This is a genomic window from Bradyrhizobium sp. 160 (assembly GCF_023073735.1).
GTDB lineage: Bacteria > Pseudomonadota > Alphaproteobacteria > Rhizobiales > Xanthobacteraceae > Bradyrhizobium.
Genome location: NZ_JADPKD010000054.1, coordinates 346030 through 402091, shown reverse-complemented (window position 1 = coordinate 402091; position 56062 = coordinate 346030). Strand labels below are relative to the sequence as shown.

General features: G+C 64.6%; 53 protein-coding genes and 2 pseudogenes (2 of these 55 running past the window's edge). 30 read left to right on the top strand and 25 right to left on the bottom strand.

All coding sequences use genetic code 11. The annotated features are described in order from the left end of the window. Positions 1 to 189 carry the start of an electron transfer flavoprotein-ubiquinone oxidoreductase gene (locus tag IVA98_RS21480; RefSeq protein WP_247300871.1) on the bottom strand. It extends 1473 nt beyond the left edge of the window, so the window shows 189 of its 1662 coding nt (coding positions 1–189); its start codon is at positions 187 to 189; its stop codon lies beyond the left edge, outside the window. Positions 190 to 324: 135 nt separating this feature from the next. On the opposite strand from IVA98_RS21480, the gene IVA98_RS21475 reads away from it, so the two are divergent. After that, the gene (locus IVA98_RS21475; RefSeq protein ID WP_247300872.1) at positions 325 to 1140 is read left to right on the top strand and encodes a uracil-DNA glycosylase; all 816 of its coding nucleotides are present in this window, start codon (positions 325 to 327) and stop codon (positions 1138 to 1140) included. Between the two features lie 121 nt (positions 1141 to 1261). Here the strand turns inward: IVA98_RS21475 and IVA98_RS21470 are convergent, their stop codons facing one another. The 4 genes from IVA98_RS21470 to IVA98_RS21455 form a co-directional block, all read right to left on the bottom strand. Continuing rightward, a complete protein-coding gene (locus IVA98_RS21470; RefSeq protein WP_247300873.1) occupies positions 1262 to 2770 on the bottom strand; it encodes a glycosyltransferase family 39 protein in 1509 nt (502 codons plus the stop codon). Positions 2771 to 2911: 141 nt separating this feature from the next. Next, positions 2912 to 3859: a ribonuclease HII gene (gene rnhB / locus IVA98_RS21465; RefSeq protein ID WP_524536395.1), complete on the bottom strand. Its 948-nt coding sequence runs from the start codon at positions 3857 to 3859 to the stop codon at positions 2912 to 2914. A 41-nt stretch (positions 3860 to 3900) separates the two neighbouring features. Continuing rightward, positions 3901 to 4356, bottom strand: a complete 456-nt coding sequence (locus tag IVA98_RS21460; protein ID WP_247300875.1) for a VOC family protein — start codon at positions 4354 to 4356, stop codon at positions 3901 to 3903. Between the two features lie 23 nt (positions 4357 to 4379). Further along, positions 4380 to 5555, bottom strand: coding sequence for a PA0069 family radical SAM protein (locus IVA98_RS21455; RefSeq protein ID WP_247300876.1), 1176 nt, complete (start codon positions 5553 to 5555; stop codon positions 4380 to 4382). Between the two features lie 208 nt (positions 5556 to 5763). Here IVA98_RS21455 and IVA98_RS21450 point away from each other — a divergent pair, with 208 nt between their 5' ends. Both IVA98_RS21450 and IVA98_RS21445 read left to right on the top strand, forming a co-directional pair. Then, entirely contained in the window at positions 5764 to 8178 is a 2415-nt protein-coding gene (locus tag IVA98_RS21450; RefSeq protein WP_247355491.1) for a phosphoketolase family protein, read from the top strand. Between the two features lie 4 nt (positions 8179 to 8182). Then, positions 8183 to 9379, top strand: a complete 1197-nt coding sequence (locus IVA98_RS21445; RefSeq protein ID WP_247300878.1) for an acetate/propionate family kinase — start codon at positions 8183 to 8185, stop codon at positions 9377 to 9379. 270 nt (positions 9380 to 9649) lie between these two features. On the opposite strand, the gene IVA98_RS21440 is transcribed toward IVA98_RS21445, so the two are convergent. Continuing rightward, complete coding sequence (locus IVA98_RS21440) at positions 9650 to 10489, bottom strand: RMD1 family protein (protein ID WP_247300879.1); 840 nt, start codon at positions 10487 to 10489, stop codon at positions 9650 to 9652. A 323-nt stretch (positions 10490 to 10812) separates the two neighbouring features. Between IVA98_RS21440 and IVA98_RS21435 the strand changes: the two genes are divergently transcribed. Both IVA98_RS21435 and IVA98_RS21430 read left to right on the top strand, forming a co-directional pair. After that, on the top strand, positions 10813 to 11388 hold the full coding sequence (locus IVA98_RS21435; protein WP_247300880.1) for a glycosyltransferase family protein: 576 nt from the start codon (positions 10813 to 10815) through the stop codon (positions 11386 to 11388). A 62-nt stretch (positions 11389 to 11450) separates the two neighbouring features. After that, positions 11451 to 12380 (top strand): bifunctional helix-turn-helix transcriptional regulator/GNAT family N-acetyltransferase, encoded by a 930-nt coding sequence (locus tag IVA98_RS21430; RefSeq protein WP_247300881.1) that lies wholly within the window; start codon positions 11451 to 11453, stop codon positions 12378 to 12380. A gap of 186 nt (positions 12381 to 12566) precedes the next feature. Here IVA98_RS21430 and moaB read toward each other — a convergent pair whose 3' ends face one another. Both moaB and ypfJ read right to left on the bottom strand, forming a co-directional pair. Further along, on the bottom strand, positions 12567 to 13130 hold the full coding sequence (moaB, locus tag IVA98_RS21425) for a molybdenum cofactor biosynthesis protein B (protein WP_247300882.1): 564 nt from the start codon (positions 13128 to 13130) through the stop codon (positions 12567 to 12569). Positions 13131 to 13237: 107 nt separating this feature from the next. Continuing rightward, complete coding sequence (gene ypfJ, locus IVA98_RS21420; protein WP_247279644.1) at positions 13238 to 14176, bottom strand: KPN_02809 family neutral zinc metallopeptidase; 939 nt, start codon at positions 14174 to 14176, stop codon at positions 13238 to 13240. Between the two features lie 419 nt (positions 14177 to 14595). Here ypfJ and IVA98_RS21415 point away from each other — a divergent pair, with 419 nt between their 5' ends. The 3 genes from IVA98_RS21415 to IVA98_RS21405 all read left to right on the top strand — a co-directional run bounded on the left by IVA98_RS21415 (position 14596) and on the right by IVA98_RS21405 (position 17054). Continuing rightward, positions 14596 to 15726: a site-specific DNA-methyltransferase gene (locus tag IVA98_RS21415; protein ID WP_276576803.1), complete on the top strand. Its 1131-nt coding sequence runs from the start codon at positions 14596 to 14598 to the stop codon at positions 15724 to 15726. A 379-nt stretch (positions 15727 to 16105) separates the two neighbouring features. Continuing rightward, positions 16106 to 16243, top strand: coding sequence for a hypothetical protein (locus tag IVA98_RS21410; protein ID WP_247300884.1), 138 nt, complete (start codon positions 16106 to 16108; stop codon positions 16241 to 16243). 130 nt (positions 16244 to 16373) lie between these two features. Further along, positions 16374 to 17054, top strand: coding sequence for a glutathione S-transferase family protein (locus tag IVA98_RS21405; RefSeq protein ID WP_247300885.1), 681 nt, complete (start codon positions 16374 to 16376; stop codon positions 17052 to 17054). 52 nt (positions 17055 to 17106) lie between these two features. Here the strand turns inward: IVA98_RS21405 and IVA98_RS21400 are convergent. The 3 genes and pseudogenes from IVA98_RS21400 to IVA98_RS21390 all read right to left on the bottom strand — a co-directional run bounded on the left by IVA98_RS21400 (position 17107) and on the right by IVA98_RS21390 (position 20056). Next, positions 17107 to 19115, bottom strand: a pseudogene (locus IVA98_RS21400) (methyl-accepting chemotaxis protein). Between the two features lie 276 nt (positions 19116 to 19391). Further along, the gene (locus IVA98_RS21395; protein ID WP_247355494.1) at positions 19392 to 19526 is read right to left on the bottom strand and encodes a YjiS-like domain-containing protein; all 135 of its coding nucleotides are present in this window, start codon (positions 19524 to 19526) and stop codon (positions 19392 to 19394) included. 86 nt (positions 19527 to 19612) lie between these two features. After that, positions 19613 to 20056 carry a nuclear transport factor 2 family protein gene (locus tag IVA98_RS21390; protein WP_247300887.1) on the bottom strand — a complete coding sequence of 148 codons (444 nt, stop codon included), beginning with the start codon at positions 20054 to 20056 and terminating at the stop codon, positions 19613 to 19615. 91 nt (positions 20057 to 20147) lie between these two features. Between IVA98_RS21390 and IVA98_RS21385 the strand changes: the two genes are divergently transcribed. Beyond that, positions 20148 to 21071: a LysR family transcriptional regulator gene (locus IVA98_RS21385; protein WP_247300888.1), complete on the top strand. Its 924-nt coding sequence runs from the start codon at positions 20148 to 20150 to the stop codon at positions 21069 to 21071. An 89-nt stretch (positions 21072 to 21160) separates the two neighbouring features. Here IVA98_RS21385 and IVA98_RS21380 read toward each other — a convergent pair whose 3' ends face one another. After that, positions 21161 to 21781, bottom strand: a complete 621-nt coding sequence (locus tag IVA98_RS21380) for a glutathione S-transferase family protein (protein ID WP_247300889.1) — start codon at positions 21779 to 21781, stop codon at positions 21161 to 21163. 128 nt (positions 21782 to 21909) lie between these two features. Here IVA98_RS21380 and IVA98_RS21375 point away from each other — a divergent pair. Continuing rightward, positions 21910 to 23189 (top strand): annotated as a pseudogene (locus tag IVA98_RS21375) (FAD-dependent oxidoreductase). A 263-nt stretch (positions 23190 to 23452) separates the two neighbouring features. Here IVA98_RS21375 and IVA98_RS21370 read toward each other — a convergent pair. Next, positions 23453 to 23872 carry a PaaI family thioesterase gene (locus tag IVA98_RS21370; protein WP_247300891.1) on the bottom strand — a complete coding sequence of 140 codons (420 nt, stop codon included), beginning with the start codon at positions 23870 to 23872 and terminating at the stop codon, positions 23453 to 23455. 67 nt (positions 23873 to 23939) lie between these two features. Continuing rightward, positions 23940 to 25040 carry an A/G-specific adenine glycosylase gene (gene mutY, locus IVA98_RS21365; protein WP_247300976.1) on the bottom strand — a complete coding sequence of 367 codons (1101 nt, stop codon included), beginning with the start codon at positions 25038 to 25040 and terminating at the stop codon, positions 23940 to 23942. A 161-nt stretch (positions 25041 to 25201) separates the two neighbouring features. Here mutY and IVA98_RS21360 point away from each other — a divergent pair, with 161 nt between their 5' ends. From IVA98_RS21360 to IVA98_RS21325, 8 genes are all read left to right on the top strand, one after another. Next, positions 25202 to 25693: a DUF721 domain-containing protein gene (locus IVA98_RS21360; RefSeq protein ID WP_247300892.1), complete on the top strand. Its 492-nt coding sequence runs from the start codon at positions 25202 to 25204 to the stop codon at positions 25691 to 25693. Positions 25694 to 25831: 138 nt separating this feature from the next. Next, complete coding sequence (locus tag IVA98_RS21355) at positions 25832 to 26488, top strand: DsbA family protein (protein ID WP_247300893.1); 657 nt, start codon at positions 25832 to 25834, stop codon at positions 26486 to 26488. Between the two features lie 215 nt (positions 26489 to 26703). Then, positions 26704 to 30168, top strand: a complete 3465-nt coding sequence (gene smc, locus IVA98_RS21350) for a chromosome segregation protein SMC (protein WP_247300894.1) — start codon at positions 26704 to 26706, stop codon at positions 30166 to 30168. A gap of 130 nt (positions 30169 to 30298) precedes the next feature. Continuing rightward, a complete protein-coding gene (locus tag IVA98_RS21345; protein ID WP_247300895.1) occupies positions 30299 to 31279 on the top strand; it encodes a small ribosomal subunit Rsm22 family protein in 981 nt (326 codons plus the stop codon). 136 nt (positions 31280 to 31415) lie between these two features. Next, positions 31416 to 31976, top strand: a complete 561-nt coding sequence (locus IVA98_RS21340; RefSeq protein ID WP_247300896.1) for a LemA family protein — start codon at positions 31416 to 31418, stop codon at positions 31974 to 31976. 31 nt (positions 31977 to 32007) lie between these two features. Then, positions 32008 to 33243, top strand: a complete 1236-nt coding sequence (locus tag IVA98_RS21335) for a M48 family metallopeptidase (RefSeq protein ID WP_247355490.1) — start codon at positions 32008 to 32010, stop codon at positions 33241 to 33243. Between the two features lie 193 nt (positions 33244 to 33436). Further along, the gene (locus IVA98_RS21330; protein WP_247279628.1) at positions 33437 to 34189 is read left to right on the top strand and encodes a P-loop NTPase family protein; all 753 of its coding nucleotides are present in this window, start codon (positions 33437 to 33439) and stop codon (positions 34187 to 34189) included. Between the two features lie 62 nt (positions 34190 to 34251). After that, entirely contained in the window at positions 34252 to 34920 is a 669-nt protein-coding gene (locus tag IVA98_RS21325) for a hypothetical protein (protein WP_247300898.1), read from the top strand. 21 nt (positions 34921 to 34941) lie between these two features. Here IVA98_RS21325 and IVA98_RS21320 read toward each other — a convergent pair whose 3' ends face one another. The 5 genes from IVA98_RS21320 to petA all read right to left on the bottom strand — a co-directional run bounded on the left by IVA98_RS21320 (position 34942) and on the right by petA (position 41702). Next, on the bottom strand, positions 34942 to 35481 hold the full coding sequence (locus tag IVA98_RS21320; protein ID WP_011085277.1) for an adenine phosphoribosyltransferase: 540 nt from the start codon (positions 35479 to 35481) through the stop codon (positions 34942 to 34944). Positions 35482 to 35597: 116 nt separating this feature from the next. After that, positions 35598 to 37763, bottom strand: coding sequence for an anthranilate synthase component I (locus IVA98_RS21315; protein ID WP_247355489.1), 2166 nt, complete (start codon positions 37761 to 37763; stop codon positions 35598 to 35600). A 422-nt stretch (positions 37764 to 38185) separates the two neighbouring features. Next, complete coding sequence (locus IVA98_RS21310; RefSeq protein ID WP_247355488.1) at positions 38186 to 38860, bottom strand: dienelactone hydrolase family protein; 675 nt, start codon at positions 38858 to 38860, stop codon at positions 38186 to 38188. A 176-nt stretch (positions 38861 to 39036) separates the two neighbouring features. Then, entirely contained in the window at positions 39037 to 41109 is a 2073-nt protein-coding gene (gene fbcH, locus IVA98_RS21305) for a cytochrome b/c1 (RefSeq protein WP_247300901.1), read from the bottom strand. Positions 41110 to 41171: 62 nt separating this feature from the next. After that, on the bottom strand, positions 41172 to 41702 hold the full coding sequence (petA, locus tag IVA98_RS21300) for a ubiquinol-cytochrome c reductase iron-sulfur subunit (protein ID WP_011085272.1): 531 nt from the start codon (positions 41700 to 41702) through the stop codon (positions 41172 to 41174). Between the two features lie 278 nt (positions 41703 to 41980). Here petA and IVA98_RS21295 point away from each other — a divergent pair, with 278 nt between their 5' ends. The 10 genes from IVA98_RS21295 to IVA98_RS21250 all read left to right on the top strand — a co-directional run bounded on the left by IVA98_RS21295 (position 41981) and on the right by IVA98_RS21250 (position 48317). Continuing rightward, positions 41981 to 42448, top strand: a complete 468-nt coding sequence (locus IVA98_RS21295) for a tRNA (cytidine(34)-2'-O)-methyltransferase (protein ID WP_247300977.1) — start codon at positions 41981 to 41983, stop codon at positions 42446 to 42448. Between the two features lie 10 nt (positions 42449 to 42458). Further along, positions 42459 to 43091, top strand: a complete 633-nt coding sequence (gene queE / locus IVA98_RS21290; RefSeq protein WP_247300902.1) for a 7-carboxy-7-deazaguanine synthase — start codon at positions 42459 to 42461, stop codon at positions 43089 to 43091. Positions 43092 to 43203: 112 nt separating this feature from the next. After that, positions 43204 to 44091 (top strand): oxygen-dependent coproporphyrinogen oxidase, encoded by an 888-nt coding sequence (hemF, locus tag IVA98_RS21285; protein ID WP_247300978.1) that lies wholly within the window; start codon positions 43204 to 43206, stop codon positions 44089 to 44091. Further along, positions 44088 to 44825, top strand: a complete 738-nt coding sequence (locus IVA98_RS21280) for an HAD family hydrolase (RefSeq protein ID WP_247332995.1) — start codon at positions 44088 to 44090, stop codon at positions 44823 to 44825. The genes hemF and IVA98_RS21280 overlap by 4 nt, the downstream gene beginning before the upstream one ends. Before the next feature lie 299 nt (positions 44826 to 45124). Then, positions 45125 to 45349, top strand: coding sequence for a YodC family protein (locus IVA98_RS21275; RefSeq protein WP_247300904.1), 225 nt, complete (start codon positions 45125 to 45127; stop codon positions 45347 to 45349). Between the two features lie 674 nt (positions 45350 to 46023). Next, entirely contained in the window at positions 46024 to 46239 is a 216-nt protein-coding gene (locus tag IVA98_RS21270) for a dodecin family protein (protein ID WP_027529685.1), read from the top strand. Between the two features lie 168 nt (positions 46240 to 46407). Further along, on the top strand, positions 46408 to 46719 hold the full coding sequence (locus IVA98_RS21265) for a hypothetical protein (RefSeq protein ID WP_247332993.1): 312 nt from the start codon (positions 46408 to 46410) through the stop codon (positions 46717 to 46719). A 150-nt stretch (positions 46720 to 46869) separates the two neighbouring features. Further along, entirely contained in the window at positions 46870 to 47049 is a 180-nt protein-coding gene (locus IVA98_RS21260; RefSeq protein WP_247300905.1) for a hypothetical protein, read from the top strand. Positions 47050 to 47088: 39 nt separating this feature from the next. Continuing rightward, the gene (locus tag IVA98_RS21255; protein WP_247300906.1) at positions 47089 to 47418 is read left to right on the top strand and encodes a GcrA family cell cycle regulator; all 330 of its coding nucleotides are present in this window, start codon (positions 47089 to 47091) and stop codon (positions 47416 to 47418) included. A gap of 521 nt (positions 47419 to 47939) precedes the next feature. Beyond that, positions 47940 to 48317: a PRC-barrel domain-containing protein gene (locus IVA98_RS21250; RefSeq protein ID WP_247300907.1), complete on the top strand. Its 378-nt coding sequence runs from the start codon at positions 47940 to 47942 to the stop codon at positions 48315 to 48317. 294 nt (positions 48318 to 48611) lie between these two features. Here IVA98_RS21250 and IVA98_RS21245 read toward each other — a convergent pair whose 3' ends face one another. The 6 genes from IVA98_RS21245 to IVA98_RS21220 form a co-directional block, all read right to left on the bottom strand. Then, complete coding sequence (locus IVA98_RS21245) at positions 48612 to 50234, bottom strand: alpha-amylase family protein (RefSeq protein ID WP_247300908.1); 1623 nt, start codon at positions 50232 to 50234, stop codon at positions 48612 to 48614. Between the two features lie 210 nt (positions 50235 to 50444). After that, the gene (locus IVA98_RS21240) at positions 50445 to 51215 is read right to left on the bottom strand and encodes a sulfite exporter TauE/SafE family protein (protein ID WP_247300909.1); all 771 of its coding nucleotides are present in this window, start codon (positions 51213 to 51215) and stop codon (positions 50445 to 50447) included. Then, the gene (locus tag IVA98_RS21235) at positions 51212 to 52465 is read right to left on the bottom strand and encodes a CCA tRNA nucleotidyltransferase (RefSeq protein WP_247300910.1); all 1254 of its coding nucleotides are present in this window, start codon (positions 52463 to 52465) and stop codon (positions 51212 to 51214) included. The genes IVA98_RS21240 and IVA98_RS21235 overlap by 4 nt, the downstream gene beginning before the upstream one ends. 10 nt (positions 52466 to 52475) lie before the next feature. Beyond that, positions 52476 to 52739 (bottom strand): DUF6111 family protein, encoded by a 264-nt coding sequence (locus IVA98_RS21230; RefSeq protein ID WP_247300911.1) that lies wholly within the window; start codon positions 52737 to 52739, stop codon positions 52476 to 52478. Beyond that, positions 52736 to 53407, bottom strand: a complete 672-nt coding sequence (locus IVA98_RS21225; RefSeq protein WP_247300912.1) for a CoA pyrophosphatase — start codon at positions 53405 to 53407, stop codon at positions 52736 to 52738. The genes IVA98_RS21230 and IVA98_RS21225 overlap by 4 nt, the downstream gene beginning before the upstream one ends. After that, positions 53404 to 54015, bottom strand: a complete 612-nt coding sequence (locus tag IVA98_RS21220; protein ID WP_247300913.1) for a DUF1285 domain-containing protein — start codon at positions 54013 to 54015, stop codon at positions 53404 to 53406. Before IVA98_RS21220 ends, IVA98_RS21225 begins: the two co-directional genes overlap by 4 nt. A 275-nt stretch (positions 54016 to 54290) precedes the next feature. Between IVA98_RS21220 and IVA98_RS21215 the strand changes: the two genes are divergently transcribed. After that, positions 54291 to 55289, top strand: coding sequence for an AAA family ATPase (locus IVA98_RS21215; RefSeq protein WP_247300914.1), 999 nt, complete (start codon positions 54291 to 54293; stop codon positions 55287 to 55289). Beyond that, a protein-coding gene (locus tag IVA98_RS21210; RefSeq protein WP_247300915.1) for a DUF58 domain-containing protein crosses the window boundary here: on the top strand, positions 55289 to 56062 show its 5' portion. The gene runs 171 nt beyond the window's last position; only the first 774 of its 945 coding nucleotides appear in the window; the start codon lies at positions 55289 to 55291; its stop codon lies off the right edge, out of view. The genes IVA98_RS21215 and IVA98_RS21210 overlap by 1 nt, the downstream gene beginning before the upstream one ends.

Genomic DNA, 56062 nt, shown 5'->3' with positions numbered 1-56062 from the left:
GGCCGGGTCGATCACGGCGCCGGAGAGAATGTGCGCGCCGACCTCGGAGCCCTTCTCCACGACGACCACGTTGAGATCGGCGTTGATCTGCTTCAGCCGGATCGCAGCCGACAGGCCCGAGGGGCCGGCGCCGACGATGACGACGTCGAATTCCATGGATTCGCGAGGAGGGAGTTCTTCGGTGCTCATCTGATCTCAGCCCTTGAGACGGTCCTTGGTCGATTGCGCCCTCTTGTTTCCGATTTTTCCGGGTAGGACAACCTCGGAAATACGTTTCGCCGGGGTGCAAGACCGCCCAAGCTGATATAAAAGTCAGACTTTCCCATGATCCCCGAACCCGCACCCACCATCCGCGAGCTTCTCGCCTTCTATCTGGAGGCGGGTGTCGACTGCGCGCTCGCCGAGGAACCGATCGACCGCCTGGCGGAATTAGAAGCCCCGCCACCGGCCCCGCGCGTGGCACCGCCGGTCGAGCCATCGCGGCCCGCCGCCGCGCCGACGCTCATGCGCGGCGAGGCAGCCCCTGCGCCCGACGTCGCGATTGCTTCCGCACGCGAGGCCGCGCGCACGGCGCCGACGCTGGATGCACTGCGCGAACTGATGCAGAGCTTCGAGGGCTGCGCGCTGAAGCACACCGCGACGCGGCTGGTGTTCGCCGACGGCAATCCTAAGGCGCGCATCATGTTCGTCGGTGAGGCGCCCGGGCGCGACGAGGACATCGAGGGACTGCCCTTCGTCGGGCGCAGCGGCAAGCTGCTCGATCTCATGATCGGCGCAATCGGGCTCAACCGCACCACCGCCTATATCGCCAACGTCATTCCCTGGCGGCCGCCCGGCAATCGGACGCCGACGCCGCAGGAGACGCAGATCTGTCTGCCCTTCATCCAGCGTCAGATCGAGCTGGTCAATCCGGATGTGCTGGTGACGCTCGGCAATCCCTCGACGCAGACGCTGCTCGGAACGCGCGAAGGCATCATGCGCACCCGGGGCCGCTGGTTCGACTACGACACCGGCCAGCGCACCATCCGTGCGCTGCCGACATTTCACCCGGCGTACCTGCTGCGCTCGCCGTCCTACAAGCGGCTGGCCTGGCAGGATCTGCGCGCGGTTGCGAAGGTGCTGGCGCAAGGCGCGGTGTAACCACACCCACCCGTCATTCCGGGGCTCGCGAAGCGAGAGCCCGGAATCCATCGAGCGGCAGAGTGAGCGGATGAATGGATTCCCGGCTCGCGGCTTCGCCGCGCCCCGGAATGACACTGACCTACGCCCCCTTCGGCCGCACGATGGCCCAGCCGATGCGCAAAAGCTGCTGGCGGCCGGTTACCAGCCATTCGAAGGCGCGCGGGACTTCCGGGACGATGTTGGGAAATCGTTTGAGGATCTCCGGCGGCGGGGTGCCGGCGGTGTCGGAGGCGCGCCAGACCACGACGCCGCCGGTCTCGCTGAACTTGGCCTGATTCATCCACGGCGTGCGCGCAGGATCGGCGTCGATGAAGAGGTGCGGCCGGCCGGAATGCAGCGCGATCAGGCTCGCAAGCTGGGTCTCGCCGGCGACCGCGCGCAGGCGATGATTGGTGCGGCGGGCGAAGCTCTCGTCGAAGAAATCCGAGATCGCGCGCGCCGGCATCGAGGTTGCGATCTCGCCGGTGCCGGTCCAAGGCATGATCAGGACGGCGAGCACGACGCCGATGGCGGGCGCGATGATTGCGGCGGCCCAGACCATGCGCAGCATCCGCGCGCGGCGCATCGCGATGAGATCCCCTGCGGCGACCATCACGGCAAGCCCGGACATGACCAGCATGACACCGGCGCCGCCGACGACGGATTCGAGCCCGAGCAGGCCGGAGATCAGCACCGCGCCGAGTGGCGGCGCCAGCGCGAAGAAATAGACGAAGTTGCTCGCGAGCGGCTCGACCGGCGGGCGATAGATGATCGGCGGCTCCTCGCCCTTGCCGGCGAACATCCCGGTGTTGAGGAAGATCAGCGCCGGAATCGCCGCCGCCCCAAGCACGAGCCCGCCGAGCAGCCAGGCTGCGTGCAGGACGCCGGCGTTGAGCTCCGAAAGTTGCGGCAAGGCCGGCATCGTCAATGTCTCGGCGCGCATCAGCCACATCGCATAGGGCAGCGCCAGCACGGCGACGACGATCAGCGCGAATAGCGGATCGAGCCCGCGCAGCGCCCTGCGGCCGCCCGCGGTCGAAATCGCGAAGACGACGATCAGGAGGAGGAGGAAGATCGCGGCGGGCGTCGTGAGCAACAACAGGCCGGCCTCGATCGACCAGGCGAACCAGGCATTGCTGCGGCGCTGGCCGATGATCTGCCAGGAGTGCAGCAGCAGCAGCGCCCAGAGCGGCCGTGCCAGCACCAAGGGTCCGAAGTCGAGCGCGGACGAGGAGAAGGCCAGCACGGTCATGGTCAGCAGCACGGCCAGCACCGCCTGCTGTGAGCCGACGACGGCACGAGACAGATGAAAGAGCGCGATGAAGGTCGCGATCTCGCAGAGCTCAGCGAGCACATACACGCCGAACATGTGACCGCCGGCGACGCGATAGGCCATGTCGGCGAGCCAGACCGGCAGCGGCGGGCCGAGATCGGTGCCGACCTGGTACTCGCGGCCGAAGGCCAGCAGCGTCGCCAGACTGCCGGGCGGGCTGCGGTAGAACACCAGCGCCACGAACAGCCACATCGCCGCCTGGAGCAGCACGGCGATCCACACGATCAGCCGCGGCCGGGCGCGAATGAGCTCGATGACCAGGGAGGTAAACCGCATGCAACGTCCGAAAGATGCAGCCAACCCGTCCAGCCGGCCCTGTTCGCTCACACCTGTTTTGATAAAGGGCGCTGCGCGTCGTGGCAACCGCCGCAAGTCGTCATGCCGGGCTTGACGGATGGGGGAAGCTGCGGAGGAAACCTAGAGATTCGCAGACGCGTCGATCTCGATTTGGGCTTCCACCTGCACCTCGACCTCCGCGACAGAGAACAGATCCTGCGCCGGCTCGACGGTCCAGGGCATGTGCTTGGCGCGGGCGGCGGCGACGGGGGCGAAGAAGCTGCGGTGGTGGATGGAGGGGCCGAGGCGATCCAGCGCGTCGAGATGCTCGGGGACAGCGTAGCCCTTGTGCTGCTCGAAGCCGTAGCCGGGGCAGTCCTGCGCCAGCGCGCACATCAGCCGGTCCCGCGTCACCTTGGCAACGATGGAGGCGGCCGCGATCGACAGCACGATGCCGTCACCACCGATCACGGCCTCGCAGTCGCATTCCGTATCGAGCCGGTCGCGGCCGTCGACGAAGACGTGGCGCGGCGCCTCGGGCAGCGCCACCACCGCGCGCTTCAGCGCCCATAGCGAAGCACGCAGGATGTTGTCGCGGTCGATCCGCGCGGGCGAAGCCACCGCGACCGAGACCTGCGCGGTGGCGCAGATCTTGTCGAACAGTTTTTCGCGCTCCTCGGCCGTCAGGCGCTTGGAATCATCGATGCCACGGGGAATGCGGTCGGGATCAAGGATCACCGCCGCCGCCACCACGGGGCCGGCGAGCGGTCCGCGACCGGCCTCGTCGCAGCCTGCGACCGGCCAGACGCCGCGCTTGATCAGCGCGCGCTCACGACGGAAGCTCGGCGGGGCCACGGCAATGATGCCTTTCCGGCCGGCGCTTTTGCCGGTTAAAGCCTGAACCTCCGACGCCTTGGTTTCCGACGACTTGGCTTGCGGAGCCTTGGCTTGCGACGCCTTGCCTTCCGACGTGTTGGCAGGCGCAGCTTTCTTCGCACCGTCTTTTTTAGGCGTGTCTTTGGCCGGCTTCTTGGCGGACTTGTCCCGAATCATGGTGGGGATCGTGCGCAAGCGGCTTCGCCAGCGCAACCTGGAACCCGAGACAATTCCCGTTATTCAGGTGGGCCGCCCTATTCCGCCAAATGCACCCGTCGGTCCTCGCCCACCTCGATGCCGGGTGCGATCACGACTTCCCAGGGGTGGCCATCGGGATCGGTGAAATAGCCGGAATAGCCGCCGTAACCGGTCTCGTGCGCCGCTTTCAGCAGCGCTGCACCCTTGTCGACAGCGAAAGCCAGCACCGTATCGACCTCCTCGCGCGTCCGGCAGTTCCAGGCGAGCGTCATCCCACGAAATGCCGGCGGTCTTGGATTGTCCGGCAACCCGGCGTCGGCGGCGAGCTGATCCCAGGGATACAAGGCGAGCACCGGACCACCGGTGTCGTAGAATGCGACCGCCTCACCGGTCGCCTTGAGCAGGCGCGAGAAACCGAGCGCCTCGTAAAAGGCGATGCTGGCGCGGATGTCGCTGACACCGAGCGTGACGACGGTCAGCCGCGGCACCGGCACGGTGGCTTCCTCACTCATGCTACGCCTCGTCCACTTCGCGATCACAACAGGCTGAGCTGATCGCCGTTCCGCTTCGGCCGCGCGAAGTGATCGGTGGTCAGCTTGGAGCGCCGCTTGTTGAGGCCGAGCCGGTCGCAGGCGATCTCGAAGCGACGGCCGATGGTCCAGGCCATCGGGCCGGTCCCCTTCATCCGCTCGCCCCATTTCGCATCGTAGTCGCGGCCGCCGCGCATGTCGCGGATCAGCGTGAAGACGTGGCGGTAGCGGTCTGGATAATTCGCCATCAGCCATTCGCGGAACAGATCGCGGACCTCGAGCGGCAGCCGCAGCAGCACGTAGGAGGCTTCCTTGACGCCGGCATGGGCTGCGGCATCAAGAATGCGCTCGATCTCGGAATCGTTCAGCGCGGGGATCACGGGCGCGACCATCACCGTCGTCGGAATGCCCGCCTCCGAGAGCTGCTTGAGCGCTTCCAGTCGCTTCGGTGGCGTCGCCGCCCGCGGCTCCATGGTGCGCGCGAGCTTCGGATCGAGCGAGGTAACCGAGATCGCGACCTTGGCGAGGTTACGCTTGGCCATCCGCGCGAGAATGTCGATATCGCGCACCACCAGCGCCGATTTGGTGACGATGCCGACGGGATGCCCGGCGCGCTCCAGCACCTCTAGGATGCCTCGCATGATCTTTCGCTCGCGCTCGATCGGCTGATAGGGATCGGTGTTGGTGCCGATCGCGATCATCCGCGGCTCGTAGCCGCTGGCAGCGAGCTCCTTCTCGAGCAGCGCCGGCGCCTCGGGTTTGGCAAACAGTTTTGACTCGAAGTCGAGCCCGGGAGACAGGCCGAGATAGGCGTGCGTCGGCCGCGCGAAGCAATAGACGCAGCCGTGCTCGCAGCCGCGATAGGGATTGATCGAGCGGTCGAAACCGATGTCGGGGGAATCGTTGCGGGTGATCACCTTGCGCGAGGTATCGATCCCGACCGTGGTCTTGAACGGAGGCAGTTCCTCCAGGCTCTGCCAGCCATCGTCGAAGGCGACGCGGGCCTCGGCCTCGTAACGGCCGCTCGCGTTGGACTGGGCGCCCCGCCCTCGCCTGCGTGCGCGGTCGATGGCAACGCCAAGCTCGGGAAAATCGGCAGGAAAATCAGAAGGCGCACCCGCCGGCTCGGAGGGCGCCGTAACCGGCGGGTGCTTGAGGGCACGAGAAGATGCTCGACTCATGAAGCCAACATAGCATGCGCCCGGAACAAATCAAGAACAAGAGCAAAAACGCGAAAACAACCCCATGCACAGTAGCGCTGCCCAAACTTCGGGCGCGCGCCCTTGACCTGACGCAACACCGGCGGGCGGCGATCCCGTTTCATGGCGAAGGGATCAATCGCGCCGGAACAATGTTGGTGACGATCGCTGGGTGAAGGTCGGCAAGAACATGACAAATCAACGACAACTGCGCGCCGCGAGCAGCGAACTCGATCTCCTCGATCGCTACTGGCGTGCCGCCAACTACCTCTCCGTCGGGCAAATTTATCTCCTCGACAATCCGCTGCTGCGCGAGCCGCTGCGACCCGAGCACATCAAGCCGCGCCTGCTCGGCCATTGGGGCACGACGCCCGGCTTGAACTTCATCTATGCCCATCTCAATCGGGTCATCCGTGCGCTCGACCTCAACGTGATCTACGTCTGCGGTCCCGGCCATGGCGGCCCGGGCATGGTTGCCAACACCTATCTGGAAGGCAGCTACAGCGAGATCTATCCCGACATCGCGCGCGATACTGAGGGATTGCGCAAGCTGTTCAGGCAGTTCTCCTTCCCAGGCGGCATTCCGAGCCACGCGGCGCCGGAAACGCCGGGCTCGATCCACGAGGGCGGCGAGCTCGGCTATGCGCTGGTGCACGCCTATGGCGCGGCATTCGACAATCCCGACCTCATCGTCGCCTGCGTCGTCGGCGACGGCGAGGCCGAAACCGGCCCGCTAGCGGCGTCGTGGCACTCGAACAAGTTCTTGAACCCCGCCCATGACGGCGCGGTGCTGCCGATCCTGCACCTCAACGGCTACAAGATCGCCAACCCCACTGTGCTCGGGCGGATGCGCAACGAAGAGATCCGCGAGCTCTTCCGCGGGCTCGGCCATGAGCCGCTGTTCGTCGAAGGCGACGATCCCAAATTGATGCACCAGGCCATGGCGGATGCGCTAGACGTCGCGCTCGTCAGCATCCGCTCGATCCAGCAGCACGCCCGCGACGGGCGCAAAGGCGTCGAGCGACCGCGCTGGCCGATGATCGTGCTGCGCAGTCCCAAGGGCTGGACCGGCCCGAAGGAGGTTGACGGCAAGAAGGTCGAAGGTTTTTGGCGCGCGCATCAGGTGCCCGTTGCGAGCTGCCGCGAGAATCCGGCGCATCTGAAGGTGCTCGAAGACTGGATGCGCAGCTATGAGCCGGACAAGCTGTTCGACCCCAGCGGAGCGCTGATTCCCGAGCTTCAGGCGCTCGCGCCCGAAGGCCAGCGGCGAATGGGCACCAATCCGCATGCCAATGGCGGGCTGTTGAAGAAGGAGCTGAAGCTGCCGGACTTCCGCAGCTTCGCTGTCGAGGTACCGCAGCCCGGCGGTGTCGTGGCGGAAGCCACACGCGAGCTCGGCAAATTTCTGCGCGACGTCGTTCGCCTGAACGCCGAGGCGCGCAATTTCCGCATCATGGGCCCGGACGAGACGGCATCAAACCGGTTAGACGCGGTGTTCGAGGCAACCGAACGCGTCTGGATGGAGCCAACCGAACCTTACGACGTGCATCTCGCGCAGGACGGCCGCGTGATGGAGGTCCTGAGCGAGCATCTCTGTCAAGGCTGGCTCGAAGGCTATCTGCTCACCGGCAGGCACGGCTTCTTCTCCTGCTACGAGGCCTTCATCCACATCGTCGATTCCATGTTCAACCAGCACGCCAAATGGCTGAAGGTGACGCGCGATCTGCCATGGCGCCGCCCGATCGCCTCGCTCAACTATCTCTTGACCTCGCATGTCTGGCGCCAGGATCACAACGGCTTTAGCCATCAGGATCCTGGTTTCGTCGATCTCGTCGCCAACAAGAAGGCTGACATCGTCCGCATCTATTTCCCGCCTGATACCAACACGCTGTTGTGGATCGTCGATCATTGCCTGCGCACCTACAACCGCATCAACGTCATTGTCGCGGGCAAGCAGCCGGCGCCGCAATGGCTGTCGATGCAGGAGGCGGCTACGCATTGCGACGCCGGCATCGGCATCTGGAGCTGGGCGGGCACGGAGGAGGCAAACGCAGAGCCCGACGTCGTGATGGCCTGCGCGGGCGACGTGCCGACACTGGAGACGCTCGCCGCCGTCGACCTGCTGCGCAAGGCGCTGCCCGAGTTGAAGATCCGCGTCGTCAACGTCGTCGACCTCATGACGCTGCAACCTCGGGCGCAGCATCCGCACGGCCTCTCCGACCGCGACTTCGACAGCCTGTTCACATCGGACAAGCCGGTGATCTTCGCCTATCACGGCTATCCTTATCTCATTCACCGGCTGACTTATAACCGCACCAATCATACCGGCATGCATGTGCGCGGATTTGCCCAGGAAGGCACCACGACGACGCCGTTCGACATGGTCGTGCTCAACGGGCTCGACCGCTACCATCTCGCGATCGAGGCGATCGAGCGCGTGCCGGGGCTTGCGACCAGGGCTGCGCAGGTCAAGCAACAGTTCCGCGACAAGCTGATCGAACATTCCCGCTACGTCCGCGAGCATGGCGAGGACATGCCTGAGGTCCGCGACTGGGTCTGGCCGAACAGCGCCGGCGGCAACACGCCAGCCGAAGCCGGCGACTGAAGCCATGTCGGACACTGTCCTTGTGCTCAACTCCGGATCGTCGAGCATCAAGTTCGGGCTGTTCGAGCTGCCGGCGTCCGGCCCCGCCCTGCTCTGCAACGGCTTGCTCGACGAGTACGAGGCAACGCCCCGCCTCGTGCTGAAGCGCCCGGCGGGCGAGAAGCTGTTCGAGACGCGAAGGGACGCGTCGGATACGGACAGCGGTCATCTGTTCGCCGACGTGCTGACCTTCGTAGACCAGCATTTCCGCGAGCATCGCCTGCGCGCCATCGGCCACCGCATCGTCCACGGCGGGCCGGACTACTCCGGCCCCGTCGCGCTAACGGACGACGTCTATGCCAAGCTGGAGGCGCTGACCCCGCTGGCCCCGCTGCACCAGCCGCGTTGCCTGGAGCCGATCCGCATCATCCAGGCGACCCGCCCCGCTCTGACGCAGATCGCCTGTTTCGACACCGCCTTCCACCACAGCCTGTCGCCGCCCGCGCGCCGCTTCGCCATTCCGAGGCGCTATGAGGAGCGCGGCGTGCGGCGCTATGGCTTTCACGGCCTCTCCTTCGAATATGTCGCGGGGCGCCTCGCGGCAATCGCGCCGCAGCTCGCCGCAAAGCGCACCGTCATCGCCCATCTCGGCAATGGCGCGAGCCTGTGCGCGCTGCACGATGGCCGCAGTATCGACACCACGATGGGGCTGACGCCGCTCGACGGCCTCGTGATGGGAACGCGCTGCGGCACGATCGATCCCGGCGTGCTGCTCTATCTGCAACAGCACGAGAACATGCCGGTCGACGACCTCCAAGATTTGCTCTATCACGAGTCAGGCCTGCTCGGCGTCTCCGGCATCTCCGCGGACATGCGCACGCTGCTGGCGAGCAGCGAGGCCGCAGCGCGGGAGGCGGTCGATCTCTTCGTACTCCGCGCGACGCAGCAGATCGTCATGCTGGCGACTACGCTTGGAGGGTTGGACTGCCTGATCTTCACGGGCGGCATAGGCGAGCATGCGAAGGAAATCCGGTTCGCAATTAGTGAACGCCTCGCCTGGCTCGGCATGCGGATCGATGCCGCTGCAAATGATGCCGCGCGCGAGCGCATCAGCCGGGGCGATAGCGCTATTGAGGTGTTCATCATTCCAACGAATGAGGAACTAACGATCGCGCGGCACTGCGCGACGGTGCTGCAGATAATAGAGGGCGCATCGGATTAGCCTTTGATGGCCGTCAATCCGTCATTGATGGCCGTCAATCCGTCATTGCGAGCGAAGCGAAGCAATCCAGACTGGCTCTTCGGCGGGACACTGGATTGTTTCGCTTCGCTCGCAATGACGAAGAATGCGGTAAAGCAGCGCATCACAACGCACCGGCGAGCGTGGGGAGAACCTCTCACCCAAGTGAGTTTGCAAGTGAGCTTGTGCCGACCAGCGGCGCTGCCCACAAGGAGAGAGGGCGCAGCAGTCACGCGCATCTCGCTCTCCTTTCTAATGCGTCCCCGACCAGATCTGGAAGCACCCGATCGCGACCTCGATCACGATCAGCACCACCACCGCGATCTCGAGGCGGAGCGAGCGCTGGGTGTCGATGATGTCGGTCAGCGCGTTGGCGGTCTCCGACACCGCCGTGAGCTTGCGCTCGAGCGTGTCGAGGCGCTCCTTCAGCTCATACTCGTCCTCGAGACGGGCGTAGAGCCGGTCGAGCTCGGGCTTCTCCCAGAGCACGTCGGGTTTTTCCGCGACGGCAACACGGCCCGCGACACGCTGCTGGACGAGAAGCGCGTTGCCGATCAGCCGTAATATACCTTTGCGCCGGCGCGGTGTACGGCCGCGCTCGGCGAGCTCCCGCGCAAACGGCTCGATCACGTCGAAGACCGCGGCGACGCGCCGCTCGTCGCGGGCCAGCGACGTGCTCTTGGCGAGCGCATCCGCGATCAGGAGCAGCCGGTCGTCGGAGAATTTGGCGAGGCAGATCGGCCCGCCGGGCTGGATCGCCTCGGCATTCTCGTCCTTGCAGAGCTGCGCCTGCGCGGTCTCTTCCTCATACGGACTGAACTCGCCGATCACCCGCGGCTTCAGGCTGTCGATCAGCACCTTCTCCTCGGAGGGCAGAAGTCCGATCAGCACCACGACGCCATAGCGGAAGATCACGACAAGCCCGGCATGGACGCGAAAGGCGGCCGGCGTCGAGGACACCAGCGTGCCGATCTCGAGGCCGGAGGCATTGATGCGGTCGCCCAGCATCAGGGCGCGAACCCGCAGGGTCGGCGCGGCGTCCTGCTTCGGCGTTGCTGCCGTCGCGTTGACAGCGAGTTGATCGGCGTTCATGCGAAGCCTCCGTCACCACCCAATCGGCACCCAAGTCGCACATCTTTCCCGTTCGGCGGCTGGTTGCAGCCGATCCTCAACTGGACGATTGCGAACTGCCCTGCGCCGCGCAATATCGCTCCGGGTTGATACGGTCCGGATGAGCTTGTGCCGAAACATTCAACAATAATACCATCGCGCACGCGACACATTTGGGCGATGGCGGGTTTACCAATTGCATGCCGAAACCCCGCCGAAAAGTTGCACTCGGCAACGCCACGTGTTTATGACAACATCATGAACAGCTACGCTTCTTCCGAAGTGCAGATATTGAAGCTTCAATCATGCTGAGCGTCATCATCCCGACCGAAGGCGTCGAGCAGACGGCAGTCGCAACGCTGGCCGCGCTCGTCCCCGGCGCCGCGGCCGGCGTCATCCGGGAAGTGCTCCTGGTCGATGGCACCGGCAACGGTGTCATCGAGCGCGTCGCCGATGTCGCAGGTTGCCGCTTCATCGGCTTCGAGGGATCTTCGCAAGGCGCCGCGCGCGCCGCCGGCGCCCTCCAGGCCCGGTCGCCATGGCTGATGTTCCTCCCCGCTGGCGCGGTGCTGGAAACCGGCTGGATCGAGGAGACCACCCAGTTCATCCAGGCCGTCTCGAGCAGCGGCCGCGATCGCGCGGCGGTGTTTCGCTATGCGCGCTCGCCCTACGCCAACACCGGGCTCCGCGACATTTTCCACGCCGCGGCGCGCAAGCTCGTGGGGCCGCTCGGCGATCAGGGGCTTTTAATCGCACGTGATCACTACGACCGGATCGGCGGCTACTCGCCGCAGGCCCGCCGTTCCGAGGCCCGGCTGCTCCGGCGGCTCGGCCGCTCGTCCCGGACCATGCTGCGCAGCCGGATCGTCATGGTCGGCTGAAGCCGCCCGATACTTGTCAAAGTCAAATAATTGTTTGACAATGGCAAGTATCGAGGTGACCCATGTCAATTGCCGCTACCGACGACCACATTGCAGCGGTCCGCGCCTTCAACCGCTTCTATACCCGCAAGCTTGGTGTGCTCGACCAGCACCTTGGAAAAAGCCCATTTTCGCTCAGCGAGGCCCGGGTACTCTATGAGCTCGCGCATCGCGACGACCTGGCGGCCAAAGAGATCGGAAACGAGCTTGGTCTCGACCCCGGCTATCTCAGCCGCATCATACAAAGCTTCGATGAAAAGGGGCTGATCACGCGAAGGCCCCTGCCCGCAGATCGCAGGCAATACCAGCTCAGCCTCACCGCCAAGGGCCGCCAGGCCTTCGCCAAGCTGAACCTGAGCTCGCAAAATGAGGTCGCCGCAATGCTGGCTCAGCTTTCCGCCAGCGATGCAACGCGTCTCACGCAGGCCATGGCGACCATTGAGGCCGTGCTGGAGCAACGTCGAAGCCAGCCCGCGCCTTTCATGCTGCGCAGCCATCGCGTCGGTGACATGGGCTGGGTCATCTCCCGACAGGCCGCCGCCTATGCCGCGGACTATAATTGGGACATCAGCTACGAGGCGCTGGTCGCCGAGATCTGCGCAGAGTTCATCAAGAACTACGACGCCGCGCGCGAGCACTGCTGGATCGCGGAAGTCGGCGGCGAGCCGGTCGGCTCGATCTTTCTGGTCAAGGCCACGGACGAGATCGCCAAGCTGCGCCTGTTGCAGGTGGAGAAGAAGGCGCGAGGGCTCGGCGTCGGCCGCGCGCTGGTCGAACAATGCATCCAAGGCGCACGCGAGAGGGGCTATAGCAAGATGACACTGTGGACGCAGAGCATCCTCGTGGCCGCGCGGAGCATCTATCAAAGTGCAGGCTTCAAGCTCGTGAAGGAAGAGAAGCACCACAGCTTCGGTGCCGATCTGGTCGGCGAGACGTGGGAGCTGGATCTATAACGCTCTTGCAGCAAGCGAGGTGCGCATAAATGTGCCCTCGCCACTTGCGGGAGAGGGCATGTCAACTGTCAGACACGGGCTCGCTTGGGTGAGCGGTATCTCCCTGGGCAGCCGTGCGGAAAGATACCCCTCATCCGGCGCTTCGCGCCACCTTCTCCCACAAGGGGAGAAGGGAAGAAAGTATGGCTACACCGTCGCGCCTTGCGCTTTCGGCCGGCGCAAGTGCTCGTCCAACCGCGGCATGATCTCGACAAAATTGCAGGGCCGCGTGCGGTAGTCGAGCTGGGCGGCAAGGATGCCGTCCCAGCCGTCGCGGCAGGCGCCAGGGGAGCCGGGCAGGCAGAAGATGTAGGTCGCCCCCGCAACGCCCGCAGTGGCGCGGCTCTGGATCGTCGACGCGCCGATCTTGGCATGGCTCAGCATGTGGAATGCGATGGAGAAACCGTCCATGCGCTTCTCGAACAACGGCTCGATCGCCTCCGGCGTGACGTCGCGCCCGGTGAAGCCGGTGCCGCCGGTGGTGATGACGACGTCTATGCCGGCATCCGCAATCCAGCGGCGGATCACGGCGCGGATCGCCTCGATGTCGTCGGTGACGATCTCGCGCGCGGCGAGCTGATGGCCGGCGGCGGTGAGACGGTCGGCCAGCGTCTGCCCCGACTTGTCGTCGGCGAGGGCGCGCGTGTCGGACACGGTGAGCACCGCGATGTTGAGCGGGATGAACTGCTTTGTCTCGTCGATTGAGGCCATTCTTCACTCTCGCTCGTCGTTCCGGGGCTCGCGGAGCGAGAACCCGGAACCTCGCGCCGCAACTTCTGGATTCCGGGTTCGCGCTACGCGCGCCCCGGAATGACGGCTTACAACGCGCCGGCACCGAACGTGTTGCAGGCCTGCACCGTGCCCTGCTGGTAGCCGGTCATGAACCACTGCTTGCGTTGGGCCGCCGAGCCGTGGGTGAAGGAATCTGGCACGACGCGGCCCGTCGCCTGGCGCTGGAGCGTATCGTCGCCGATCGCGCTCGCCGTGGTCAGCGCGGCGTCGATGTCGCCGGGCTCGAGGAAGTTCGGACGCTTCTTGGCCTCGCGGTTGACCCAGACGCCGGACAGGCAGTCGGCCTGCAATTCCACCTTCACCTGAAGCGCGTTCGCCTCGGCCTTGCTGCCAGCCTGTTGCTGCAGCCGCGTCACGCGCGGAATGATGCCGAGCAGGTTCTGGATGTGATGGCCGGCCTCGTGCGCAATGATGTAGGCGGTCGTGAAGTTACAGGCGGACTTGCCGGAGCAGCCGCGGAAGCGCGTCTCGACCTCGCGGAAGAAGCCGGTGTCGAGGAAGATGGTGCGATCCGGCGGGCAATAGAACGGCCCCATCGCCGATTGCGCCATGCCGCAGCGGCCGCCATTGGTGGCATTGCGGAACAGCACGATCTTCGGGCCGGTGTAGGACTGGCCGGAGGCCTGGAAGATCTCGCTCCACCGATCGTCGATCTCGCCGAGGATGCCGGAGATCATGCTGCCCATCTCGTCGGTCGGCGCGCCGCGCTTGCCGGAGGACGCCTGGCGGTCGGTCTGGTAGGTCGGTGCATGGCCGCCGCCGGTGAGGATCTCGGCGCCGCCGATCAGGATGCGCGGGTCGATGCCGAAGGCATAGCCGACCAAGCCGAGGATGATGATGGTGCCGATACCAAGCCCGCCGCCGCCCATCGGCAGCCCGAACCCGCCTCCTCCGCCGCCAAAGCCACCACCCTCGTCGCGACGATCCTCGATGTCGTCGCTTCGGCGGAAGTCGTCGTAACGCATGGCGGCTTTTCCCCCTGGGGGTCCCTGATTCGAATTCGGCGGCGCGGATGACTGCTGAAGCTCAACGCGCCACACACGTAAAATTTCCGTTGCTTTTATCAATATCGTGGCCGGCAAAAATTGCCTAGTGCGACACCATGCCGATGCCAGCAAATTTTTCCGAGGCTCGAGCAACTTTTTCCGAGAGAAATTTGGAGCCTTCCTGGAGCCTCGACTGCTTCCGCGACGCGAAGAAGCACGAATTGCACTATAAAACAGGGGGAATGCGCGCGACGTCCCGCACGCAATTCGCGATGCGGAGGCTGCTCACGAAAGCGGCGGGTTAAGTCGATTTTTACTTTGCCGCTTCAATGTAACGGTCAGTCGGTTGTTTGGTCCCGCGTCGCCGACAGCGTCGCCTGAGTCAGAGTTCTTGAGTCATGGTAGAGTCGCGTCGCGGGGCGTCTGCAAGGGCGCCCCGCACAAATTTTGAGTCCCCTTCGCATCGTATCATTCTCGGTGATTGCGTCGCCGAGATGTCGAAGCTTCAGGCCGGTTCGGTCGACCTCGTGTTTGCCGATCCGCCCTACAATCTTCAACTCAAGGGCGATCTCAAGCGCCCTGACGAATCCCATGTCGATGCCGTCGACGACGACTGGGACAAGTTCGATTCGTTCTCCGCCTATGACGATTTCACCCGCGCCTGGCTGCTTGCCGCCCGCCGCGCGATGAAGCCGTCGGCGACGATCTGGGTGATCGGCTCCTACCACAACATCTTCCGTGTCGGCGCCATCATGCAGGATCTCGGCTTCTGGCTCCTCAACGACATCGTCTGGCGCAAGACCAACCCGATGCCGAATTTCCGCGGCCGCCGTTTCACCAACGCGCACGAGACCATGATCTGGGCCGCGCGCGACGAGAAGGCCAAGGGCTACACGTTCAACTACGAGGCCCTGAAAGCCGCGAACGAGGACGTGCAGGCGCGTTCCGACTGGCTGATTCCGCTCTGCACCGGCGAGGAGCGCCTCAAGGGCGCCGACGGCAAGAAAGTTCATCCGACGCAGAAGCCGGAAGGCCTGCTCGCGCGTGTGCTGCTGTCCTCCTCCAGGCCCGGCGATCTCGTGATCGATCCCTTCAACGGCACCGGCACCACCGGCGCGGTCGCAAAACGTCTCGGCCGCTCCTATATCGGGTTCGAACGCGACAAGACCTATGCGAAGGCGGCCGAAGCCCGCATCGCGGCCGTCGAGCCGCTGCCGGAAGAGAGCCTGGCCCCGTTCATGACCGCGCGCGAAGCGCCGCGGGTGGCGTTCTCCGAGCTGATCGAGCGCGGCATGATCATGCCCGGCACGAAGCTGTTCGACGCCAAGAAGAAGCTCGGCGCTCTCGTGCGTGCCGACGGCGCCATCATGTTAGGGGACAAGGTCGGCTCGATCCACCGCATCGGCGCCGTGGCGCAAGGCTCGGCCGCGTGCAACGGCTGGACTTACTGGCACGTCGAGACCAAGAAGGGCCTCAAGCTGATCGACGAGCTCCGCGCCGAGATCCGCGCCGGCATGGCGGCGGAGTAGTTTCCCCTCTCGATGGTCATTCCGGAGCGCGCCTCTTGGCGCGAACCCGGAATCCATTGGCCCCCGTGCCCCCGTTGACGATGGATTCCCGGCCCGCGCTTCGCGCGCCCCGGAACGACGAGCGTAGTTGAACGCGCCCGCCGTCAGGACTAGGATCAGCACATCGCACCCCGTCCTGGTCCGGATCCCATGCGACGACAGTCCGAGACATTGCTGCTGGTGCCGCTGCTGCCGATCTTCCTGCTCGGCATGTTTCCGATGTTCCTGATCGCGCTCTTGGGATTTTTTGGCCTCGCCCTGTTCGGAGTGCTCGTGGTCTGCGTCGGGCTTGCCAGCAGCAACGAGGCCCACGACAACTTCAACCACGATATCATCGTGCATGGCTACGCGCGCGGATCGGAGCGCAAGGCGCGGGGCCTCCGACATGCATCTCGCGACCAAGCTCGGGCTGCGCCTGGAAGCGGTCGGCGCGGCGATGGTCATTACGGCGGCGATCGGTCTTTGTTACGCCGGCTGATCTGCGCCGCGCGCAGATACCGCCCGGCAAACTCGCCGGTTGCGCATCCGCATGGTTCGGGTCAGACAAAGCGGCCTCGCGGCAATGATGCAGCGCCGCTCTCGGCAACGAACCCCTGGGGAGATGATCGATGCTCAAATTCTATTTCAACGGGTCGCCGAACCCGACCAAGGTCGCGCTTTATCTCGAAGAGTCCGGCCTGCCCTTCGAGCCGGTTGCGATCGACACCCGCAAAGGCGAGCAATTCACGCCGGAATTTCTCAAGATCAATCCGAACGGCAAGGTGCCGGCGATCGATGACAATGGCACCATCGTGTTCGATTCGAATGCCATCCTGCTCTATCTCGCCGAGAAGACCGGCAAATTCCTGCCCGCCAATCGCGCCGAACTCCTGTCCTGGCTGATGTTCGTGGCGACCGGTGTCGGCCCCTATTCGGGCCAGGCCGTGCACTTCAAGCATTTTGCGCCGAAGGACCAGAACCACGACTACGCCCACAACCGCTACCAGTACGAGACCGATCGCCACTACAAGATTCTCGACGGTCACCTCAAAGGCCGCCGCTACATGGTCGGCGACGACTATTCGATCGTCGACATGGCGCTTTGGGGCTGGGCCCGAATGGTGCCGTTCAAGCTCGGCGACGACGCGTTTGCGCGATACCCGAACGTGAAACGCCTCGTGGACGAGATCTCGGCGCGCCCCGCGGCTGCGCGTGCCATCGCGTTGAAGGACAAGTTCACCTTCAAGGCCGAGATGGACGACGAGGCCCGCGCCAACATGTTCAAGCACATGACGGCGAAAGTGGCCTGATCGCGCCGCGCCGGTCCACGAGGCCACGCACATGCGCGTGGCCTTTTGCGACTCAGGCGGCGTGGACCGAGTTCAGGAACCTGGCGACCTCGACCTTCAAGCGGTTGCTGTCCGCCGACAGCGAGCGCGCCGCCGAGAGCACCTGCGATGAGGCCGAGCCGGTCTCGGACGCCCCGCGCTGCACGTCACCGATATTGATCGAGACGCGCTGGGTCCCGTGCGCGGCCTGCTGCACGTTGCGGGAGATTTCCTGCGTGGCGGCGCCCTGCTCTTCCACGGCGGCGGCGACCGCCGAGGAAATCTCCGACAGCCGCTCGATGGTGCCGCTGATCTCCCTGATGGCGCCGACCGATTGCTCGGTGGCGCCTTGGATGTTGGCAATCTGCTGGCCGATCTCGCCGGTCGCCCTCGCCGTCTGCTCCGCGAGCGCCTTGACCTCGGAGGCGACGACGGCAAAGCCGCGGCCGGCCTCGCCCGCGCGCGCCGCCTCTATGGTGGCGTTGAGTGCGAGGAGATTGGTTTGCCCGGCGATCGTGCTGATCAGCTCGACGACATCGCCGATCCGGGCGGCCGCCTTGGAGAGCTCGCCGACACGGTCATTGGTCCTGCTCGCCTGACCCACGGCCTCGCCCGCGATGCGGGCGGATTCCTGCACCTGGCGTGCGATCTCGCTGACCGACGAGGACAGCTCCTCGGTGGCGGAGGCGACCGCCTGCACGTTGGCGGTGGCTTCCTGCGATGCGGATGCCACTTCAGTCGACAGATCCTGGGCGCGCGAGGCGGTCGTGGTCAGCGTGCCGGCGGACGCTTCCAGCTCGTTCGACGCCGATGACACGGTGTTGACGATCTCGCCGACGGCCGCTCGAACTGGTCGGCAAGCCTGACCATATCTCTCTTGCGGTTTTCGGCCTGACGCGCCTCGAGTTCGACCTGCTCGGTGCGCATGCGCTCGGTGTCGATCATGTTGTCCTTGAATACCTGGATCGCTTTGGCCATGTCGCCGATCTCGTCCGCCTTGCCGCTCCCGGGAATGTCGACATCGAGATTGCCGCCGGCCAGCCGGCCCATCGCGCGCGTCATCGAGGTCAGGGGCCCGACGATGCTGCGGGCGATCAGGAAGGCGACGATGCCGCCGAACAGGATGGCGAGGCCGCCGGCGATCTCCTGAATGGCCGTCGTGCCGGCGATCACAGCTTCGGCATGGTTACGCGATTCCTGATAGTCTTTCTTCAGCGTCGCTTCCGCGGCCTTGAGCCTGGCGATACTGTCGACGATGAGGGGCGCGAGACTCTTGTGATAGATCTCGTCGGCCTGAAGCATCGCGGCCGATGTCGTCTCGAACGCGGATTTGTAGATTCCGAGCGAGGTCTTCACCGGCGCAAGCGTGGCGCGCAAGTCCGTCGCCTGTGGACTTTTCTCGATCGCGGCGAGCCGTTGCGCTGCCCTGTCCACGCTCGCCCTGAAATTCGCCGGCCCCTGCGCGTCACGCACTGCCAGAAAACGCCAGTTTGCGACCCGGACAAGGAGGATTCTGGATTCGAGGTCGGCGACCAGGGCTGCGGTGTCCTCGTCGGCCGAGGCGCGCGCCGCATCGACCAGCTTGCCCATTTTGACGGCCAGTTCCTCCCCGCTCGGCAGCAGCGTCGCCTTGCCCGTTCTTGCCTCGTTGACGGCGTCTCCGAGATTGTCACGCAGCCGTCGCATTTTGGCGATGTCGTCGATGAGGCCGTTGTAGAGCGCTCGCCGCTCCTCCGAGCGCGTTCCTTTCGCCCCGACCTGCAACAGCTCGGTCGCCGCGGTCTCCCGCTCTTGCGCCTCTTTCATCGCCGGCTCGTTGGCGTCGTAGACGTAACGCAGATTGGCGCGCTGAATCGCCTGAAGATGGGCCGATATCTCCAGCACCCGCGCCGTGCTGTCCGAGAGCGCGGATTGTCTTGCGACCTGATCCTGCACCGCCCGCAAATTCCAGACGGCGACCACCGTCATCACCAGACCGACCGCCACAAGGGCCATGAAGCCTGCGTACAGGCGTCCCCTGATCCGCAAACGAAACTTCGGCATTCCCACTGTCCACCCAGATGCATTTCACTTCGAGCGGCCGAACAATTCCGGCGATCGTCACGGGCCACCCCGGCAGCCGCGCGTCGCGTCTTTGCGACTCACGCTGCACCGCGACACAATGGGGGACACTCGTTAATTGAACCTTCCAATTTTTCACGCAGCGCCGCGGCAACGCCGACGAAACCTGCTGATTTTGTCGGCAGTTGCGCAAGGTTCTGGCGTGCGTCCCGCACCGACTTGCAGATCGCTGCATGGGATGCCCTGGACCCGCTCTCTCTATTTCCGCCGGACAGCCTTCTTCAGCTCGTAGGCGATCTCTGCCCGGGTTATCCCACAGTCCTGAAGCTCCCGTTCGGTCATGGCGGCGAGCTGACACCGTGCCTGAGACCGCTCGCGCCTGAGGCGGGCCATTTCGACCAGCGTCTGCCAGGTCTGCACGATCGTTATCGGCTCTGGCGGACGAGATCGGCCGGCGGAGGTGACGCGGCTCGATCCATTCAGCTCGCTGCCCTCCTGCCCGCTTGCGGAAAAGGACCGAGCGCCTTCTCGGTCAGGACCGAGTCGCAATATTCCCGGATCTCCTTGATCTTGCCGTTCTCCAGGCGAAACACGAGACAATAATCGTTGTCGTAACGGACGCCTTCGGGCGTGACGTTGTCGCCCTTGGCTTCCACCACGACGATATCGCCATCGGCAATGAAGCGGTGGGCGACCGTGCGCGTGCGGTCACGCAGGCGGGTGCGGACATAGCCGTGCAGATCGTTGAGGATCGCCTCCTTGCCCGCGAAGGTGCGCGACCAGGAATATTGCCCGGTCACGACCCATTTGGCGTCGTCGGCAAGGCTCGCGGCGAACAGCACGCGGTCGCGCGCAGCGGGATCAGGGTTTGCGGCGGCGGCAAAGATATCCTGCATCAGTTTCTTGTTGGCGCTCGCGCTCATGGCGGCATCTCCTTGTGGTGACATCGGGAAGATCATCGCCGTCCGAACACAATTCTTCAAATCGATAGCTAATATGATATCTATTCACCTCATGAATTTGAATTCGCTTGATCTCAACCTCCTGACCGCTCTCGATGCATTGCTGCGCGAGGCCAATGTCAGCCGCGCCGCACTTCGGATCGGCCTGTCGCAACCGGCGGCGAGCCATGCGCTCCAGCGCCTGCGTGACATCTTTGGCGATCCGCTTTTGGTGCGTACCGGCGCGCGCATGGAGCTGACGCCACGGGCCGAGGCGCTCCGCGCACCGCTGGCCCACGCGCTCGACCAGGTGCGTGGGTTGTTCGTGCCTGAGGACTTCGACGCGGCGCGTAGCGAACGGCAATTTCGCCTGATGATGCCGGACTTGGCGGTCGAGCTGTTGATGCCGCCGTTGATGGAGAAGGTGACACGCCTTGCGCCCAACGTCCGCATCGAAATCGTGCCATGGCGGGGACCTGCGATCTTCCACGCCGAGTTCGCCCGCACCATCGATCTCGTGATCTCGATCGGCAACGCCTTCAAGGGATTTCACCGCCAGCTGCTTTACACCGACAGCGATGCGCTGGCGGTGCGGCGCGGCCATCCCATGGGGGCGAAGCTGAAGCGCCGCGAGGCGTTCCTAGCTGCGCGTCATGTCGGCGTGATCATCCGCGGCCAGAGCGAGGATCTGATCGATACCTGGCTGCGCAGCAAAGGCATCGAGCGGGACGTCTCGCTGGTCGTGCCTGGATACCTCGAAGCCCTGCACGTCGCCGCCCGCACCGACCTCGTCGCCTTCGTGCCGCGCCGGTTGATCGCGGCGCTGTCGAGCCAGCTCGGCCTCGTCACGGTGACGCCGCCGCTCGACCCCGGCATCGACGAGCAGTTCATGTTCTATCCGACCCGCGCGCAGATGGATCCGGGATCGGTCTGGCTGCGGCGGCTGATGCTGGACACGGGACGGGAGCTGGAGAAAGCCAAGCGCAAGCTCCCGTAGGGGTCGGCAAAGCGAAGGTGCCCACCGTCTCGCGGCTTGGAAATGGCTGGGCACGGCACTTCGCGCCTTTGCCCACCCAACAAGGCCGCTTACGCCTTCTGCGCCTCCATCACCTTGCGCACGGCAGGGCGGTCGGACATGCGCTTGAAGTGATCCGCGATCTTCGGCGTCGCGTTGATGTCGACGCTGTCGCCTTCGAGCCAGGTCGAGAGGGTGTAGAGATAGGGATCGCAGATCGTGTACTGCTCGCCCATCACCCACGGACCCCGAAACATCTTCTGCTCGATCAGTGAGAAGGAGGCACCCATGGTCTTCGGGACCATCGCCTTCATGTCGGCGAACGAGCTCTCCTGCGTCGCCCAGCGCGGGCCGCGCATCTTGTGGGCATGGTTGATGTGTACGGTCGAGCAGAGATAGGAGTTGAACGACTGCACCTGGGCGAAGTCGAATGGATCGTCGAGCGGCGCGAGCTTCGCCTTGGGGAAGGTCTGCGCGATGTAGGCCAGCATCGCCGGCGTCTCGGTCAGGACGCCGCGATCAGTCAGAAGCGCCGGCACGCGGCCCTTCGGATTGATCGCGAGATAGTCCGGGCTGTTCTGCTGGTTATCCTTGAAGCTCAGCCGTTCGGCCGTGTAGTCGGCACCAGCCTCCTCCAGGGTGATGTAGGTGGCGAGCGCGCAGGTGCCGGTGGCGTAGTAGAGCTTGAGCATGTCGGACCTCATGGGAAAGCTGGAAACTAACGGCTGCCGGCCCCCACGTCCATAGCACGATACCCTCTTCGCAGTTGCCCACCGCCGCCCGCCTGTGCCAAGACGCCGGCAACAGGAGGGGGTTTGTCATGACGGTACTCATCGCCGGTGGCGGCATCGGCGGGCTGACGCTCGCGCTCAGCCTGCACGGAATCGGCGTTCCGTAAAAGTGTTCGAGAGCGTCGCGGAATTGAAGCCGCTCGGCGTCGGCATCAACGTGCTGCCGCATGCGGTGCGCGAGCTGATCGAGCTCGGACTGATGGAAAAGCTCGACGCCAGCGGCGTGCGCACCCGCGAGCTCGCCTATTTCTCCAAGCATGGTAAGCCGATCTGGAGCGAGCCGCGCGGGCTGGAGGCCGGCTACAAATGGCCGCAATTCTCGATCCATCGCGGTACGCTCCAGCAGCTCCTGCTCGACACTGCGGTCGAGCGGCTCGGCCGCGAGAACATTCTCACCAGCCATCATCTGACCGGCTGGACCGAGACGGCGGGTGGCGTGCGCGCCGACTTCATCGACAGGGCGACCGGCAAAGCCGCAGGCAGCTACGACGGCGCGATCCTAATCGCCGCCGATGGCATCCATTCCGCCGCGCGCGAAAAGCTCTATCCGAACGAAGGCCCGCCGATCTGGAACGGCCGCATCCTCTGGCGGGGCGTCACGCCGGCGAAGGCCTTCCTCACCGGCCGCACCATGATCATGGCCGGCCACGAGATCCTGAAATTCGTCTGCTACCCGATCTCGAAAGAGCCGGATGCGGCGGGCAATCACCTCATCAACTGGGTCGCCGAGCGCCACATGCCGCCGACCTATCAATGGCGCCGCGAGGACTATAACCGCACGGCGCGGCTGGAGGAGTTTCTGCCCTGGTTCGAGAGCTGGCGGTTCGACTGGCTCGACGTGCCCGGCCTGATCAAGAACTGCCCGCACGCCTACGAATATCCGCTGGTCGACCGTGATCCGGTGTCGCAATGGTCGTTCGGCCCTGTCACGCTGATGGGCGATGCCGCACATCCCATGTATCCGATCGGATCGAATGGCGCCTCGCAGGCGATCCTCGATGCCCGCGTCATCACCCGTGAAGTCCTGGCGCATGGACCGACGCAGGCAGCGCTGCTCGCCTATGAGGCCGAGCGCAGGCCCGCGACCACCGACCTCGTCCTGCTCAACCGCAAGAACGGCCCCGAGCAGGTGATGCAGTTGGTCGAGGAGCGCGCGCCCGAGGGCTTTGAGGTCGTCACCGACGTGCTGTCGCAACAGGAGCTGGAAGACATCGCCGCCAACTACAAGCGGGTCGCGGGTTTCCAGGTCGAGGCGTTGAATGCCAAGCCGGCGATCGTGAGCAAAGACGCGAAGCGGATCGGAGCGTGACGCTCTCGCTCGAGGCGAGACGCATGTTACTGTGCCCTCGCCCCTTGTGGGAGAGGGCAGTTCCGCTGGTAGACACGGTCTCACTTGGGTGAGGGGTCTGTCTCGGCGCACTCATCTCGCTGTTAGAGCTCGCGGATAGAACCCCTCATCCGGCGCCAAAGCCGAAGCTTCGCTTCGGCGTCTTTTAAGCACGGCCGCCGGAGGCGGCCTATGCCACCTTCTCCCACAAGGGGAGAAGGGAAGTGGAGCGCGTGGCTACCGCCTTACCGCACCACCCTCGCCGCCTCCAGCAGCCGCTCGGTCGCACTTGCCGCCGCCAGCACCGTGCCGTCCTCGGCCATCAGCTTGCCTTCGACGAAGGCGATGGTCTTACCGAGCTGCGTCACCCGGGCCTCGCCGAGGATCGGGCCGGGCTTTGCCGGCGACAGAAAATTCACGGTCATGCTGATGGTGGTGGTGTAGAGCCGGCCCTCGCTCATCACCAGCACGGCGGGGCCCATCGTGTCGTCGAGCATGGCCGAGAGCATGCCGCCCTGAATGAAACCTGCTGGATTGCAGAACTCCGGCTTGCCCTCGAAACCGAGCTTGATCCAGCCCTCCTGCGGGCGGGCATCGAGCAGGCGCCAGCCCAATAGCTCGGCGCAGGGCGGCTTTCGAAAGTTATCGAGCGCAGTCTTGACCATGCGAACCTCCGTTGCCGAACGGGGATAACGCAGGCCTGCTGCCAGCATGATGTCAGCAGACTGGGCGCTAGAGATCCAATCCATGCGCGATGACCTTGCGCATGACGTTGGGCAGCGCTTCGCCGGTAAGCGTGGCGATCGGCACCCACCGCATGCCCTCGGGCGCGCGCGTGCGGGCTTCCACCTCCGCCGTGTAGACCACCAGCTCCAGCGGAAAATGCGTGAAGACGTGGGTGACGACGCCCATCTTGCGCTGCCAGCGCGTCAGCCCTTTCAGCTCCGGCGCCTGCTGCTTCGCGGTTGTATCGTCCTGGCCGGCGAGCCAATCCGAGCACGGCACCTCGGTCATGCCGCCGAGCAGGCCCTTTTCCCGTCGGCTGCGGACGAGCAGTTCATCGCCGCGGGTGACGACGAAGGCGGCACCGCGCCGCAACGTTCCGCTCTTCTTCGGCGCCTTGCGCGGAAATGTTTCCTGCGTCCCCAGCGCACGTGCGACGCAATCCTCGTTGAGCGGACACAGCGAGCAGGCCGGCTTCTTCGGCGTGCAGATCGAGGCACCGAGGTCCATCAGCGCCTGTGCGCTGTCGCCGGCGCGAGCGTCTGCGAGCAGCGTCGTTGCCAGTTGCTGGATCAGCGGCTTGGCCTGCGGCAGCTCCTGCTCGACGGCGAACAGGCGCGAGACCACGCGCTCGATATTGCCGTCGACCGGCATGGTGCGGCGGTCGAATGCGATCGCCGCAATCGCAGCTGCTGTGTACGGGCCGATTCCTGGCAGCGCACGCAGGCCCTCCTCGGTGTCGGGAAAGACGCCGCCATGCTCGCGCGTGACCGCGACCGCGCAGGCGTGGAGGTTGCGCGCGCGCGAATAGTAACCGAGCCCGGCCCACATCCGCAGCACGTCGTCGAGCGAAGCCCGGCCGAGCGCCGTGACGTCCGGCCAGCGCGTCACGAATTTCTCGAAATAGGGCCCGACTGCCTTCACCGTGGTCTGCTGGAGCATGATCTCCGACAGCCAGACGCGGTAAGGGTCTGATGCCTCGCCGGGCGCCGCGCGCCAAGGCAGACGGCGGCGGTGGCGGTCATACCAATGAAGGAGCGCCAGAGGACGAGCCAGATGTTCCGGTTGGATTGGTTCCGATTTCGTCTTGCGGGCCGATTTGGAGGGCATGCTCGCACTGTAACGATGTGGGGCCGGTCTCTCCATGTCCCGCCCGCGCTTGCCGCGGGCATCCACGTCTTTCTTCGCGGCAAGGCGTGGCTGGCCGGAAGAAAGCCCGGCCATGACGGTAGCAGTTCCTGGCGCGTCGGGCACAGTGCTATAAGGTCGCCATGTCCAAATTCCCGCCCAAACCCGGCCCTATCAGCGCAAAGCCGCTTTCGCTCCTGCTGAACGACGTCTTCGCCGAGGCGTATGCCAAGCAGGGCTTTGCGGCGCGCGAGCTGGTGACGCGGTGGGCGCAGATTGCGGGGCCGGAGATCGCGGCCCACGCCGAGCCGCTGAAGATGCAATGGCCGAGGCCGGTGGAGGGCCAGCCGCAGGAGCCGGCGACGCTGGTGCTGCGGGTCGAGGGGCCGATGGCGCTGGAGATCCAGCACTCCGCCGACGTGATCCTGGAACGGGTCAACCGCTTCTTCGGCTGGAGCGCGGTCGGCAAGCTGGCCTTCCGTCAGGCCCCGCTGTCGCGTACCCGGCGGCCGGCTCGGCCGGGCCCGCCCGATCCCAAATCGGTGGCCAAGGTGGCGGAGAGCTTGGGCGACATCGAAGATGAACAGCTCAAGACGGCGCTGGCGCGGCTCGGAGCCGCCATCAAGCGAAATTGAGCCTCATTCCCTAGCTAATCTGGACCTCGACTTGTCGCTCGCCATTGCCTCAATCGACGTTTCAAGCTAGCGACAGGCCGCCCGGGCGGGAACTCGATAGAATCCTCGGGCGACACTTTGCCAATCCGGGAGCCGACCGTGATCATCACCCGCCGCGCCTTCACAACGATGCTGTCGCTGACCGGGCTTGCCGCGCTCGCCGGGTTCTCGCCGCTGCGGTTGATGTCCGAGGCCATGGCCCAGTCCGCCGCTGATGTGGCGAAGCCCGTGTCGCTTCCCGACATGGCGCTCGGCCCGAACGATGCCGCCGTCACCATCATCGAATACGCCTCGATGACCTGCCCGCATTGCGCGGCCTTCAACGAGCAGGTGTTCCCCAAGATCAAGAAGGAATACATCGACACCGGCAAGGTGCGTTACATCTTCCGCGAGTTCCCACTCGACATCAAAGCCGCCGCAGGCTCGATGCTGTCGCGCTGCATCGCCAATGGCGACGCACCGAAATATTTTGCGGTCACCGACATGCTGTTCCGCCAGCAGAACGACTGGGTGGTGAAGAACACCACCGAGACCCTGACACGGATCGGCAAGCAGGCCGGTCTCACCCAGCAGCAGGTCGAGGCCTGCCTGAAGGACCAGGCGCTGCTCGACAAGATCGCCGCCGACCAGAAATACGCCAGCGACGTTCTGAAGGTGGATTCGACGCCGACGTTCTTCATCAACGGCGAGAAGATCAAGGGCGAGGCCTCGTTCGAGGAGTTCGCCAAGAAGATCAATGCGCTGCTGAAGAGCTGATTCGCACGCCACAATTCTGATTCGCGCATCTAAAGCCGTATCATTCCTGGCGTAAATCCCTTGGGAAAAGCGGCTTTCGCCGGTTGCCCTCGCGGCGCACCGCGGCCATTGTCCGCCGCACGAGCCGCCTCGCGCGACTCGCCCAGACAGCGACAATGCCTTCCATGGTATTGTCCGGGCAGGGGATTCGCGCCTGCCAACAGAGATGCGTGTTTATGAAAATCACCCGCCTGCGCCTTCACGGCTTCAAGTCCTTCGTTGAGCCCACGGACTTCGTTATCGAGCCCGGCCTGACCGGCGTGGTCGGCCCCAATGGCTGCGGCAAGTCGAATCTGGTCGAGGCGCTGCGCTGGGCGATGGGTGAGACATCATACAAGTCGCTGCGCGCCGCCGATATGGACGCGGTGATCTTCGCCGGCTCCGGCAACCGCCCGGCGCGCAACCACGCCGAAGTGACGATGACGATCGACAATGCCGATCGCACCGCGCCGGCGGCGATGAACGACAGTCAGATCCTCGAAATCTCCCGCCGCATCGAGCGCGAGGCCGGCTCGGTCTATCGCATCAACGGCCGCGATGTGCGCGCCCGCGACGTGCAGATCCTGTTCGCCGACGCCGCCACCGGCGCGCGCTCGCCGGCGCTCGTCCACCAGGGCAAGATCGGCGAAATCATCCAGGCCAAGCCCGAGCAGCGCCGCCGCGTGCTGGAAGATGCCGCCGGCGTCGCCGGCCTGCACGCGCGCCGTCACGAGGCCGAACTGCGGCTGAAGGCGGCCGAAACCAACCTCACCCGCGTCGAGGACGTGATCGGGCAGCTCTCCGGCCAGATGGAAGGCCTGAAGAAGCAGGCCCGCCAGGCGGTGCGCTACCGCGAGGTCGCGGCCAAGGTGCGCAAGGCCGAGGCCACGCTGTATCACCTGCGCTGGCTCGGCGCCCATGCCGACGTCAACGAGTCCGGGCAGACGCACGATCTCGCGGTCCGCGAGATGGCCGAGCGCACCCAGCACCAGGCCGAAGCCGCCCGCATCCAGGCCATCCGCGCCGCCGAGATGCCGGCGCTGCGCGATGCCGAAGCGCGCGCCGCGGCCGGGCTCCAGCGCCTCACCAATGCCCGCGAGCAGCTCGACCGTGAGGAAGAGCGCGCCAAGGAGCGCGTCGCCGAGCTCGAACGCCGTCTCGCCCAGTTCGAGGGCGACATCTCGCGCGCCCAGCAGCAGACCATGGACGCCGACGTGGCGCTGCAGCGACTCGACGCCGAAGACGCCGAGCTGAAGGAAGAGATCAAGTCGCGGGTCGAGAAGCGCTCCGGTGTCGATGAGCGCGTCGCGGAAGCCGAGGCGGTGCTGACCGAAACGGAGCAGCGCTTCGCCGAGCTCACCACCGCGCTCGCCGACCTCACCGCCAAGCGCAACCAGTTAGAGGCCAACGTCCGCACCCATCGCGACAAGCTCGCCCGGCTCGACCAGGAGATCGCGAATGTCGCGGCGGAAGAGCAGAAGCTTGCGCAGGAGACCGGCGGCTTCGGCGATCTCGATGAGCTGACCGCTCTGGTCGAGATCGCAGAGCAGACGCTGGCGGCTTCCGAAGCCGCAGCGCAGGCAAGCGAAGCCGCGCATGTCGCCGCGCGCCAGACGCTGGAATCCTCGCGCTCGCCGCTGGTCGAAGCCGACAAGCGCGTGCAGCGGCTCGAGACCGAGGCGCGCACGATCTCCAAGATCGTCAACGGCGAGACCAAGAACCTGTGGCCGCCGATCATCGACGGCATCACCGTCGACAAGGGATTTGAAAAGGCGATCGGCGCCGCGCTCGGCGACGATCTCGACGCGCCGGTCGATCCCTCGGCGCCGATGCGCTGGACCAATGCCGGCGTCACCGACGGCGATCCGGAGCTGCCCGAAGGCGTCGTTCCGCTTGCCAACCACGTGCAGGCGCCGGCTGAGCTGGCCCGCCGCCTGGCGCAGATCGGCGTCGTGCCGCGCGAGCGCGGCGCCGAGCTGGTCTCGCAGCTCAAGACCGGCCAGCGGTTGGTTTCGCCCGAGGGCGATGTCTGGCGCTGGGACGGCTTTGTCGCCGCAGCTCATGCCCCGACGGGTGCCGCGCGGCGCCTCGCGGAGCGCGCCCGCCTCGTCGACATCGAGAACGAGCTGGAGCAGGCCCGCATCGACGCGCAGATCAAGCGCCAGGCGCTCGAGAATGCCGAGTCCGAGTTGCAGATGGCGGCCAGCACCGAAGGCGCCAGCCGCGAAGCCTGGCGTGCCGCGCAGCGCGAGCTCAACGTCGCGCGCGAGCGCCATGCCACCGCCGAGCGCGAGATCAGCCGCCATGCCGCGCGCAAGGCGACGCTGTCGGAAGCGCACAGCCGCCTCGCCGCCGACCGCGCCGAGGCCGAGGCCGCCTACGAATACGCCGAAGCCGGCATTGGCGAGCTGCCGTCGAGCGAGGACACCGAGACCCGTCTCGCCGCCGTCCGCAGCGACATTGAGGGCCATCGCCGCATGGCCGCCCAGGTCCGCGCCGAGGCGCAGGCACTGGCGCGCGAAGCCGAGCTCGCCGACCGCCGCGTGCAGGCGATCCTCGCCGAACGCACCGAGTGGCAGAACCGCAAGGAGAGCGCGGCCTCCCACATCGACACCATCCAGGCCCGCATCGCCGAACTGACGATCGAGCGCGGCGAGCTCGAAAACGCACCGGCATTGTTCGCCGAGAAGCGCAGCGCGCTGATCACCGAGATCGAATACGCCGAGAACGAGCGCCGCATGGCCGCCGACGCGCTCGCCGCCGCCGAAACCGCGATGGCGGAGACCGACCGCGTCGCGAAGCTGACGTTAGAGGCGCTCTCCAGCGCGCGCGAGGCCACCGCGCGCGCCGAGGAACGCATGGAAGGCGCGCGGCGCCGGCTCGAGGACATCGAGCGCGAGATCCGCGACATGCTCGAAGTCGAGCCGCAGGCCGTCGCCGGCCTCGCCGAGATCGAGCCCGGTGCCGAGCTGCCGCCGCTGCACGACATCGAGGAAGAGCTCGAAAAGATGCGCCGCGACCGCGAGCGCCTCGGCGCAGTCAACCTGCGCGCCGAGGAAGAGCTGCGCGAGGTCGAGACCCAGCACACCGGCCTCGTCACCGAGCGTGACGACCTGGTTGAGGCCATCAAGCGGCTGCGCCAAGGCATCCAGAGCCTCAACAAGGAGGCGCGCGAGCGGCTCCTGACCTCGTTCGAGGTCGTCAACAGCCACTTCAAGCGCCTGTTCGTCGAACTGTTCGGCGGCGGCGAGGCCGCACTGCATCTGATCGAGAGCGACGACCCGCTCGAAGCCGGTCTCGAAATCATCGCCAAGCCGCCGGGCAAGAAGCCGCAGACGCTGTCGCTGCTCTCGGGCGGTGAGCAGGCGCTGACCGCGATGGCGCTGATCTTCGCGGTGTTCCTCACCAATCCCTCGCCGATCTGCGTGCTGGACGAAGTCGACGCGCCGCTCGACGACCACAATGTCGAGCGCTACTGCAACCTGTTGCACGAGATGACCGGCTCGACCGACACCCGCTTCATCATCATCACACACAACCCGATCACGATGGCGCGCATGAACCGGCTGTTCGGCGTCACCATGGCCGAGCGCGGCGTCTCGCAGCTGGTGTCGGTGAGCCTGCAAGAGGCGGTGGATATTCTCGACCAGAACGTGGCGTGACGCGCGATCCCTCCATACCCATTGACGTCATCATCCGCGCAGGCGGATGATCCAGTACGCCGCGGCTTCTCGGCTTGACGGCACCGTCTCGGAGTACTGGATGCCCCGCCTACGCGGGGCATGACCGCGGATGATAATCTCACCCACCCTCCCCGCTGAACTCAAGGCGGCCCTCGATGCGAGGCTGCAGGGCTTTTCGCGCACCGAGGCAGCACAGCGCTCGCAAAAGATATCCAACACCTATCGCTCAGGTGGCGGCTCGAGCGCGATCAAGTCGGAAGCCGATGCGCTTGCCTACGCGCTGGCGCGCATGCCGGCGACGTATGCGGCGGTGGCCGCAAGCCTGAATGCGCTGACCGCGATCGCACCGGACCTCGCTCCGGAAAGCCTGCTCGACATCGGCGCAGGTCCAGGCACCGCGAGCTGGGCCGCCGCAGAGGCGTTTGCCTCGCTTCAGGATTTTACCCTGCTCGACGCCAACGCCACTCTCAGCCGGCTCGCGCTCGAACTCGCACATGACAGTACCCGCCTCGCGGACTGCCGCTATCTGCCGGGCGACGCCGGCGCGAACCTCGCCGAGGTCTCGCAAGCCGATCTCGTCGTTGCGAGCTACGTCATCGGCGAGCTCAACGAAGGCGACCAGCGCAAGCTCGCGGCGGCCATGTGGACCAAAGCGCGGCACGCGCTGGTGGTGATCGAGCCCGGCACGCCCGCCGGCTACACGCGCATTCTCGCGCTGCGCCAGCAACTGATCGCGGCAGGCGCCTACGTCGCCGCACCCTGTCCGCACGACAAGCCGTGCCCGCTCATCGCGCCCGACTGGTGCCATTTCAGCCAGCGCCTGCCGCGCTCGCAGGCGCACCGCCAGATCAAGGGCGCCGAGGTGCCGTTCGAAGACGAGCGCTTCATCTACGTCGCCCTGACCCGCACGCCGCCTGCGCCGCGCGCCTCGCGCGTGCTGGCGCCACCGGACCTCGGCAAGGCGGAGATCACGGCAAAGCTCTGCACCGAGACTGGGGTCGCGCTGACGAAAGTCCCACGACGCGACAAGCCCGCCTATGCGCAGGCCCGGCGCTGGCGCTGGGGCGATGCGATCATGTCCGAAAGTTAACCTCGATCGCCCCTCTGGCCTTGAACTCAGATGGTTCCTCGTCCGACCAAGCCTTACCTCCCCGCGCCGGGGCTCTCGCCCTGCGCCAATTTGGTCTAGGCTGCGCCCGCCTTCTTCCCCTCTCCAGGAGTTCTCCATGTCGATCGGCTGGATCGTTCTCGGCGTCATCGTCGTCCTCGTGCTGCTCGCCTTCAGCGCCTACAACCGCCTGGTGGCGCTGAGCCAGCGCGTCGGCCAGGCCTTTGCCGACATCGACGTGCAGCTCAAGCAACGGCACGACCTGATCCCGAACCTGGTCGAGACCGTGAAGGGCTACGCCTCGCACGAGCGCGGCACGCTCGACGACGTCATCAAGGCGCGCAATTCGGCGATGTCGGCGCAGGGACCGGCGCAGGTATCCGCGGCCGAGAACCAGCTCTCCGGCGCACTCGGCCGGCTGATCGCGCTGTCGGAGGCCTATCCCGACCTCAAGGCCAACGCCAATTTCCAGCAACTCGCCAGCGAGCTCTCCGACCTCGAGAACAAGATCGCGGCGAGCCGACGCTTCTTCAACAACGCGGTCCAGGAATACAACACCGGCATCCAGCAGATGCCTGCCGCTTTGTTCGCCGGCATGTTCGGCTTCACCCGGAAGGAGTTCTTCGATCTCGGCGCCAGCCGCACCGAAGTCGAAATCGCGCCGCAGGTGAAGTTCTGAGTTGAGCCGATAGACCGGCAGGGCACGCGTCATGGCCGCGTATGGTCTCTACACGCACATCGCCTCGAACAAGTTTCGTTCGATGCTGCTGCTCGCCGGCCTGTTCATGCTGGTCTACGTGCTGGTCTATGCGGGCGCGCTGATTGCCGAGGTCGTCATCAACGGCAATGGCACGGTGGCCTACTATCTGAGCCGCGCCTTCGCCGACCTGCTCAAAGCCGCACCTTTCGCGACCGTCGCGGCGATCGCCTGGATCACGATCGCCTATTTCTTCCACCAGTCGATGATCGACGCCGTCACCGGCGGTCACGACGTCGCCCGGCAGGAGCAGCCGCGGCTCTACAACCTGCTCGAAAACCTCTGCATCTCGCGCGGCATCACCATGCCGAAGCTGAAGATCATGGAGAGCCCGGCGCTGAACGCGTTCGCGGCCGGCCTCAATCCGCGGCAATATTCGATCACCGTCACCACCGGTCTCCTCGATGCGCTGAACGACAAGGAGATCGAGGCAGTGCTGGGCCACGAGCTGACCCACATCAAGAACGGCGACGTGCAGCTCATGGTCGTCGCCGTCATCATCGCCGGCGTGGTCGGCTTCTTCGGCGAATTGTTCTTCCGCCTGTTCACGAATCTCAACTGGAGCTCCGGCTCGGGTGGCTCGTGGTCCTCGGGCTCCTCCTCGTCGTCGCGATCGTCCTCGTCGTCGAGCGACAGCAAGAGCTCCGGCGGTGGCGCAATCATCGTCATCATCATTGCGATCGTGCTGCTCGTGGTGGCCTGGCTGCTGTCGCAGGTGGTCAAGCTGGCGCTGTCGCGGTCACGCGAATATCTCGCCGACGCCGGCTCGGTCGAGCTGACGAAAAACCCCGACTCGATGATCTCGGCGCTGCGCAAGATCGAGAATCGCGGCGAATTGCCCGGCGCGACCTCGGCCGTGATGGAGCTCTGCGTCGACAATCCGCGCGAGGGCTTTGCCGATCTGTTTGCAACCCACCCTTCGGTGCAGTCGCGGGTCGACGCGCTGATCAAGTTTGCCGGGGGCCGCGACCCCGGTCCAATGCCGACTCTTACTGACGAGACGAAAGAGCCGGGGGCGCAAGCCGGCCGGCAGGATGCCCCGCCGCCGCTGCGCCATGGCCCATGGGATGATGCCGACGGATCGGGGAGCCCGCCGCCCGTGCCCGCAGCCAGTCCCTCCGGAACCGCAGGCAGCAACCCGGAGGGCAATCCCATGGGTAATTCTGTGGGTCCTTGGGGCCGTCATTGAGCACCTGATTCCCGCCATGCGCGGCGAGTTTCTCCGCGATTGGGAAAAACCTCGGGATTTGCCGTAACTGGGACCTCCGGAATTGAATTCTCCCTTGTTTCTGCCATGTTCGCGCCCAACAGCAGACTCGGGACATCGATTTGGGGCCCGGCCGATTGCGACCTCGCGATCGGGGGCGCGTTAGGGGACAGCAATGGCAAAGCCGGCAGTGGTTGTGGTGGGCGCAGACAAGGGCGGGGTCGGCAAGACCACGGTGTCGCGTACCTTGCTCGATTATTTTTCCGCCAACAACGTGCCGACGCGGGCGTTCGACACGGAGTCGCCGCGCGGAACCCTGAAGCGCTTCCACCCCGACATCACCGAGATCGTCGACATGACGACGACGTCGGATCAGATGAAGATTTTCGATACCCTCAACGCGGTGAGCCCGTCGGTGACCGTGATCGACGTCCGCGCCGGCCTGCTCTCGCCAGCGCTGGCTTCGCTCCGCGACATCGGCTTCCTCGACGCAGCCAAGGCCGGCCAGATTACCTTTGCCGTGTTCCACATCCTCGGGCCCTCGATCGCCTCGCTGGAGGAGATCGCGGAGACCGCCGGCTTCATGGGCGGCGCGAAATATTTCCTGGTGAAGAACTTCATCAACGACACCCAGTTCTTCCAGTGGGACCAGGCGACCTACAATTCCTATTTCCACCGCATCAAGGACGCGACCGAGCTGACCATCCCCAAGCTCAACGAAATGGCCTATGAGCAGGTCGAGGTCTCCTCCGTTCCGTTCCTGAAGTTCGTCGCCAACAAGGGCCTCAACGACGACGCCGCGAACTACTCGTTCGTGCTGCGCGGCTATGTCCGGCACTGGCTGGCCAATGTCTGGAGCGAGTTCGACCGGATCCGGCTGACCGACATCGTCGGTTCGAAATCCGCCACCCGCAACAGCGAAAAATAGTTGCGCAAGCGAGGCTGATACGGCTGGATTGGGCGGCGAGTTCGCTCAGATAATAGTTCGTGATGCCCGCGACACCCGTCTACATCATATGCTCGCCCCGCCCGCAGGTCGGCAAGACCCTGCTGGCGCGGCTGCTCACCGAATTCCTGCTGCTCAAGAACGGTAACGTCGCGGCCTTTGACGTCAACCTGAAGGAGCCGTCGCTGCTCGATTACTTGCCTGCTGTCACCGAGACCGCGGACGTGATCGACACCTACGGCAAGATGCAGCTGATGGACCGCGTCATCATCGATGACGGCCTTGCCAAGGTGATCGACCTCGGCTTCCACGCCTTCGACGAGTTCTTCAAGATGACCGAGGAGATCGGCCTGCTCAAGGAGGCGGCCCGCCGCCACGTCGCGCCTCAGATCCTGTTCGTCGCCGATACCGACCGCACCTCGGCGCGGGGCCATGAGATGCTGCGCGGGCAAATCCCGCGCGTGAACCTGATCACGGTGGACAACGAATATATCGTGCGCGGCGAGCTGCCGCCCGCGATGGCCGGCGGCCGCCTGTTCCGCCTGCCGGCCCTGCCGGGCTTCCTCAAGACCTATATCGACCGGCTGAACTTCTCCTTCACCGGCTATTTGCGCCAGGAAAAGGACGCCTCGACCGAGCTGCACCAGTGGACCCGGCGGAACTACATTGCGTTCCGCGAACTCGAACTCAGCTTGATCCTGCAGCGGTCGTAGCCTGGAATTACCAGGGCTTGCTCAATGCCCCTCGAACGTCATCAGCGTGCGCACCGGCACGTCCATGGCGCGCAGCTTGGCAGCGCCGCCGAGCTCGGGCAGGTCGATGATGAAGCAGGCCGCGACGACATTGGCGCCGATCTGGCGCAACAGCTTCACCGCGCCTTCCGCGGTGCCGCCGGTGGCAATGAGGTCGTCGACCAGGATCACGCGCTCGCCGGGCTGGATGGCGTCGACATGCATTTCCATCTCGTCGATGCCATATTCGAGGGAGTAAGCGATGCGCACGGTGGTGTGCGGCAGCTTGCCCTTTTTCCGGATCGGCACAAATCCCGCCGAGAGCTGATGCGCCACCGCGCCGCCGATGATGAAGCCGCGCGCCTCCATGCCGGCAACCTTGTCGATCTTGTTGCCGGCCCAGGGATTAACTAGCTCATCGACCGCGCGGCGGAACGCGCGCGCGTCCGCGAGCAGCGTGGTGATGTCGCGGAACATGATCCCTGGCTTCGGATAGTCCGGGATGGTGCGAACGCTCGCCTTCAGATCGTGGTCAAAGGTCATCGATGTCTCATCTCAGTTGTCATCCGGGGCGCGCAAAGCGCGAACCCGGAATCTCGAGATTCCGGGTTCGGCTTTTCGAGCCGCCCCGGAATGACGAAATATGAAATATCCTGCGCTCAATTTGCTCCCGCATCCAGCCGGAACGCATTCTCGACAATTCGCAAACCCACCTCGCCACCGAGCGACATCAGCGATTCCGGGTGGAATTGCACGCCGGCGACCGGCAGGGTCTTATGCTCGAGCGCCATGGCGACGCCGTCCTCGGTGCTGGCGGTCACGCTCAGAACTTCGGGCATGCTGTCGCGCTCGACAAATAACGAATGATACCGGCCAATGACGATCTCGTTCGGCAGATTGCGCATCAGTCGCCCGCCGCGCACCTGCACCCGCGAGGGCCGGCCGTGGGCGGGATGGGTGAGCTGCCCGAGCTCGCCGCCAAAATATTCGCCGATCGCCTGCACGCCGAGGCAGACGCCGAACACCGGCAGCTTCTTCTCCAGCGCCGCATCGATGGTTTTCTTGATTGCGAAATCCTCCGGCCTGCCGGGGCCCGGCGACAGCACCAGCAAGTCCCACCTCTTCTGCTTGAGCATGTCGAGCGCATGCACATAGCGGACCACGGTGACGCTGGCGCCGACCTGGCGAAAATAGTCGGCGAGCATGTGCACGAAGCTGTCGTCGTGATCGATCAACAGCACCTGCTTGCCCGAGCCGGTCGCATCGGGCGCGAAGGTCGAGAGCGGTTTTGGCGGATCGCCGCGCAGCGCCTGGAACAGCGCGGCGGCCTTGACCTGGCACTCGCGGTCTTCGGCGGCGGGATCGGAATCGAACAGGCAGGTCGCGCCGACGCGCACCTCGGCGAGGCCATCCTTCATGCGGATGGTGCGGATGGTGAGGCCGGTGTTGATGCTGCCGTCGAAATTCACCGCGCCGATCGCGCCGGCGTACCAGCGCCGAGGCGAGCGTTCGTGATCTTCTACGAACTGCATCGCCCAGAGCTTTGGGGCGCCGGTCACGGTCACTGCCCAGGCGTGGGTGAGAAAGGCATCGAGAGCGTCGAAGCCGGGACGCAGCATGCCCTCCACGTGGTCGACGGTGTGGAACAGCTTTGAGTAGGTCTCGATCTGCCGCCGCGCCAGCACCTTGATCGTGCCGGGCACGCAGACGCGCGCCTTGTCGTTGCGGTCGACGTCGGTGCACATGTTGAGCTCGAACTCGTCCTTCTCCGAGTTCAGGAGCTGGCGGATCTGCTCGGCGTCGCCGATCGCATCGAGGCCGCGCGCGATCGTGCCTGATATCGGGCAGGTCTCGACGCGGCGTCCGTCCGAGCGCACGAACATCTCCGGCGAGGCCGATACCAGGAATTCGCCCTCGCCGAGATTCATCAGCGCGCCGTAAGGCGACGGGTTGATGACGCAGAGGCGCTGGAACACTTCGGCCGGCGAGCGGTCGCAGGGCTCGGCGAAGAGCTGCCCCGGCACCGCCTCGAACAGATCGCCACGGGCGAAGGCTGCGCGCGCCGTCTCGACCGTGGCCTGATATTCGCCGGTGGCGTGATCGGCAAATCCTTGCCGCGGCGTCTTCAGATACGGGCTGTCGGCGGTCTCGCGCGGCAGGCCTTCGGTGGACTTGCCGTTCCAGGCGAAATCGTAAGTGAGCACCACGCCTCGGCCGGTGGCGCGGTCATAGGCCAGCAGGCGATCGGGCACGTAGAGCACGATGTCGCGCTGGTCGCTTTCGCGCGGCCGCTTCTGCACGAGGTCCTCGATCTGGAACACGAGGTCGTAGGCGAAGGCGCCGAACAGGCCGAGCAGGCCGTCGTCATTGGCGGAGAACGCGGCGACGAGATCGCGCACCAGCGACATCACGCTGGCGCGCCGGGTGCGTTGGTCCTCCTCGACCGGGGCGTCGCCACGGATGATGTGGCCGGCAAGGCGCGTCGCCGTCTTCTCCGAGATCACCACGCAGGGCTCGCGCAGGACCTCAGTGAGGAAAGCGATCAGCACCTGCCCGCGCACGTTCAGCGCTTCCAGCTTGAAATTGACGCCTGTGGTCTCGAGCTTGAGCGGCGGGTCGGAGAAGCCGAGATCGAAGCTCTCGTAGCGGCCGGGCACGGTCGTGCCCGAGGACAGCACCACGCCGCGACGGCGGTCGAGCAGGTTGATGAGATCATCGAGCCGGTTGGCTCCGCCGGTAAATTGCTCCGCCACGCGCGTGATCGCAAGACCTGCACGGGTCACGTAGTCACTTCTGGCCGGGAGGGCAAAGACTGTCCTGTTCATGTGGTCCTCTTACGAAACTTGCCGAGGGAACGCCACACAGGACAAACGATCAGGCCGCCGCACTGCGTGGGCGACCTCAGACGATTTGGGAAAGGAAAATCGCACCGGCCACCTCGTTAGGAGGTGCGCCACCAGAGACGGGCTGCGCGGACGGCGATGCTCATGGGCGGATACTCACCATGGCGCGGGGGCGGCGTCAAGGGCGGTCACGTGGTGGCCGCCTGATGGTCAGCGCTGTGGGATACGGGGCGCTCCGACTTCGACCTCCGCCGTCATCCTGCCGAAGGGCCGGGATCGATAGCCACATGAATTGGTTTGACGAAGACTAGTGGTTACAAGCTCGCGCCATAACTCCTCCTGGGGTTATGCGTCCCGGCCTTCGCCGCGACATCGAAAATGTGGCGCGACTGATGGCGCTCCACCTATCCCAGATGCTTTCGGAAAAACTCCGTCGCCCTGCCCCAGGCGAGCTCGGCGGCTTCGCGGTCGTGCACGGCCTGGCGCTGCTCGTTGACGAAGGCGTGCTCGGCGTCATAGCGGAACAGCTCCAGCGACTTGCCGGCGGCCTTCATGGCCTTCTCGAATCCATTGACCAGCTCCGGCGTGCACCAATCGTCCTTCTTGGCGAAGTGGGCCTGGAGCGGGATCTTGACATCGGCGGGCTTGGCCGCCTGCTCCGGCGGGATGCCGTAGAACACGACGCCGGCCGCGAGCTCCGGGATCTTGGTCGCGCCGATGATGGTGACGGCGCCGCCGAGGCAGAAGCCTGTTAGCCCGACCTTGGCGCCGTTGCGCGACAGATATTGCGCGGCGCCGCGCACCGTCTGCGTGGTGGTATCCATGAAGTCGAGCGAGTTCATCTCGTTGTTGGCGCTCTCGGTGTCGTGATAGGGCACCACCTTGCCCTTGTAGAGATCAGGTGCCAGCGCATCGAAGCCGGCGAGCGCGAAGCGGTCGCACAGGCCCTTGATCTGGTCCGACAGGCCCCACCATTCCTGGATCACGACCACGCCCGGCGCGTTGCCGCGCGCGGCATTGGCGAGATAGCCCGAGGCGTCCTTGCCGTCCGGGCGCTTGAAGGTGATGGTGGTTCCCATGGTGTCCTCCGACGCGTTTTCTGAGGGAGCAATTGGCGGTATTTTGGCTGCTGAGAGCGCGCGGCGCAATCCACACTCACGTCATTCCGGGGCGCGCGTAGCGCGAGCCCTTGACCATCCAAAAAAAGCCCCCTCGCGGGGGGCTTCTTCACTCGTCTCGTCTCGTCTCGCGCCGCTCAGTGCGAGTCGGCCCAGACCTTCTTCTTGGTGAAGTACATCAGGATCGCGAAGATGATCAGGAACACGAACACCTGGAAACCGAGGCGCTTGCGCGCTTCCATGTGCGGCTCGGCGGTCCACATCAGGAACGTGGTGACGTCCTTGGCATATTGCGCGACCGTGGTCGGCGAGCCGTCATCAAAGGTCACCTGGCCGTCGCTGAGCGGCTTCGGCATCTTGATGGCGTGGCCCGGGAAGTACTTGTTGTAGTACGAGCCCTCCGGGATGGTGACGCCCTCGGGGGCCTTGTCCTCGAAGCCCTGGAGCACGGCCGCGACGTAGTCCGGACCCTGCTCCTGGTACTGGGTGAAGAAGTCGACGATGAACCAGGGGAAGCCGCGCTTGTAAGAACGCGCCTTGGTGATCAGGGACAGGTCCGGGGGCGCCGCACCGCCATTCGCGGCACGCGCCGCCTGCTCGTTCGGGAATGGCGAGGGGAAATAGTCCGCCGGCCGGCCCGCACGCTCGAACATGTCACCAGCATCGTTCGGGCCGTCCTTGACCTTGTACTCGGAGGCAAACGCCGAGGCCTGCGCCACCGAATAGCCGGGCCCGCCGGGCTCGGCGAGGTTGCGGAAGGCGACGTAGGACAGGCCGTGGCAGCTGGCGCAGACCTCCTTATAGACCTTCAGGCCGCGCTGGAGCGCGCCGCGGTCAAACTTACCGAAGGGGCCCGAGAACGACCATTTGATTGACGGCGGCTGGTCGCCACCCTCGGACGCCTTCGCGCTGTCGATCGAGCCCGCGAACAATGAACCGGCGAGCGCCAGCATTATCGCGGTCGACACCATCGGGGTCGACCTGCTCCCGGTTTTGGCCAACACCGCATCCGAGATCGAATTCGGTACCGGTCGCGGCTTTTCGATGCGCGCGAGCAGCGGCAGCACGATCAGGAAGTAGGCGAAGTAGCAGACCGTCAGGACCCGGCCGGCAACGACGTAAATGCCCTCCGGCGGCTGCGCGCCGAGATAGCCGAGCAGGATACAGACCGCGACGAAGATCCAGAAGAACTGCTTGGCCAGCGGACGGTACTTCGATGACTTCGTCCTGGCGCTATCGAGCCAGGGCAGGAAGCACAGGATGATGATCGCCCCGAACATCGCGATGACCCCCGCGAGCTTGTTCGGTATCGAGCGCAGGATCGCGTAGAACGGCAGGTAATACCATTCCGGCACGATGTGCGGCGGCGTCACGCCCGGGTTCGCCGGGATGTAGTTGTCGGCGTCGCCGAGATAGTTCGGCATGTAGAAGATGAACCAGGCGTAGAGCAGCATGAAGCAGGTGACGCCGAACATGTCCTTGATGGTCGCGTGCGGCGTGAACGGCACCGTGTCCTTTTCCGTCTTCGGCTCGACGCCGTCGGGGTTGTTCTGTCCGGCGACGTGCAGCGCCCAGACGTGGAGCACGACGACGCCCGCGATCAGGAACGGCAGCAGATAGTGCAGCGAGAAGAAGCGGTTCAGCGTCGGGTTGCCGACCGAATAGCCGCCCCATAACAGCGTCACGATGCTCTCGCCGACATAGGGAATGGCGGAGAACAGATTGGTAATGACGGTGGCGCCCCAGAAGCTCATCTGGCCCCAAGGCAGCACGTAGCCCATGAAGCCCGTGGCCATCATCAGCAGGTAGATGATGACGCCGAGGATCCACAGCACCTCGCGCGGCTCCTTGTACGACCCGTAGTAAAGGCCGCGGAACATGTGGACGTAGACGGCGACAAAGAACATCGAGGCGCCGACCGCGTGCATGTTGCGCAACAGCCAGCCGTAATTGACGTCACGGACGATCAGCTCGACCGACTTGAAGGCGAGATCGGCATGCGGCGTGTAGTGCATCGCCAGGATCACACCGGTGAGGATTTGCATCCCCAGCATGAAGGAGAGGATGGCGCCGAAGGTCCACCAATAGTTCAGGTTGCGCGGGGTGGGATAGGCGACGAAGGAGGAATGGATGAGACCAAAGATCGGCAGACGCCGCTCGATCCATTGCAGGGCCGGATTGCTCGGCTGGTAGTCGGATGGTCCGCTCATGATGCGATCCTGAGGAAATAGTACGACGAGACGGCACGAAGCTTCGGACGTCGGTCCGAGGCTCAGCCGATCTGGATTTTGGTGTCGGAAACGAACTGGTACGGCGGCACCGGCAGGTTCGCGGGCGCGGGCCCCTGGCGGATGCGGCCGGACGAATCGTACTGCGACCCATGGCAGGGGCAGAAGAAGCCGTCGTAGTTGCCTTCATGAGCGATCGGGATACAGCCGAGATGGGTGCAGATGCCGATAACGACCAGCCACTGCTCATGGCCGGACTTAACCCGGGCCTCGTCGCTCTGCGGATCGGGCAGGCTCGCCACGTTGACGGCGCGCGCTTCGTCGATCTGCTTTTTGGTACGGTGGCTGATGTAGATCGGTTTGCCGCGCCAGAACACCTTGATGTCCTGGCCTTCGGCGATCGGGCTGAGATCGACCTCGATCGGCGCACCGGCGGCGATGGTCGAGGCATCCGGATTCATTTGCGAGATGAAGGGCCAGAGCGCGGCCGCGCCCCCTACTGCTGCGGCGGCCCCCGTTGCAACGAATAAGAAATCACGGCGTGTCGGATGGTCCGCCGAAGACGCTGTCGTCACGATTCCAACCCTTTCTTCTTATGCGGCCGGTCGAACCGCTCCGGGGGGCGCCCATGAGGTCCCCGGAAAGGCTGCCGGCGCCCGCGGCCCCCCCGCGGCGGCAGAACTTTGCGTGCTCGCACCTAAACAGGTGAAACAGCAGTCCAGAATCGTTCTATTGGCACCCTTGCCGGGCGAGCGCAAGCCCGCTATCGGCGCGGGAGCGTGCAATGCACGAATTCCCGGGCGAGCGATGTTTTATTGAGACATTTCCGGCCGCAACCAGCCCCGCACAGCCCATGCAGATAGCTCTTTTCCAGCCCGACATTCCCCAGAACACCGGCACGATCCTCAGGCTCTGCGCCTGTCTGGACGTGGCCGCCCATATCATCGAGCCGGCTGGGTTCCCCGTTTCGGATCGCACGTTCCGCCGGGCGGGAATGGACTACCTCGACCATGTCAGGATCGTCAGGCACGATTCCTGGGCGAGGTTCGAGGAATGGCGGGCGGCACAAGGCTGCCGCCTGCTGCTGTTCACCACCAAAGGTGCCACCGACTACCGCGATTTTCGTTACCAGACGTCGGACATCCTGCTATTCGGGCGCGAGAGCGCCGGCGTCACCGACGCGGTGCTCGAGGCCGCGGATGCGCGGCTGGTGATTCCGATCAAGGCCGGCCTGCGGTCGCTCAATGTGGCCATGAGTGCGGCGATGGCCGCCGGCGAGGCGCTGCGCCAGCTCCGGACCCCTGAAGGCCGAAACGATTGAGGAGAGAGACTTGAATTACGCGGTCAAGGAAATCTTCCTGACCCTGCAAGGCGAAGGCGCCCATGCCGGGCGCGCCTCCGTGTTCTGCCGCTTTGCCGGCTGCAACCTCTGGAGCGGCCGCGAGGCGGACCGCAACGAGGCGACCTGCAAATTTTGCGACACGGATTTCGTCGGCACCGACGGCACGCTCGGCGGCCGCTATGGCTCGGCCGCGGAACTCGCCGACACCATCGCCGCGCAATGGATCGCATCGGCCGACAACCGCTACGTGGTGCTGACCGGCGGCGAGCCGCTGCTCCAGGTGGATGCCGCGCTGGTCGACGCGCTGCACGCCCGCGGCTTCGAGATCGGCGTCGAGACCAACGGCACGATTGCAGCCCCCGAGGGGCTCGACTGGATCTGCGTCAGCCCCAAGGGCGGCAGCGAGCTCGTTTTGCGGCGCGGTCATGAGCTGAAGCTGGTCTATCCGCAGGTGCTCGCCCCGCCCGAGACCTTCGAGGGCCTCGCCTTCGAGCGCTTCTCGCTCCAGCCGATGGACGGACCCGAGGTCGCCGAGAACACCGCGCGCGCGATCGACTATTGCCTGCGCCATCCGCAATGGCGGCTCAGCGTGCAGACGCATAAGTCGCTCGGCATCAGATAGGTTTGGTAGACGGACAGATGCAAAGCTCACCCGCGTCAGCGACCACCGCGACAATTGCAACGAGAGCTGCAGCTGTTGGGGTCCGAAAAGGGCTGACGAAATGACCGCGATAATGGATCTGGCCCTGATCGAAGACCGCAAGGCCCGCGCTCGCGCCTGGTTCGAAGCCTTGCGCGACGACATCTGCGCGAAGTTCGAACAGCTGGAAGACGAGGTCCCGCCAAGCCTCTATCCCGGCGAAGCCGGCCGCTTCAAGCGCACCCCCTGGCAGCGCACCGATCATTCCGGCGCGGCCGGAGGTGGCGGCGTGATGTCGATGATGCATGGCCGTCTGTTCGAGAAGGTCGGCGTGCATTGCTCGACGGTGCATGGCGAATTCGCCCCTGAATTTCGTGCTCAAATTCCCGGCGCGGCGGAGGATCCAAAATTCTGGGCCTCCGGCATCTCGCTGATCGCGCATCTGCGCAATCCGCACGTGCCCGCCGTGCACATGAACACGCGCTTCGTCGTCACCACCAAAGCCTGGTTTGGCGGCGGTGCGGATCTGACGCCGGTGCTGGAGCGCCGGCGCACGCAGGACGATGCCGACAGCATCGCCTTTCACGCCGCGATGAGACAGGCCTGCAACCAGCACAGCAGCGTCGCCGATTACGACAAGTACAAGAAGTGGTGCGACGAATATTTCTACCTGCCCCACCGGAAGGAGGCTCGCGGCATCGGCGGCATCTTCTACGACTGGCACGACAGCGGCGACTGGGACGCCGACCTCGCCTTCACCCAGGAAGTCGGCCGCGCCTTCCTGAAGATATATCCCGAACTGATCCGGCGCAATTTCGCGACAGCCTGGACCGCTGCGGATCGCGAGGAGCAATTGATCCGGCGCGGTCGCTATGTCGAGTTCAACCTGCTCTACGACCGCGGCACCATTTTCGGGCTCAAGACCGGCGGCAACGTGGATTCGATCCTGTCGTCGCTGCCGCCGGAAGTGAAGTGGCCATGAACCTTGCAATGCCGCCGCTCCCTCGCGCCATGCTGATCGACATGGACGACACCATCCTGTCGGCCTATGGCCGGCCTGAGATCGCCTGGAATACGATCACGGCCGAGTTCGCCGAAGAACTCGCGCCGCTGCCGCCGCCGCTGGTGGCGACCGCGGTGCTGGCGTTCGCGCGAAACTTCTGGGCCAACGCGGAAGCCGCATGGCGGCTGAAGCTTGCCGAGGCCCGCCACCTCACTGTCAAGGGCGGCTTTGCCGCGCTCGCGGCCGCCGGCCATCGCGCCCTGCCCGACGACCTCGCCATTCGCCTCGCCGACCGTTTCACCGCCTATCGCGAGGAGGAGATGTTCGTCTTTCCCGGTGCGCATGAGGCGATCGACCGGTTGAAGGCGCTCGGCATCAAGCTCGCGCTGGTGACCAACGGCGCTGCCGACACCCAGCGCGCAAAGGTCGAGCGCTTCGAACTCGCGCACCGCTTCCACCACATCCAGATCGAGGGCGAGCACGGCTTCGGCAAGCCCGAGGAGCGCGCCTATCTGCATGCGATGGAGGCGCTCGGCGTCACCGCAAAGGACACCTGGATGATCGGCGACAATCTGGAATGGGAAGTCGTGACGCCGCAGCGCCTCGGCATCTATTCGATCTGGATCGACGTGCATGGCGACGGCCTGCCCGAAGGCTCGATCGTCAAGCCCGACCGCATCATCCGTTCGCTGACCGAGCTCCTGCCGGAGTAAACCAAAGGCGGCGAAAACAAAAATATCGAAAAACAACCCCATGCACAGTAGAGCGCTGCTGCGAATTCAAGGACTTACGGCAAACGCAAATTCTGTTTTCGATTTTTACGAAATCGCGTTGACGCGCCGGGCAAAACAGGGGCATGATGGCATCGTCGCGGTCTTTGCGATGAAAGGCCCCCTTGCCAGCGCCCCCGGCTGTCCCTGCACGGGCACGCGCGGTCTCATCCGCCGTTTTCCGGATGTCATGACAAATTGCTAGCCTCGCGTCCGGGTCGATAAACTCGAAAGGACAATCCATGGAATTGAAAGCCGGCGATGTCGTGATGCTGAAATCCGGCGGCCAGCCACTAACGGTTGCGGAGGTGAAGGAGAACGACGTGCTCTGCCTCTGGATGGGCATGGAAGGCGATCTGTTCCGCGAGACGCTGCCGCTGGCCACGCTCGTGCAGGTGGAAGAGGAAGAGAACGACGAAGACGACGAGGATGAAGACGAGGATGAAGACGAGGACGACGAGGAATAAGCACACCGAAGAGCGCACGCTGGTCAGATGCGAGTGCTTGCGCGTGCTCGATGTTTAGATTTTCTATCGCTCGACCCATCGAAAGTCGGCGACGCCGAGTCTCACCTTAGGAAATCCATTGAAGTGGCGCGTGGTCAAAGCGCCAAATCCTTGGAGTTGCGCGCCGCCACAAGCCTTGCAGAACTCTGGCGGAGGCAAGGAAGGATTGATGAGGCGCGCACGCTGCTAGAACCGATCTGCGATTGGTTTGACGAAGGAACCGACACGGCCGACCTCAAGCGTGCGCGCGATTGTCGGTGTGCACTGCATTGATCCCACAGCTCGCAGCGCGTTGCCTTGGTCGAGTGCATCGGCTCTATGCTCGCCGGATCGCGATTGCGCCTCCGCCTGGCCCAGCAAATGCATCGCCCTGGATTCGCAACAAGGATGCCCGTGCCGCTCGCGTCAAATCTCCGACATCTGTAGGGATCAAACGGAAAGCGACAGCCAACAGGACCTTTTTCCGCCTACCCACTATGAGCGGACATGATCGCTGGTCCGCCAGGTTGGCTCGGACCAAGGGCCGCCCTCGCCAAATCCAATTTGTCCATTCCCGGATTCGGGAGCATGCCCGAGACGTATCAGCATCGATGTTCTGGTGTTAGATTTCCTGCCCTACCGAATAGGAGGACGACATGCCCGATAGCGTCTACAAGGTCATTGAACTCGTGGGTACCAGCACCGACTCCTGGGAGAAGGCGGCCGCCAATGCGGTCGAGCAAGCTGCAAAATCTCTCCGAGATCTTCGCATTGCAGAAGTCGTCAAGCTCGATATGCAACTGGATGACAAAGGAAAAGTCGAGGCCTATCGCGCCAAGCTCAACGTATCATTCAAGTTCGAGGGCTCCTGAGCCTCAGCACCTCGCCCCCCACTCGCGGGGCGAGGATGGCTCATTGAAAAAGGCGCGTCTCCCAGTCCGCCCAGCCGGAGCCTGTGGCCCATCGCGGAAGTTGGCCCTAGTCCGACCGAGGCCGATATGCTTTGATGCGAGGGGGCGTGTAGCGCGCGTGGTGGCCCGATGTACATGGTCATTCGCAAGTACACGAAGGTTCGCTCGGTCGCGGACGCCGCTCGTCGTGCCAAGAGCGGCGTAGGTGAGATCCTCAGGCAATCGCACGGATTCAGATCTTACCATGTGCTGGATGCTGGCGACGGTGTTGGTATCGCCGTAATGATATTTGACGACCGCGAGAGCGCCAACGCAGCGAACGCCAAGATACTGGCGTTTGTTCAGGCGAGTCTGCATGACCTCGATCTTGGGGTTCCCGAAGTCACCACCGGCGAGGTCTTGGTGAACATCGAGTCTAATGGGCCTTCAGGCATAAAGTAGCGGCAAACATGACCAGTTCCGTGGCAGGTGCCGCCCCTGCTCTCGCCATCGACCTGGTGTCACCCTCGGGCAACGATCGCGCCCTGAACATGCGCGTGCCGCCCGTCAGCAATATTCGACTGCGCGTGCTTTTCGAGGAGCAGCAACGACATGAAGCAACACACCTCCGAAGCATTTTCCACGATAGCGATCGGCTGGACACCGCTGATGCTTATGGGCATCGCGATGCCGCCCCGGGATCCCGACGATGAGGATGAGGAGGACGAAGACGACGATGAGGAAGATGACGCTGACGAACCGGCAGTCGTGCGCGAGCCGGACGATGACTAGACTAGCCTGCATCTGGCAGTCGGCGCTATAGTATCTCCCATGGGCTGGGATGCGAAAGACATAGCGCTGCTCAAAAGGCTCTGGTCCGCAGGACAGAGCGCGGCGCAGATTGCGCGCCGTCTCGGGTGCAGCCGTAACGCGGTCTGCGGCATGCTGACCCGTCTCAGCCTGAAGCGCGGCCGCAAGCCGCCCACGGCACGGCCCAAGATAAGGCCGCCCCCGAAGCTGAGGCCGGCATCGTCGGCAGCCTGCGCCCGTCCAGTCGCACAGAAGGTGTCGTCGAGTACAGCAAAGAGGCCGCAGCCCAAGGAACTCAGCAAGCAGCAGCTTTACGCCATTCTGGCTGAGGCGGTCAGAAACACCGGCTAAGAACTCACATGAAGGTCGTTGCGCTCCCGTCAGTGCCTGGCGCAGTTCGACGGGTTCGGCTGTCGTGTACCTTCCCAAGGCTCATGTGCTTCGGGTCAGAAATCTCGGTTTGAGATCACAACAGTAAGGTCGTATCTGGCTCCGGTAGTAGGCCTGCGCTGAGCTATCGACCTATTCAGCTGTGGACGCAGAAGCGGTCACGGCACAGCGGGGTATTCGGACAAGCCCGCTTTCCGAAGCCCCTCTCGCCAACGCACAGTCTACCGGCACGATTGTTTCAGGCCTGGTACGAACCAGGATCGTGCTTGGCGTTTCTCGGCTCACGGCGGAGAAGGGCCGGAAAACGGCATACGCATCGCACGCGCCGCCTGCCTCCTCGGAGCGGCCACGGCTAGGTTTTTACAGTCGATGTGAGCCATGGTTCGGTTGGTGATTGAGCTGCGACACGATGTTCTAAGGTAGGAACGCCCCCGTGGCGGCCGAGTTAAGACGGCAAAAGCACCTATCAAGGAGGCAAAGTCATGGCCCGCGCAACAGCTCATCCGGATCATCACTGCATCTCAAGCGAGGACATTGAAGGAACCAAGGTCTATGGAGCAGATGGGACGAATATCGGTGAGATTGATCACCTCATCATCGACAAGGTGTCAGGCCGAGTGGCTTATGCTGTCATGAGCTTCGGCGGATTTGTTGGCTTGGGTCACAGCCACTACCCCATTCCCTGGGGTGCTCTGACCTATGACACGTCGCTTGACGGTTTTCGAACCAACATCACCGAGCAACAGCTGAGGGACGCGCCTGAGTTCAGCGATGATTCCTGGCAGGATCGAGACTGGGAAACACGAACCCACCAGTATTATGGGACACCCACCTACTGGGAAGGACGAGCTGGCCTGTAACGCCAGGCGGCGCATCAGAAACATTCCAATCGTGAGTGCCGGCTGAATTGATCGGCGGGCCCTCACGGATGACGGCGGATTTGATCCCGCCGACGCAAGCTGGTGCGAGGCGGTGCTGTCCGCAAAGGAACTCAATCGAGGCCCCTCTTGCGGTGAGGCTTATCGATGAGGTTACGAGAGATCATCCAACAAAGTTCAGGCCGCTTCCAGTGTTCATTGGCGGCCCTGCGCCCAAAGAAGGACAGCCGCAGCATCGGCGAGCGGGCGTAATCGTCGAGGATGCTGCTCACTGGCTCAGTCGAGGCGAAACCACCGATAGCCATAGCCATCAAGCTCGATAAGAGTGGCGTCGGCGGTAAGGTTGGAATCGTAAATTCGGTTACCGAATATATCGGTCAGCTTCCGTCCCTTCGGAATATCCCTGATCTCCGTGCTGCAGCTCGTCTGTGATAAATTGTGCAGCACCAGCACGAATTTGCCTTGCCAAACGAAATGCTGGATCAAGACAGCGGGACAGTTGCTTTCGGGTACGGTGCATTCACCCCAGCCGATCTCCGGGCACGACTGGCGCATTTCGACCAGACGCCGCAACCAATTGAACAGCGAGTCCGGGTCGCGTTGCTGGGCAATCGCATTCACGTTGGCTGGTGCGTATTGGCCCCCGCGGATCACATGATGAAGCAAACGATCTCCCGGCCGCGTCGAGAATCCGGCGTTTTCGTCGTCTGTCCATTGCATGCACGTACGGACAGGCCATCGCTCAGGAAGCGTCAGATCGTCGCCCATTCCCAGTTCGTCGCCGTAGTAAATGACCGGTGTACCAGGAAGACTGAACAGCAGGCTGAATGCCAGCTCGATGCGGCGGCGATCGTTTCCGAACATGCAGGCGAGCCGCCGCCGAATTCCCCGTCCGTAAAGCTGCATTTTGCGGGTTGGAGCGAATGCAGCATAAACTTCGTCGCGCTCTTCAGAAGTTAAACGGCCGAGGTCCAGCTCATCATGATTGCGTAGAAATTGAGCCCAGTGTGCGAATTGCGGCAATCGGGGCAGCTGGCTCATGCAGCGCCGCAGCGGTTCGGCACTTTCCCGTGCAAGTGCAAGGAACAAGTGCTGGTTCAACAGGAACGCAAATAGCATGTGGATCCGCGATCCATCGCCAAAATAATGCTGAAGCTCCGTGGGAGCTACATTTGCTTCCGCCAGCAACACCGCATCACCTTTGCGCCAGGACAGGAAATTGCGGAGCTCGGCGAAAAACTCATACCGACGCTTCGCCGGACGATCTGGACGTATTTCCTCCACGACGAACGGTGCAGCGTCTATTCGGAATCCCGAAACACCGAGTTCAAGCCAGAAGCCGAAGATCCTGAAGATTTCTTCGCGGACGGCAGCGCAGGCTATGTTGAGGTCAGGTTGATGTTGGTAAAACCGGTGATAATACCACGAGCGCGCGCAGAGGTCGTAAGTCCAGACGCTGAGTTGAAACCCGGGAAATACGACGCCTTCTGTGCTATTTTCGGGTTCGCTGGTTGACCAGACGTAATATTCCCGAAACGGCGACGACGGGTCGGCGCGAGCCTGCTGAAACCATGGGTGTCTGTCCGAAGTGTGATTGATGGGAAGATCGACTATCAGCCGCAATCCGCGCAGTCGGGCCTGATGACTGAATTCGACGAAATCGCCCAACGTTCCGAGTGCCGGCGCGATGTTGTAGTAATCCGTGACATCGTAGCCGTGGTCTAGTCCGGGACTGGGATAAAATGGAAGCAACCACAGGCAATTTGCGCCGAGCTGAGCGATATGATCGAGCTGCTCGGTTAGTCCCTTGAAATCGCCGATCCCGTCTCCGTTGCCGTCCTTGTAGGTGGCTACGTTGAGGCTGTAGATCACGGCGTTTTTGTACCAGAGGTCGAGCAAGCGCCGACTTCCTTTGCTGGTGAGCGAGCGAACGGCTTGCAGGTAACCACCAGTGTGGACAGTCGTTCCGGGAATTAGTGGCAATGGGACGCAATGGATGGCCGAGCGGGGCGACTTTCGCTTTGGGCTCGGGAGCCGACTTTTGTGAGTACACGCCCGGAGGAAGTTCGATCCCCGGTCCATCCACCAATGCCCGGTGAGCGGCGTCGTCTAGGCGGCGAGTTGCCTCGCCGCCGCCGAGATCATCACCAGCCCGCCCGTGATCACCGCAACGTCGAGGATCGCGGTGTGGATGTGCATCGGCATCCGCTCGACGAAGGCTTTTGCGAGGAACGCACCGGGAATCGCAATCGCACCGATCAGCAGCGCAAAAGCGAGCACCTGCGCGGTCACCGCGCCGGCAAGGCCGAACACCGAGATCTTGATCAGGCCGGTGCCGAGCGAGATCATCGCGTCGGTCGCGATCACCGCGGCGCCTTCGAGGCCTGCGGCCATCAGCAGCGAGAGCAGGATCACGCCGGAGCCCGAGGTGCCGCCGACCAGCACGCCGTAGCCGATCGAACCGGCCGCAAGGCCGGTATCGCCGATCCTGACCTCGCGGCGGCGGAGCACGCGGCGCAGTGGTACGCTCAGGATCAGCATGGTGCCGATCACGAGCGCCGCGCCCGCATTGGTCAGACGCGTGTAACCGTAGGCGCCGAGCGCGGTCGTCAGCGCCGCGCAGGCGAGCACGATCAGAGTGCGGCGGCGGTCGGCATAGCGCAGGTAAGCTACCGCGCGGCTGAGATTGGTGAAGATCGCGGAGATCGCGATGATCGGCACCACTGGCTCGGCGCCGACCAGCGGCACCAGCACCAGCGGCATCAAAGCGCCGGTACCGTAGCCGGCAAGACCACCGATGATCGAAGCCAACAACGCCATCGTTGCTACCAGCAGGAGCTGATAAGTCGAGATATCGGCGAAGCCTGAAACGATGCTCACGTTCTCTCGTCGCGGCGGACGCGGGCGGCAGCTTGATCGGCGATGGCAGCAAGCGCGGCTTGCTCTAGTGGAAAATCCGCCGCAAGCCAAGCGTCCTCGGCGAGCGTCAAGACATGTCCGAGCGCAGGTCCTTCCGCCATGCCGCGCGCGATGAAATCGGCCGCCTTCAATGGAAATTTCGGCGCAGTCCAGCGCTGCGGCAGCTCGGCGAGCGCACGCCAGCGCGACGACGCGACGTCGCCGGCCCGGGCCCAGGCCAGCAACACGCGATCGTGATAGCGCTCTGCGCCGAGCCGGTAGAGCAGCCGCCGCGCCTTCGGCTCGTCCTTGGCAGCCAAGCGCCACCAGCGGTGCCCCATCGAATCCAGCGCCTTGGTCTCGGTATTGGAGAGCCGCAGGCGCGCGGCGACCCGCTTGGCATCTTCGGTGACGGCGACCGTCAGCGCGGCCAGGCGCCGCGTGCTGCTTGCGGTGAGACCGAGCTCGCGCTCGATTGCGATCATCGCCGACAGCGGCCCCGTATAGACCACGCCTCCGGTCAGCGCCTGCAGCAATCCACCCTCCGCCATGGCCAGCACGGCCGCGGATGCACCGCCGGCGACCAGCAGCTTCAGCATCTCCATGCGCACCCGCTCGGCCGAGAGGTTCGCAAGGCCCGCGCGTCCCCGGATACAGGCGAGATAGCCGTCGCGGTCTGGCTCGCCGGCGCCAAAGGCCGCGTGGATGCGGAAGAAACGCAGGATGCGCAAATAATCCTCGGCGATGCGCTGGCCGGGATCGCCGATGAAGCGCACGCGGCGCGCTCTGGCATCCGCGATCCCGCCGACATAGTCGTGCACGATCCCGCTCGCATCGACGGACAGGCCGTTCATGGTGAAGTCGCGCCGCTCGGCATCCTTCACCCAGTCGCGGCCGAACGCGACCTTGGCCTTGCGGCCGAACGTTTCGGTGTCCTCGCGCAGCGTCGTCACTTCATAGGGATGCCCGTCGATGACGAGCGTGACGGTGCCGTGGTCGATCCCGGTCGGCACGCTCTTGATGCCGGCGGCCTTGGCACGCCGCATCACTTCGTCCGGCAACGCGGTGGTCGCGATGTCGATGTCACCGGGTGAGAGACCGAGCAGCGCGTTGCGCACCGCGCCGCCGACCACCCGCGCCTCCTCGCCATTCGCGCCGAGCAATTGCAGGACGCGCGCGGTCCCGCCTGCGGTCAGCCAGGGCGCATTGGCGAGTAACGGCTCCGCGCTCATCGTCCAGCCCTTATTTTTCCGTGCCCGGCACGAATTTGCCGTTCTCGATATGCGCGGGAACGTAGGTCGAGTCCGGTCCGGCGCCGGAGAAATGTGCAAGGCCGACCAGCCCCGCGATCACCAGCGCGATCGCCACCAGGGCAAGGCGCGCGACGATGGTGACCGGCCAGGACGATCGCGCGAACAGGCCGGATCGGCTGGCGGCCAGGAACAGCGCATAGACGGCAAAGGGAATAAGGAAGATTCCGATCTCGGTCAGAACCGTCCGGATCATGACGAATAGATCCGCTCATACAGCACACGCAGCATTCCCGCCGTCGCACCCCAGATGTAGCGTTCCGCGAACGGCATCGCGTAATAGGAACGCTCCATGCCGCGGAATTCCTTGCTGTGCACCTGATGGTTCACCGGGTTCATCAGGAAGGATAGCGGCACTTCGAATGCGTCATCAACCTCTGAATGGTTGATCGTGAGCTCGAAGCCCGGCCGCACCCTGGCCACTGTCGGCAGGATGCGGAAGCCGAACGCGGTCCCGTAGAGGTCGAGATAGCCGATCGGCTCGACGAAGTCGCGCGACAGCCCAATCTCCTCCTCGGCCTCGCGCAGCGCCGCATCGAGCGGCGAGGAGTCGGTCGCGTCGATCTTGCCGCCAGGAAAAGCGATCTGGCCGGCATGGTCGTTCAGATGCGCCGAGCGCTGCGTCAGCAGGATGGTCGGCTCGGGATGGTCGACTACTGCGATCAGGACCGCCGCCGGCCGTACCGGCTGCTCGCGCGCGATGATCTCGAGCATCCTGTCGGTGCCGGGATCGCCCGAGGCGGGAATGATGTTCGGATCATAGAGACCAGGCGGGACGTCGAAATCAAGCTTGGCCCTGGAGCGGGCGAAGAAATCCGCCGCACTGAGCGCGACCGGATCGTTCTTCAGGATAGGTTTGTTCAAAGCGCGGCCCTCACCTGCTCAGCGTCGGCCATGGCGAAGAATTCGCCGGCCGACTCGACGCCGAACATCGGCTGGCCATCGACCATCCGCTCCTCGCCCATGTCAACCAGATCGTAATAGAGCGCGCGGGTGACCTTGGCCCAGAGATCGGCGCGGACATGCAAGTATGGCGTCAGCCCGCCGTCCGCGGCCTGCTCGAAACGCAGGCGGTGCGCGGCGTCGCAGGTCACCCAGTCGTCGACATTGGTGCGGAAGCGCAGCACGCGATGGCCACCCTCGCGCTCCTTCAGCATCTCGACCGCCATGAACGGCGCGTCGTCGACGCGAATGCCGACCTTCTCCACCGGCGTGACCAGAAAATGCTTGTCGCCCTCGCGCTTCAGAATCGTCGAGAACAGGCGGACCAGCGCGTGACGCCCGATTGGCGTCCCCATGTAGAACCAAGTACCATCGGAGCCGATTCGGATATCGAGATCGCCGCAAAACGGCGGATTCCACAGATGCACCGGAGGCAGCCCCTTCGTGGCACCTTCGGCACTGGCAGCATTTTTGGCGGCGGCAGTCAGCCCCTCAAGGCCGCGATCGGCACTCTGCCCTTGGTTCGCCATGGTTTGCCCTGACTTTGTCCTTGGCACGATTGGTGCCGGTCTACGTTGTATTCGGGTGTGCGGTTCCACTGCGGATTAAATCCGATGTGCGAGGTCGCCACTTCGTGATGCCGTACATAACCCGAAGCCGATAAGGTGGGGATAGGTTAATTCAACGAATACATGGCCTTCCTGCAAGTCTAGCATAGGCCCATGATCCGGCGTGATGACCTGACGCGATGTGCCGACGTGACGACGCAGGCAAGCCGCGTGGCAGGCTGAAGGAGAGCGAGCGAATGGCGGAAAGTGTCGAGAAACTCGAAGACGGAATCGTCCGTTCGGCCGAGCAGGTATCTAGCCAAATTCGCGCGGCGAAGGAGGCGATCGCCTCGGTCATCTTCGGCCAGGATCGCGTGATCGAGAACACGCTGGTTACGATCCTCTCCGGCGGTCATGCGCTGCTGATCGGCGTGCCCGGTCTCGCCAAGACCAAGCTGGTCGAGACGCTCGGCGTCACGCTGGGCCTCGACGCCAAGCGCATCCAGTTCACGCCCGATTTGATGCCCTCGGACATTCTCGGCGCCGAGGTATTAGACGAGAGCACCGCGGGCAAGCGGGCCTTCCGCTTTATTGCCGGTCCGGTGTTCGCGCAGCTGCTGATGGCCGACGAGATCAACCGCGCCAGCCCGCGCACGCAGTCGGCGCTGCTGCAGGCGATGCAGGAGCAGCACATCACGGTTGCGGGTGCGCGCCATGACCTGCCGAAGCCGTTCCACGTGCTCGCCACGCAAAACCCGCTGGAGCAGGAAGGCACCTATCCGCTGCCCGAGGCGCAGCTCGACCGCTTCCTGATGGAGATCGACGTCGACTATCCCGATCGGGATGCCGAGCGCCGCATCCTGTTCGAGACCACCGGCGCCGAGGAGACGCTGGCCAGGGGCTCGATGAGCGCCGATGCGCTGATCGTCGCGCAGCGGCTGATCCGGCGCCTGCCGGTCGGCGATTCCGTCGTGGAGGCGATCCTGTCGCTGGTGCGTTCGGCCCGTCCGGGCGCGGAGAGCGGCGAGGCCGGCAAGTTCATCGCCTGGGGCCCCGGCCCGCGCGCCAGCCAATCGCTGATGCTGGCCGTGCGCGCGCGTGCGCTGATCGACGGCCGTCTCGCGCCTTCGATCGACGACGTGCTCGACCTCGCCGAGCCCGTGCTGAAGCACCGCATGGCGCTGACCTTCCAGGCGCGCGCCGAAGGCCGCACGATTCCGGACGTGATCCGGCAATTGAAGACACGGATTGGTTGATGGCGGCAGAGAACGGGCACACAGCGAAGGAGATCATCGCGATCCGACGTGCCGATGGCGAAAGCCGCACGCTCGCCGCTTCGCTGCCGCGCCTGGTGCTGGAGGCCCGCCGTATCGCCGCCAACGTCATCCACGGCCTGCACGGCCGCCGGCGTGCCGGCTCCGGCGAAAGCTTCTGGCAATACCGCCGCTTCGTCTCGGGCGAGCCGTCGCAGAACGTCGACTGGCGCCGCTCGGCGCGTGATGACCATCTTTACGTCCGCGAGCAGGAATGGGAGGCCGCACACACGGTTTGGATCTGGCCCGACCGCTCGCCCTCGATGGCCTTCGCGTCGAAAATCGCGCGCGAGTCCAAGCTCGAGCGCACGCTGATCGTCGCCTTCGCCCTGGCCGAGCTGCTCGTCTCCGGCGGCGAACGCGTCGGTGTTCCCGGACTGATGGCGCCGACGGCGAGCCGCAGCGTGATCGACAAGATGGCGCAAGCGATGCTGCATGACGACGCCGAACGCCTCAGCCTGCCGCCGTCCTTCGTGCCGTCGGCGCTCGCCGAGACGATCGTGCTGTCGGATTTCTGGTCGCCGATCTCCGAGATCAGGACGACGCTCACAGGGTTGTCCGGCTCCGGCGCGCATGGCACCCTAGTGCAGATCGTCGATCCCGCCGAAGAGTCGTTTCCGTACTCCGGCCGCGTCGAGTTCGTCGAGCCGGAAGGCTTCGGCGTGATCACCGCCGGCCGCGCCGAGAGCTGGGCACAGGATTACACCGCGCGGCTC

What these genes read in the sequence shown, in the direction of transcription:
- IVA98_RS21265 (WP_247332993.1), top strand. Translation starts at nt 46,408, where the DNA reads ATGTACATGGTCATTCGCAAGTACACGAAGGTTCGCTCGGTCGCGGAC.
- IVA98_RS21445 (WP_247300878.1), top strand. Translation starts at nt 8,183, where the DNA reads ATGTCGGACACTGTCCTTGTGCTCAACTCCGGATCGTCGAGCATCAAG.
- IVA98_RS21410 (WP_247300884.1), top strand. Translation starts at nt 16,106, where the DNA reads ATGGCTACGCGCGCGGATCGGAGCGCAAGGCGCGGGGCCTCCGACATG.
- mutY (WP_247300976.1), bottom strand. Translation starts at nt 25,040, where the DNA reads ATGCCCTCCAAATCGGCCCGCAAGACGAAATCGGAACCAATCCAACCG.
- IVA98_RS21260 (WP_247300905.1), top strand. Translation starts at nt 46,870, where the DNA reads ATGAAGCAACACACCTCCGAAGCATTTTCCACGATAGCGATCGGCTGG.
- IVA98_RS21345 (WP_247300895.1), top strand. Translation starts at nt 30,299, where the DNA reads ATGATAATCTCACCCACCCTCCCCGCTGAACTCAAGGCGGCCCTCGAT.
- IVA98_RS21385 (WP_247300888.1), top strand. Translation starts at nt 20,148, where the DNA reads ATGAATTTGAATTCGCTTGATCTCAACCTCCTGACCGCTCTCGATGCA.
- smc (WP_247300894.1), top strand. Translation starts at nt 26,704, where the DNA reads ATGAAAATCACCCGCCTGCGCCTTCACGGCTTCAAGTCCTTCGTTGAG.
- IVA98_RS21320 (WP_011085277.1), bottom strand. Translation starts at nt 35,481, where the DNA reads ATGACCTTTGACCACGATCTGAAGGCGAGCGTTCGCACCATCCCGGAC.
- IVA98_RS21360 (WP_247300892.1), top strand. Translation starts at nt 25,202, where the DNA reads ATGTCCAAATTCCCGCCCAAACCCGGCCCTATCAGCGCAAAGCCGCTT.
- IVA98_RS21250 (WP_247300907.1), top strand. Translation starts at nt 47,940, where the DNA reads ATGGCCCGCGCAACAGCTCATCCGGATCATCACTGCATCTCAAGCGAG.
- IVA98_RS21295 (WP_247300977.1), top strand. Translation starts at nt 41,981, where the DNA reads ATGCAGATAGCTCTTTTCCAGCCCGACATTCCCCAGAACACCGGCACG.
- IVA98_RS21310 (WP_247355488.1), bottom strand. Translation starts at nt 38,860, where the DNA reads ATGGGAACCACCATCACCTTCAAGCGCCCGGACGGCAAGGACGCCTCG.
- IVA98_RS21405 (WP_247300885.1), top strand. Translation starts at nt 16,374, where the DNA reads ATGCTCAAATTCTATTTCAACGGGTCGCCGAACCCGACCAAGGTCGCG.
- IVA98_RS21370 (WP_247300891.1), bottom strand. Translation starts at nt 23,872, where the DNA reads ATGGTCAAGACTGCGCTCGATAACTTTCGAAAGCCGCCCTGCGCCGAG.
- IVA98_RS21325 (WP_247300898.1), top strand. Translation starts at nt 34,252, where the DNA reads ATGCCCGCGACACCCGTCTACATCATATGCTCGCCCCGCCCGCAGGTC.
- IVA98_RS21230 (WP_247300911.1), bottom strand. Translation starts at nt 52,739, where the DNA reads ATGATCCGGACGGTTCTGACCGAGATCGGAATCTTCCTTATTCCCTTT.
- IVA98_RS21415 (WP_276576803.1), top strand. Translation starts at nt 14,596, where the DNA reads ATGGTAGAGTCGCGTCGCGGGGCGTCTGCAAGGGCGCCCCGCACAAAT.
- hemF (WP_247300978.1), top strand. Translation starts at nt 43,204, where the DNA reads ATGGATCTGGCCCTGATCGAAGACCGCAAGGCCCGCGCTCGCGCCTGG.
- IVA98_RS21470 (WP_247300873.1), bottom strand. Translation starts at nt 2,770, where the DNA reads ATGCGGTTTACCTCCCTGGTCATCGAGCTCATTCGCGCCCGGCCGCGG.
- IVA98_RS21215 (WP_247300914.1), top strand. Translation starts at nt 54,291, where the DNA reads ATGGCGGAAAGTGTCGAGAAACTCGAAGACGGAATCGTCCGTTCGGCC.
- IVA98_RS21270 (WP_027529685.1), top strand. Translation starts at nt 46,024, where the DNA reads ATGCCCGATAGCGTCTACAAGGTCATTGAACTCGTGGGTACCAGCACC.
- IVA98_RS21475 (WP_247300872.1), top strand. Translation starts at nt 325, where the DNA reads ATGATCCCCGAACCCGCACCCACCATCCGCGAGCTTCTCGCCTTCTAT.
- IVA98_RS21220 (WP_247300913.1), bottom strand. Translation starts at nt 54,015, where the DNA reads ATGGCGAACCAAGGGCAGAGTGCCGATCGCGGCCTTGAGGGGCTGACT.
- IVA98_RS21455 (WP_247300876.1), bottom strand. Translation starts at nt 5,555, where the DNA reads ATGAGTCGAGCATCTTCTCGTGCCCTCAAGCACCCGCCGGTTACGGCG.
- IVA98_RS21435 (WP_247300880.1), top strand. Translation starts at nt 10,813, where the DNA reads ATGCTGAGCGTCATCATCCCGACCGAAGGCGTCGAGCAGACGGCAGTC.
- IVA98_RS21450 (WP_247355491.1), top strand. Translation starts at nt 5,764, where the DNA reads ATGACAAATCAACGACAACTGCGCGCCGCGAGCAGCGAACTCGATCTC.
- IVA98_RS21390 (WP_247300887.1), bottom strand. Translation starts at nt 20,056, where the DNA reads ATGAGCGCGAGCGCCAACAAGAAACTGATGCAGGATATCTTTGCCGCC.
- IVA98_RS21275 (WP_247300904.1), top strand. Translation starts at nt 45,125, where the DNA reads ATGGAATTGAAAGCCGGCGATGTCGTGATGCTGAAATCCGGCGGCCAG.
- ypfJ (WP_247279644.1), bottom strand. Translation starts at nt 14,176, where the DNA reads ATGCGTTACGACGACTTCCGCCGAAGCGACGACATCGAGGATCGTCGC.
- IVA98_RS21280 (WP_247332995.1), top strand. Translation starts at nt 44,088, where the DNA reads ATGAACCTTGCAATGCCGCCGCTCCCTCGCGCCATGCTGATCGACATG.
- fbcH (WP_247300901.1), bottom strand. Translation starts at nt 41,109, where the DNA reads ATGAGCGGACCATCCGACTACCAGCCGAGCAATCCGGCCCTGCAATGG.
- IVA98_RS21440 (WP_247300879.1), bottom strand. Translation starts at nt 10,489, where the DNA reads ATGAACGCCGATCAACTCGCTGTCAACGCGACGGCAGCAACGCCGAAG.
- IVA98_RS21315 (WP_247355489.1), bottom strand. Translation starts at nt 37,763, where the DNA reads ATGAACAGGACAGTCTTTGCCCTCCCGGCCAGAAGTGACTACGTGACC.
- IVA98_RS21255 (WP_247300906.1), top strand. Translation starts at nt 47,089, where the DNA reads ATGGGCTGGGATGCGAAAGACATAGCGCTGCTCAAAAGGCTCTGGTCC.
- IVA98_RS21430 (WP_247300881.1), top strand. Translation starts at nt 11,451, where the DNA reads ATGTCAATTGCCGCTACCGACGACCACATTGCAGCGGTCCGCGCCTTC.
- IVA98_RS21340 (WP_247300896.1), top strand. Translation starts at nt 31,416, where the DNA reads ATGTCGATCGGCTGGATCGTTCTCGGCGTCATCGTCGTCCTCGTGCTG.
- moaB (WP_247300882.1), bottom strand. Translation starts at nt 13,130, where the DNA reads ATGGCCTCAATCGACGAGACAAAGCAGTTCATCCCGCTCAACATCGCG.
- IVA98_RS21460 (WP_247300875.1), bottom strand. Translation starts at nt 4,356, where the DNA reads ATGAGTGAGGAAGCCACCGTGCCGGTGCCGCGGCTGACCGTCGTCACG.
- IVA98_RS21235 (WP_247300910.1), bottom strand. Translation starts at nt 52,465, where the DNA reads ATGAGCGCGGAGCCGTTACTCGCCAATGCGCCCTGGCTGACCGCAGGC.
- IVA98_RS21380 (WP_247300889.1), bottom strand. Translation starts at nt 21,781, where the DNA reads ATGCTCAAGCTCTACTACGCCACCGGCACCTGCGCGCTCGCCACCTAC.
- IVA98_RS21395 (WP_247355494.1), bottom strand. Translation starts at nt 19,526, where the DNA reads ATGGCCCGCCTCAGGCGCGAGCGGTCTCAGGCACGGTGTCAGCTCGCC.
- IVA98_RS21330 (WP_247279628.1), top strand. Translation starts at nt 33,437, where the DNA reads ATGGCAAAGCCGGCAGTGGTTGTGGTGGGCGCAGACAAGGGCGGGGTC.
- IVA98_RS21335 (WP_247355490.1), top strand. Translation starts at nt 32,008, where the DNA reads ATGGCCGCGTATGGTCTCTACACGCACATCGCCTCGAACAAGTTTCGT.